The sequence below is a fragment of the Winogradskyella sp. 4-2091 genome (assembly GCF_045765065.1).
GTDB lineage: Bacteria > Bacteroidota > Bacteroidia > Flavobacteriales > Flavobacteriaceae > Winogradskyella.
In genome coordinates this window covers 173,014-230,684 of the sequence record NZ_JBJKOD010000006.1, presented here as the reverse complement: position 1 = coordinate 230,684, position 57,671 = coordinate 173,014, and the positions used below count along the sequence as shown (strand labels likewise).

The 57,671-nt window shown below is 31.1% G+C and carries 54 protein-coding genes and 1 tRNA gene (1 of these 55 running past the window's edge); 40 read left to right on the top strand and 15 right to left on the bottom strand.

Going from position 1 to position 57,671, the window contains the following annotated elements:
• Positions 1–165: 165 nt before the first annotated feature.
• The 3 genes from ACJBCC_RS10380 to ACJBCC_RS10370 all read right to left on the bottom strand — a co-directional run bounded on the left by ACJBCC_RS10380 (position 166) and on the right by ACJBCC_RS10370 (position 1,073).
• Positions 166–236 (bottom strand) — tRNA-Cys (locus ACJBCC_RS10380).
• 86 nt (positions 237–322) lie between these two features.
• Complete coding sequence (gene folB, locus ACJBCC_RS10375; RefSeq protein WP_299098184.1) at positions 323–685, bottom strand: dihydroneopterin aldolase; 363 nt, start codon at positions 683–685, stop codon at positions 323–325.
• 187 nt (positions 686–872) lie between these two features.
• Positions 873–1,073, bottom strand: a complete 201-nt coding sequence (locus tag ACJBCC_RS10370; RefSeq protein ID WP_299098183.1) for a zinc ribbon domain-containing protein — start codon at positions 1,071–1,073, stop codon at positions 873–875.
• A gap of 157 nt (positions 1,074–1,230) precedes the next feature.
• On the opposite strand from ACJBCC_RS10370, the gene ACJBCC_RS10365 reads away from it, so the two are divergent.
• Together ACJBCC_RS10365 and ACJBCC_RS10360 are read left to right on the top strand one after the other, a co-directional pair.
• Positions 1,231–3,240 (top strand): glutamine--tRNA ligase/YqeY domain fusion protein, encoded by a 2,010-nt coding sequence (locus ACJBCC_RS10365; protein WP_299098182.1) that lies wholly within the window; start codon positions 1,231–1,233, stop codon positions 3,238–3,240.
• Positions 3,241–3,299: 59 nt separating this feature from the next.
• A complete protein-coding gene (locus tag ACJBCC_RS10360; protein ID WP_299098181.1) occupies positions 3,300–3,509 on the top strand; it encodes a hypothetical protein in 210 nt (69 codons plus the stop codon).
• Positions 3,510–3,578: 69 nt separating this feature from the next.
• Here ACJBCC_RS10360 and ACJBCC_RS10355 read toward each other — a convergent pair whose 3' ends face one another.
• Together ACJBCC_RS10355 and ACJBCC_RS10350 are read right to left on the bottom strand one after the other, a co-directional pair.
• Positions 3,579–4,094: a hypothetical protein gene (locus ACJBCC_RS10355; RefSeq protein WP_299098180.1), complete on the bottom strand. Its 516-nt coding sequence runs from the start codon at positions 4,092–4,094 to the stop codon at positions 3,579–3,581.
• Positions 4,087–5,022, bottom strand: a complete 936-nt coding sequence (locus ACJBCC_RS10350) for an SPFH domain-containing protein (protein WP_299098179.1) — start codon at positions 5,020–5,022, stop codon at positions 4,087–4,089. Before ACJBCC_RS10350 ends, ACJBCC_RS10355 begins: the two co-directional genes overlap by 8 nt.
• Before the next feature lie 96 nt (positions 5,023–5,118).
• On the opposite strand from ACJBCC_RS10350, the gene ACJBCC_RS10345 reads away from it, so the two are divergent.
• A complete protein-coding gene (locus ACJBCC_RS10345) occupies positions 5,119–5,796 on the top strand; it encodes a hypothetical protein (RefSeq protein ID WP_299098178.1) in 678 nt (225 codons plus the stop codon).
• 71 nt (positions 5,797–5,867) lie between these two features.
• Here the strand turns inward: ACJBCC_RS10345 and ACJBCC_RS10340 are convergent, their stop codons facing one another.
• Together ACJBCC_RS10340 and gltX are read right to left on the bottom strand one after the other, a co-directional pair.
• Positions 5,868–6,851, bottom strand: a complete 984-nt coding sequence (locus tag ACJBCC_RS10340; RefSeq protein WP_299098177.1) for an SGNH/GDSL hydrolase family protein — start codon at positions 6,849–6,851, stop codon at positions 5,868–5,870.
• A 55-nt stretch (positions 6,852–6,906) separates the two neighbouring features.
• A complete protein-coding gene (gltX, locus tag ACJBCC_RS10335) occupies positions 6,907–8,421 on the bottom strand; it encodes a glutamate--tRNA ligase (protein WP_299098176.1) in 1,515 nt (504 codons plus the stop codon).
• A gap of 247 nt (positions 8,422–8,668) precedes the next feature.
• Between gltX and ACJBCC_RS10330 the strand changes: the two genes are divergently transcribed.
• The 7 genes from ACJBCC_RS10330 to ACJBCC_RS10300 all read left to right on the top strand — a co-directional run bounded on the left by ACJBCC_RS10330 (position 8,669) and on the right by ACJBCC_RS10300 (position 18,164).
• Entirely contained in the window at positions 8,669–9,613 is a 945-nt protein-coding gene (locus ACJBCC_RS10330; RefSeq protein ID WP_407557113.1) for a hypothetical protein, read from the top strand.
• Between the two features lie 8 nt (positions 9,614–9,621).
• Positions 9,622–13,293, top strand: a complete 3,672-nt coding sequence (locus ACJBCC_RS10325) for a hypothetical protein (RefSeq protein ID WP_407557112.1) — start codon at positions 9,622–9,624, stop codon at positions 13,291–13,293.
• Positions 13,286–13,693: an rRNA maturation RNase YbeY gene (ybeY, locus tag ACJBCC_RS10320; protein ID WP_299098173.1), complete on the top strand. Its 408-nt coding sequence runs from the start codon at positions 13,286–13,288 to the stop codon at positions 13,691–13,693. Before ACJBCC_RS10325 ends, ybeY begins: the two co-directional genes overlap by 8 nt.
• Before the next feature lie 274 nt (positions 13,694–13,967).
• A complete protein-coding gene (mnmG, locus tag ACJBCC_RS10315) occupies positions 13,968–15,839 on the top strand; it encodes a tRNA uridine-5-carboxymethylaminomethyl(34) synthesis enzyme MnmG (protein ID WP_299098172.1) in 1,872 nt (623 codons plus the stop codon).
• Positions 15,840–15,922: 83 nt separating this feature from the next.
• Entirely contained in the window at positions 15,923–16,468 is a 546-nt protein-coding gene (locus tag ACJBCC_RS10310) for a hypothetical protein (RefSeq protein ID WP_299098171.1), read from the top strand.
• A 33-nt stretch (positions 16,469–16,501) separates the two neighbouring features.
• Positions 16,502–17,362, top strand: coding sequence for a class I SAM-dependent methyltransferase (locus tag ACJBCC_RS10305; RefSeq protein WP_299098170.1), 861 nt, complete (start codon positions 16,502–16,504; stop codon positions 17,360–17,362).
• Between the two features lie 256 nt (positions 17,363–17,618).
• Entirely contained in the window at positions 17,619–18,164 is a 546-nt protein-coding gene (locus tag ACJBCC_RS10300) for an OmpH family outer membrane protein (protein WP_407557111.1), read from the top strand.
• Positions 18,165–18,196: 32 nt separating this feature from the next.
• On the opposite strand, the gene ACJBCC_RS10295 is transcribed toward ACJBCC_RS10300, so the two are convergent.
• The gene (locus ACJBCC_RS10295) at positions 18,197–19,357 is read right to left on the bottom strand and encodes an ATP-binding protein (protein WP_299098168.1); all 1,161 of its coding nucleotides are present in this window, start codon (positions 19,355–19,357) and stop codon (positions 18,197–18,199) included.
• 221 nt (positions 19,358–19,578) lie between these two features.
• Between ACJBCC_RS10295 and ACJBCC_RS10290 the strand changes: the two genes are divergently transcribed.
• The 4 genes from ACJBCC_RS10290 (at position 19,579) to ACJBCC_RS10275 (ending at position 24,435) form a co-directional block, all read left to right on the top strand.
• Positions 19,579–20,766, top strand: coding sequence for a phosphoglycerate kinase (locus ACJBCC_RS10290; RefSeq protein ID WP_299098167.1), 1,188 nt, complete (start codon positions 19,579–19,581; stop codon positions 20,764–20,766).
• Between the two features lie 9 nt (positions 20,767–20,775).
• Positions 20,776–21,744 (top strand): hypothetical protein, encoded by a 969-nt coding sequence (locus tag ACJBCC_RS10285; RefSeq protein ID WP_299098166.1) that lies wholly within the window; start codon positions 20,776–20,778, stop codon positions 21,742–21,744.
• A 129-nt stretch (positions 21,745–21,873) separates the two neighbouring features.
• Positions 21,874–23,433, top strand: coding sequence for a LysM peptidoglycan-binding domain-containing protein (locus ACJBCC_RS10280; RefSeq protein ID WP_407557110.1), 1,560 nt, complete (start codon positions 21,874–21,876; stop codon positions 23,431–23,433).
• Between the two features lie 21 nt (positions 23,434–23,454).
• Complete coding sequence (locus ACJBCC_RS10275; RefSeq protein ID WP_299098164.1) at positions 23,455–24,435, top strand: DUF4837 family protein; 981 nt, start codon at positions 23,455–23,457, stop codon at positions 24,433–24,435.
• A 54-nt stretch (positions 24,436–24,489) separates the two neighbouring features.
• Here ACJBCC_RS10275 and ACJBCC_RS10270 read toward each other — a convergent pair whose 3' ends face one another.
• Positions 24,490–24,669 (bottom strand): twin-arginine translocase TatA/TatE family subunit, encoded by a 180-nt coding sequence (locus ACJBCC_RS10270; protein ID WP_299098163.1) that lies wholly within the window; start codon positions 24,667–24,669, stop codon positions 24,490–24,492.
• A gap of 114 nt (positions 24,670–24,783) precedes the next feature.
• Here ACJBCC_RS10270 and ACJBCC_RS10265 point away from each other — a divergent pair, with 114 nt between their 5' ends.
• The 18 genes from ACJBCC_RS10265 to ACJBCC_RS10180 all read left to right on the top strand — a co-directional run bounded on the left by ACJBCC_RS10265 (position 24,784) and on the right by ACJBCC_RS10180 (position 44,197).
• The gene (locus ACJBCC_RS10265; RefSeq protein ID WP_299098162.1) at positions 24,784–25,653 is read left to right on the top strand and encodes a M23 family metallopeptidase; all 870 of its coding nucleotides are present in this window, start codon (positions 24,784–24,786) and stop codon (positions 25,651–25,653) included.
• A gap of 197 nt (positions 25,654–25,850) precedes the next feature.
• The gene (locus ACJBCC_RS10260; protein ID WP_299098161.1) at positions 25,851–27,353 is read left to right on the top strand and encodes a GH3 auxin-responsive promoter family protein; all 1,503 of its coding nucleotides are present in this window, start codon (positions 25,851–25,853) and stop codon (positions 27,351–27,353) included.
• Between the two features lie 33 nt (positions 27,354–27,386).
• Positions 27,387–29,069 (top strand): DUF6909 family protein, encoded by a 1,683-nt coding sequence (locus ACJBCC_RS10255; protein WP_299098160.1) that lies wholly within the window; start codon positions 27,387–27,389, stop codon positions 29,067–29,069.
• Between the two features lie 3 nt (positions 29,070–29,072).
• Positions 29,073–30,125: a hypothetical protein gene (locus tag ACJBCC_RS10250; protein ID WP_299098159.1), complete on the top strand. Its 1,053-nt coding sequence runs from the start codon at positions 29,073–29,075 to the stop codon at positions 30,123–30,125.
• 114 nt (positions 30,126–30,239) lie between these two features.
• Positions 30,240–30,788, top strand: coding sequence for a dTDP-4-dehydrorhamnose 3,5-epimerase (gene rfbC / locus ACJBCC_RS10245; RefSeq protein WP_299098158.1), 549 nt, complete (start codon positions 30,240–30,242; stop codon positions 30,786–30,788).
• Positions 30,782–31,654, top strand: a complete 873-nt coding sequence (gene rfbD / locus ACJBCC_RS10240; RefSeq protein ID WP_299098157.1) for a dTDP-4-dehydrorhamnose reductase — start codon at positions 30,782–30,784, stop codon at positions 31,652–31,654. The genes rfbC and rfbD overlap by 7 nt, the downstream gene beginning before the upstream one ends.
• A gap of 116 nt (positions 31,655–31,770) precedes the next feature.
• Positions 31,771–32,898, top strand: a complete 1,128-nt coding sequence (wecB, locus tag ACJBCC_RS10235; protein ID WP_299098156.1) for a non-hydrolyzing UDP-N-acetylglucosamine 2-epimerase — start codon at positions 31,771–31,773, stop codon at positions 32,896–32,898.
• A 1-nt stretch (position 32,899) separates the two neighbouring features.
• Entirely contained in the window at positions 32,900–34,111 is a 1,212-nt protein-coding gene (gene wecC, locus ACJBCC_RS10230) for a UDP-N-acetyl-D-mannosamine dehydrogenase (RefSeq protein WP_299098155.1), read from the top strand.
• Positions 34,112–34,116: 5 nt separating this feature from the next.
• Entirely contained in the window at positions 34,117–35,274 is a 1,158-nt protein-coding gene (locus tag ACJBCC_RS10225; protein ID WP_299098154.1) for an oligosaccharide flippase family protein, read from the top strand.
• Positions 35,275–35,285: 11 nt separating this feature from the next.
• On the top strand, positions 35,286–36,518 hold the full coding sequence (locus ACJBCC_RS10220) for a hypothetical protein (protein ID WP_299098153.1): 1,233 nt from the start codon (positions 35,286–35,288) through the stop codon (positions 36,516–36,518).
• Between the two features lie 93 nt (positions 36,519–36,611).
• Positions 36,612–37,388 (top strand): glucose-1-phosphate cytidylyltransferase, encoded by a 777-nt coding sequence (gene rfbF / locus ACJBCC_RS10215; protein ID WP_299098152.1) that lies wholly within the window; start codon positions 36,612–36,614, stop codon positions 37,386–37,388.
• On the top strand, positions 37,379–38,461 hold the full coding sequence (gene rfbG / locus ACJBCC_RS10210) for a CDP-glucose 4,6-dehydratase (RefSeq protein ID WP_299098151.1): 1,083 nt from the start codon (positions 37,379–37,381) through the stop codon (positions 38,459–38,461). The genes rfbF and rfbG overlap by 10 nt, the downstream gene beginning before the upstream one ends.
• The gene (locus ACJBCC_RS10205; protein WP_299098150.1) at positions 38,452–39,336 is read left to right on the top strand and encodes an NAD(P)-dependent oxidoreductase; all 885 of its coding nucleotides are present in this window, start codon (positions 38,452–38,454) and stop codon (positions 39,334–39,336) included. The genes rfbG and ACJBCC_RS10205 overlap by 10 nt, the downstream gene beginning before the upstream one ends.
• Complete coding sequence (locus ACJBCC_RS10200; protein WP_299098149.1) at positions 39,333–40,442, top strand: glycosyltransferase family 4 protein; 1,110 nt, start codon at positions 39,333–39,335, stop codon at positions 40,440–40,442. Before ACJBCC_RS10205 ends, ACJBCC_RS10200 begins: the two co-directional genes overlap by 4 nt.
• Positions 40,442–40,876: a serine O-acetyltransferase gene (locus ACJBCC_RS10195; protein ID WP_299098148.1), complete on the top strand. Its 435-nt coding sequence runs from the start codon at positions 40,442–40,444 to the stop codon at positions 40,874–40,876. Before ACJBCC_RS10200 ends, ACJBCC_RS10195 begins: the two co-directional genes overlap by 1 nt.
• Positions 40,877–40,937: 61 nt before the next feature.
• The gene (locus ACJBCC_RS10190) at positions 40,938–41,720 is read left to right on the top strand and encodes a hypothetical protein (RefSeq protein ID WP_299098147.1); all 783 of its coding nucleotides are present in this window, start codon (positions 40,938–40,940) and stop codon (positions 41,718–41,720) included.
• Positions 41,707–42,891: an O-antigen ligase family protein gene (locus tag ACJBCC_RS10185; protein WP_407557109.1), complete on the top strand. Its 1,185-nt coding sequence runs from the start codon at positions 41,707–41,709 to the stop codon at positions 42,889–42,891. The genes ACJBCC_RS10190 and ACJBCC_RS10185 overlap by 14 nt, the downstream gene beginning before the upstream one ends.
• The gene (locus ACJBCC_RS10180; RefSeq protein WP_299098145.1) at positions 42,875–44,197 is read left to right on the top strand and encodes a hypothetical protein; all 1,323 of its coding nucleotides are present in this window, start codon (positions 42,875–42,877) and stop codon (positions 44,195–44,197) included. The genes ACJBCC_RS10185 and ACJBCC_RS10180 overlap by 17 nt, the downstream gene beginning before the upstream one ends.
• A 21-nt stretch (positions 44,198–44,218) precedes the next feature.
• Here the strand turns inward: ACJBCC_RS10180 and ACJBCC_RS10175 are convergent, their stop codons facing one another.
• The gene (locus ACJBCC_RS10175; protein ID WP_407557108.1) at positions 44,219–45,217 is read right to left on the bottom strand and encodes an SGNH/GDSL hydrolase family protein; all 999 of its coding nucleotides are present in this window, start codon (positions 45,215–45,217) and stop codon (positions 44,219–44,221) included.
• Positions 45,218–45,316: 99 nt separating this feature from the next.
• Between ACJBCC_RS10175 and ACJBCC_RS10170 the strand changes: the two genes are divergently transcribed.
• The 3 genes from ACJBCC_RS10170 to ACJBCC_RS10160 all read left to right on the top strand — a co-directional run bounded on the left by ACJBCC_RS10170 (position 45,317) and on the right by ACJBCC_RS10160 (position 48,665).
• Positions 45,317–46,474 carry a delta-aminolevulinic acid dehydratase gene (locus ACJBCC_RS10170; RefSeq protein WP_299098143.1) on the top strand — a complete coding sequence of 386 codons (1,158 nt, stop codon included), beginning with the start codon at positions 45,317–45,319 and terminating at the stop codon, positions 46,472–46,474.
• Positions 46,467–47,204 (top strand): WecB/TagA/CpsF family glycosyltransferase, encoded by a 738-nt coding sequence (locus tag ACJBCC_RS10165; RefSeq protein WP_299098142.1) that lies wholly within the window; start codon positions 46,467–46,469, stop codon positions 47,202–47,204. The genes ACJBCC_RS10170 and ACJBCC_RS10165 overlap by 8 nt, the downstream gene beginning before the upstream one ends.
• A gap of 105 nt (positions 47,205–47,309) precedes the next feature.
• On the top strand, positions 47,310–48,665 hold the full coding sequence (locus tag ACJBCC_RS10160) for an undecaprenyl-phosphate glucose phosphotransferase (protein ID WP_299098141.1): 1,356 nt from the start codon (positions 47,310–47,312) through the stop codon (positions 48,663–48,665).
• Here the strand turns inward: ACJBCC_RS10160 and ACJBCC_RS10155 are convergent.
• The gene (locus ACJBCC_RS10155; protein WP_299098140.1) at positions 48,662–49,822 is read right to left on the bottom strand and encodes a glycosyltransferase family 4 protein; all 1,161 of its coding nucleotides are present in this window, start codon (positions 49,820–49,822) and stop codon (positions 48,662–48,664) included. The genes ACJBCC_RS10160 and ACJBCC_RS10155 overlap by 4 nt on opposite strands.
• A gap of 7 nt (positions 49,823–49,829) precedes the next feature.
• A complete protein-coding gene (locus tag ACJBCC_RS10150) occupies positions 49,830–51,140 on the bottom strand; it encodes a phenylacetate--CoA ligase family protein (RefSeq protein WP_299098139.1) in 1,311 nt (436 codons plus the stop codon).
• A gap of 84 nt (positions 51,141–51,224) precedes the next feature.
• On the opposite strand from ACJBCC_RS10150, the gene purD reads away from it, so the two are divergent.
• Positions 51,225–52,496, top strand: a complete 1,272-nt coding sequence (gene purD / locus ACJBCC_RS10145; RefSeq protein ID WP_299098138.1) for a phosphoribosylamine--glycine ligase — start codon at positions 51,225–51,227, stop codon at positions 52,494–52,496.
• Here the strand turns inward: purD and ACJBCC_RS10140 are convergent.
• The gene (locus ACJBCC_RS10140) at positions 52,491–52,718 is read right to left on the bottom strand and encodes a DUF6341 family protein (RefSeq protein WP_299098137.1); all 228 of its coding nucleotides are present in this window, start codon (positions 52,716–52,718) and stop codon (positions 52,491–52,493) included. The two genes, purD and ACJBCC_RS10140, sit on opposite strands and share 6 nt — an antisense overlap.
• Before the next feature lie 70 nt (positions 52,719–52,788).
• Between ACJBCC_RS10140 and ACJBCC_RS10135 the strand changes: the two genes are divergently transcribed.
• Entirely contained in the window at positions 52,789–53,706 is a 918-nt protein-coding gene (locus ACJBCC_RS10135) for a DUF6427 family protein (RefSeq protein WP_299098136.1), read from the top strand.
• On the opposite strand, the gene upp is transcribed toward ACJBCC_RS10135, so the two are convergent.
• Entirely contained in the window at positions 53,695–54,354 is a 660-nt protein-coding gene (gene upp / locus ACJBCC_RS10130; RefSeq protein ID WP_407557107.1) for a uracil phosphoribosyltransferase, read from the bottom strand. The two genes, ACJBCC_RS10135 and upp, sit on opposite strands and share 12 nt — an antisense overlap.
• A 72-nt stretch (positions 54,355–54,426) precedes the next feature.
• Here upp and ACJBCC_RS10125 point away from each other — a divergent pair, with 72 nt between their 5' ends.
• The gene (locus tag ACJBCC_RS10125; RefSeq protein ID WP_299098134.1) at positions 54,427–55,035 is read left to right on the top strand and encodes a DUF4254 domain-containing protein; all 609 of its coding nucleotides are present in this window, start codon (positions 54,427–54,429) and stop codon (positions 55,033–55,035) included.
• Positions 55,036–55,081: 46 nt separating this feature from the next.
• Positions 55,082–56,098 carry a glycosyltransferase family 9 protein gene (locus ACJBCC_RS10120; RefSeq protein WP_407557106.1) on the top strand — a complete coding sequence of 339 codons (1,017 nt, stop codon included), beginning with the start codon at positions 55,082–55,084 and terminating at the stop codon, positions 56,096–56,098.
• A gap of 211 nt (positions 56,099–56,309) precedes the next feature.
• Here ACJBCC_RS10120 and ACJBCC_RS10115 read toward each other — a convergent pair whose 3' ends face one another.
• Positions 56,310–57,368: a 2Fe-2S iron-sulfur cluster-binding protein gene (locus ACJBCC_RS10115; RefSeq protein ID WP_407557105.1), complete on the bottom strand. Its 1,059-nt coding sequence runs from the start codon at positions 57,366–57,368 to the stop codon at positions 56,310–56,312.
• 135 nt (positions 57,369–57,503) lie between these two features.
• On the opposite strand from ACJBCC_RS10115, the gene ACJBCC_RS10110 reads away from it, so the two are divergent.
• A protein-coding gene (locus ACJBCC_RS10110) for a PadR family transcriptional regulator (RefSeq protein ID WP_157364119.1) crosses the window boundary here: on the top strand, positions 57,504–57,671 show its 5' portion. Its footprint extends 165 nt past the window's final position; 168 of the gene's 333 nt are visible here — the first part of the coding sequence; the start codon lies at positions 57,504–57,506; its stop codon lies beyond the right edge, outside the window.

Genomic DNA, 57,671 nt, shown 5'->3' with positions numbered 1-57,671 from the left:
TAAGCTTAGTTTAATAAATGAAAATGAAAAAAGAGATACTGAGAAGTGTCTCTTTCTTGAGGTGTTTTGATCTACAGGTTTAGTAAGAACCGCGTACCTATTATTGCAAATTTTATTAAAATTTAAAAAATAAAAAAGCCTCTAAGAGAACTTAGAAGCTTTTTGAGGTGTCGAGCGGATTCGAACCGCTGTAGATGGTGTTGCAGACCACTGCCTAGCCACTCGGCCACGACACCCTAAATTCTTTTGAAAAAAAGGAATCTCATTAATAACTAACGAGAGCGCAAATATATAAATTATATACTTTTTAAGCTAAATAGCTTCACTTTTTTCGATTCTGATTCATTTTTATCGTAACCATCTCAACATCACCACCAATTGGTGGATTAATTTTACTTACCGCAACTGTGGCTTTTGTAATTATTGAAGAATCTTTAAAAACACGATCTAAAATCCGTTGAGCTACTGTTTCTAATAACTTAGAAGGTATTGCCATTTCTTCACGTACTACTTTGTTTAAAAACACATAATCTACTGTATCACTTAAGTCATCAGATTTAGATGATTTTTTTAAGTCAGCTTTGACTTCTATATCTACTCTATAATCACTACCAATAGCCGTTTCTTCTTTTAAACAACCATGATTAGCAAATATGCGTATGTTTTCAACTTTTATTATTCCCATGATTCAAAAGTAATATTTCTTGATGAATTTTGGTGACTGTTCGCAACTGAAGTAACATACATGAGAAATGGTTAAAATCGTAATTGTTGAATAAAAACAAAATTTTTATCAGTTATCACTAAATAGGTCTTTGTTCTTTGTTCTAAAAGCGAAGCGGTCTTAAGTCTATATTCATAAACCGACTAACTTAATTCGTAAACAAATCAAACACATTACTCAATGCGCTAGTCTTTGCTTTATAAAATTCTGTATAACTACACTTTTTACAAGTTACTGAGCTGAATTTTTTATTCTGAATATCAAATATTTTAGACCATCGTCCACCAGTTGCTCTCATTTCGTCAACTTCATAAGTTGTATTGTCGCATTTTGGGCAGATATAATTCATAATTTTCTATAAGTTTTGATTCATACTATCAGTCTAAAAAGATAAATAAATGTTACATTTTGCTTAATTTTACCAACTGGAATAATGATGTTGATGTTTAGAGTTATGTATATAAGATTTACCTAACAGCTAATAGTCAACAGCTAATACCTTAAACATGTCAGAAGAAATAAAAGCCCTCAATTTTATTGAGCATATAATAGAAGAAGATTTAGCGAATGGTTTACCAAAAGAAAAGCTTCGTTTTCGTTTTCCGCCAGAACCAAATGGATATTTACACATTGGTCATACCAAAGCTATTGGTATAAGTTTTGGGTTAGGAGAGAAGTACAATGCACCTGTTAATTTAAGGTTCGATGATACTAATCCTGCTAAGGAAGAACAAGAATATGTAGATGCTATAAAAAAAGACATTGCTTGGTTAGGTTATAAATGGGAAAATGAATTGTACTCATCAGATTACTTTCAGAAGTTATACGATTGGGCAGTTTTAATGATAAAAGATGGAAAAGCTTATGTAGATTCTCAATCTTCAGAAGTCATGGCTGAGCAAAAGGGAACACCAACTCAGGTAGGTACAAATAGCCCTTATAGAGACCGAAGTGTTGAAGAAAATTTGGAATTATTTGAAGGTATGAAAGCCGGAAAATTTCCTGCTGGTACACATCTATTGCGTGCCAAAATAGACATGGAAGATCCAAATATGTTAATGAGAGATCCTATTATGTATCGTATTATGTACGCACATCATCACAGAACTGGAGATGATTGGTGTATTTATCCAATGTATGATTGGACGCATGGTGAAAGTGATTACTTAGAACAGATTTCGCACTCATTATGTTCTTTAGAATTTAAACCTCATAGAAAACTTTACGATTGGTTTAAGGATAATGTTTATGAATACAGTAAAGAAAACTATCCATTAGCACCAAAACAGCTTGAATTTGCTAGACTAAATTTAAGTTACACCATTATGAGTAAGCGTAAATTATTACGTTTAGTAGAAGAGGGTGTAGTTTCTGGTTGGGACGATCCACGTATGCCAACAATATCTGGTTTGCGTCGTCGTGGTTACACACCAAATTCTATTAGAAAATTCATAGAAAAAGTAGGTGTTGCTAAGCGCGAAAACGTCATTGATGTGTCACTATTAGAATTCTGTATTCGTGAAGATTTAAATAAAACAGCCAATAGAGTCATGGCGGTTTTAGATCCAGTAAAAGTGGTAATTACTAATTATCCTAAAGATAAAGAAGAATGGTTAGAAGCCGAAAATAACCAAGAAGATGATTCAGCCGGATTCAGAAAAGTTCCATTTTCTAGAGAAATCTATATTGAAAGAGAAGATTTTAAAGAAGAAGCCGGAAACAAATTTTTTAGATTGAAACTAGGAGGTGAAGTAAGATTAAAAAATGCTTACATCATTAAAGCTAATGAGGTTAGAAAAGACCAAAACGGAGATATTTTAGAAATACAGTGTACTTATGATGAGGATACGTCTAAAAAGGTAAAAGGTACTTTGCATTGGGTTTCAGTAAAACATGCTATAACTGCAGAAATTAGAGAATATGATCGTTTATTTAATGACGAAGCTCCAGACAGTCATGGCGAAAAGGATTTTATGGAATTTATTAACCCAAATTCTTTAACCGTAAAAACAGGGTATTTAGAACCAAGTTTAGCAGAAGCGAAAGTAGGAGAGCAGTTTCAGTTTCAACGTTTAGGCTATTTTAATGTAGATGATGATTCCACACCAGAAAAATTAGTATTTAATAAAACGGTTGGTTTAAGAGATAGTTGGTCAAAACAAAAGCCTAAGCCTCAAAATAACCAAAACCAAAATAAACCTAATCCGCAACAACAAAAACGTTCTGCGATTAGTGTTATTCAACAATTTGGTAAGAAATACACAAAATTCCCTGAAGAAAAACAATTAAAAGCTAAAGCTGAAATACAAGTGTTGGCTAAAGATGTGTCTTATGATGATTTAGAGCCGTTATTTGGCACTGCAGTAAAAAAAGCAGGTACACGTATAGTTGTTTTAATTGCGTTAAAAGAGTTGCTTAAAAATGGCTTAGAAAAAAATGAAGCGATTACTGAATTTATTGAGAAGGCTAAGGAAGACAAAAATGACATTTTAGTTGCGGAAGCTTCTGATATTTAACAGTTTATTGAGATAGTTTGGTTCAGATTATTTGTAACTTATGATAAACATTATAAATTATGAAAGAATCACAGAAAATATTAACTGAAATTTCAACAGTAACCAGAGATATAGAAGATAATTATCCAGAACTTCAGAAACATTTAGATGAAACACGAAGCACTTTACCACAAGGTTCAAATAATAGTGCAAGTATAAATGATACCGATTTAAAAAATTATCTCAACGAATTAAAAACGATTAGAGATAAATATATAGAAGAACACTAAGTCAATTTCAAATATAAAAAACCTCATAATCAGTAATTATGAGGTTTTTTTATTTGTATAAATTTTAAATTAAATTTCCTCTACTTGTACATCGTCTTCAGGAATTTCTAAACTTGTTTCAAAATTTGGAACAATCTTATTTACTAACACTTCATTTTTTAATTGTTTAGCTTCTACAAACCACCAATAGTTATCAACATCATTGTAAATACCAACAAAATGAATTGTAGATTTTACACGTTGACCAGACATAGTCATTTCTGTATAACCCGTCATTATGCATCGCGATTGGCCTTGCTCTTTAATAATTTTTGAAACATTAATTACATCTGCTTTTTCAATAACTAAACCTTGTGCTTTTGCACCTTCCATTGTAGATTTTAAAACTTGTAGAGCGGCTTCTTTTCCGCCCATCATATCTAGTACAGCAGGTAGTGTATGTTTTACTACGGTATCAAAATCCAAATCTAAATTAGCTTTTATGGCTGCTGTAGCATCGTTTAATGCGCTTTCTTTAGTTTGAGAAAATGAAACTGTACTTATTGCTATTATTATTAGTAATAGAATTTTTTTTAGTTTATTCATCATCCTTCTTTTTATTTAATTTTTTTGCTTTCATAGCTTCACCTATTTGATTACTAGCTGTAAAACTAGCTACCATGTCATTTAACATTTGACTACCAGCTTGAGGAGAATTAGGTAATAAGATTAAGTTACTATTTGTTTCTTGCCCAATAGATTGCAAGGTATCATAATGTTGTGTCACAACTATAAGAGCAGATGCTTCTTGTGAGTTAATACCAACTCTGTTTAATACATCTACAGACTCTTCTAATCCACGTGCAATCTCACGTCTTTGGTCTGCAATACCTTGTCCTTGTAAACGCTTACTCTCAGCTTCAGCTTTTGCTTTTTCTACTATTAAAATTCTTGCCGCATCACCTTCAAATTGTGCAGCTGTTTTTTCTCTATCTGCAGCATTAATTCTGTTCATAGCAGCTTTTACTTGTGCATCTGGATCAATATCTGTTACTAAAGTTTTAATAATGTCATAACCATATTCCATCATGGCATCATTTAATTCAGATTTTACAGCAATGGCCACATCATCTTTACGTACAAAAACGTCATCTAATTTCATTTTTGGCACTTCAGCACGTACCACATCAAATACATAAGATGTAATTTGATCATGAGGATAATCTAATTTATAAAAGGCATCATATACCTTATCTCTAATTACTTTGTATTGTACAGAAACCTTAAGACGAACGAATACATCATCTAAAGTCTTCGTTTCAATAATAACGTCTAATTGTTGAATTTTAAGACTTAATTTTCCCGCTACTTTATCAATTAATGGAATTTTTAGTTGCAAACCAGAATGTCTAATACTTTGAAATTTCCCAAAGCGTTCAATAATAGCTGAGGTTTGTTGTTTTACCACAAAGAATGATGAAATTAAAACAACGACAGCAAAAAAGATAATTGGAATAAAAATAAATTGACCCATAACACGTTTTTTAAAAGTTAAATAATACGAGACTTTAAAAGTAAGTAATATTAAATAATTTTACCTACGTTTGTTTATATCAGCTTTTATATCAGCATGAAAAATTTAAAATCTATTCTATTAGTCGTCATTTGTATCACTTTTGTTACAACCGGATTTGCACAACGAAAAAATTATAAAATTAAAAACGGTATTGGTCTTCAAGGTGGTGTTACCCAATTTGATATTTTAACCGATAATTTTGAAACAAAAGCCAATACTGGTTATATTGGAGGTATGTCTGCTTCTGTAGATTTACCCAATAAATGGTATAATGTGAGTTATAATATGCAATTATCTCAAAACCACATTGATATTAGTGCATCTAAAGTTGGGCTTTTAACGAGTGAATTTGTGGAGTATAAAATGTTCACCGCAGATGTTTCGTTTTTATTTCATATTAAATTAATTAGTAATAATATTACTTTAGATGTTGGACCAATGCTTCAATATAATAGTGAATTAGAGCTAAAAGACGATTCTAAAGAAGGTTATATCTTAACTGGTTATAACAATTTGTTTACAGAAGATATTAGAGAAATTTCAAATTTTAACGTCAATGGAACAGTTGGTTTAACCTTTGGTGTAAGACGTTTCTTTATTAGAGCACAATACATATATGGTTTTACAAATATGTTGGGTAAATTGAATGATCAAGATTTTAATATCTCAAGTGACGAAAAATTTAAAGGAAATCAATCACTAATGGCTTTAACTTTAAATATTACGCTATAGATTTTTTGTTATTCATTATAAGTTGGAATGAGCGAAGGGTAATCTAATTAATTGGTAATTAGTTGAATACTCTACTGTTTCAACAATTGATCAATAGCTAAATCTAGTTTTTCAACTTCCATTTCAATAGGCAATATACTATCTGTCTTAAATAGCTTTTCTTTCGAAGTATAGCCAATAAAATAGCGCCAACCTTCTGAGCGTAATTCACGTCTTTTAAGAACCAAATTATATAGCGAATCTGCTTCTAAATGTTCAATTTCAGCAATAGGATTTTCAATAGAAATTTCAGGATATAAATCCTTCAAAATTTTCTGAGCCATATAAAAATGTCCAATATTATTAGGATGAACACCATCTGGTATAAACGTAGAATCTGATTTTATGCTTTTCATTGCTGTTAACATAGAATCTAGATGATGATGTAAATCCACAACTTTAAGTTCTTCCGTTTCTATACTTAATAACCAATTAGAATAGGCTTCTAAAACATTATTATATTTAAAATACGGATGCCAATATTCATATGTTTCGTTTTCTTTTGATAAACGATCAGAAATAGGGTTTGGATCAAAAACAGTTGGTGTCATTAAAATTAATTTTGCATTAATAGCTGCAGCCTTTGTTTTCAATTCTAAAATTCCATCTTTGTAGGCTTCAAATCGAAGGCTATCTAATGGCGAATAATTACCATCATTCATACCATAGCAAGCAATTACTAAGTCAGGTTTAATTTCGCTAAGAGCATTATCCAATCTTTTTCTAACATTTGGTCTAGGAAATTCTCGACCAATTTCTGTAGTTCCAGAAATAGTTTCGCCAGATAAACCAATACTAATGATATCTAAGGGATTATTAGGGTATTGTTTTCTGATGTAATATTCTAAAAAATCAACGTATCGACCATTTTGTGTAATGCTATTTCCTAAAATTAGTACACGTTTTTCGTTTAAGACTAAATCTATTTTATCCGCTGAAAAGTCAGCTTTTTTTTCCTTTTTACAAGAGATTAAAAAACCCGTAATCAGTATTAGAATAAAAAAATGAGACTTCATAATTTTGATGTTTTAGACCTGTCAGGTTTTTAAAACCTGACAGGTCTAAGTTATATTAAATATTTTTAATCAAATTCTCAATACGTTTCACGGTTTCAGCTTTACCAATCATATACATAATATCAAAAACATCTGGTCCTTGTAAAGCACCAACTAAAGCGAGTCTTAAAGGCATCATTACTTTACCAAACCCAATCTCATTATCGGTAATCCAACCTTTAATGTTAGTTTGAAGGTTTACAACCGTAAAATCTTCAGTAGCATTAACCAATTCTATAACCTTAGTCATAATATCTGCTGTACCTTCTTTCAATGCTTTTTTAGAAGCTTTTTCATCATAAGCTTTTGGCGCTGTAAAAAAGAAATGACTCAAATCCCAAAAATCTGAAACAAACGTTGCGCGTTCTTTTATTAAGCCAACACATAAAGCAATGTAATTAACATCAATGTCTGCTAATTCTGCTTTGGAAGCTTTAAATTGTTCGGCTAAATCTAAATCTAGTTGTTGTTGCATGTATTGATGATTAAACCACTTCGTTTTATCTGGATCAAAACGTGCACCAGCTTTATTGACTCTAGCTAAATCAAAATCTGCAATCATTTGTTCTAAGCTAAAAATCTCTTGTTCTGTTCCAGGATTCCATCCTAAAAAGGCTAAGAAATTGACAACTGCCTCTGGGAAATAACCATCTTCTTTATAGCCTCTAGAAACGGTGCCGTCTGGAGCTGTATATTCTAATGGAAATACTGGGAATCCCATTTTATCACCATCACGTTTGCTTAGTTTACCTTTTCCTGTTGGTTTTAAAATCAATGGTAAATGCGCGAATTCTGGCGCTTCCCAACCAAAAGCATCATATAATAATTTGTGTAATGCTAAAGATGGTAACCATTCTTCGCCACGAATCACATGTGTAATTTCCATTAAATGGTCATCTACAATATTCGCTAAATGATAGGTAGGCATACCATCACTTTTAAATAAAATTTTATCGTCTAAAACATTAGTATCAATCTTAATATTCCCACGAATAATATCCGTTAAATGCAACGTTTCATCTTGAGGCGATTTAAAACGAATCACAAAATGATCACCTGCTTCAATTTTAGCTTTAGTTTCTTCTTCAGTTAACACTAAAGAATTAACCAAACGTCCTTTTTCACGATTGTGCCAATTATAAATAAAGGTTTTGCCTTCGGCTTCGTGGCCTTTTCGTTCGGCATCTAATTGTTCAGCAGTATCAAAAGCATAATAGGCTTTGCCATTTGCAATTAATTCATCAGCATATTGTTTGTACAAATGTTTGCGTTCACTTTGTCTGTATGGACCAAATTTTTCGTTTTTTCCTGGACCTTCGTCAAACGACATACCACACCAGTCTAATGATTTAACAATATAATCTTCAGCACCTTCTACAAAACGATTTTGGTCTGTATCTTCAATTCTTAATACAAAATCGCCACCATGTTTTTTGGCAAATAAATAGTTGAATAAAGCAGTTCTTACACCACCAATATGTAAAGGTCCTGTTGGACTAGGTGCAAAACGCACACGTACTTTTTTAGACATAACGGAAAATAGAAATAGTTTGTCATTCTGAATTTATTTCAGAATCTCGCGCAAAGATAGTTTGATAGAATTTTAGAACAAAGAAAATAAGCAGTTGTTAAGTTTTGCCGTATTTAACAGTTAATTCTTCTATATTAACAGAATCTTATTAGTTGTCAACTATTTTCGATTAAAATAAATTTGTAGTTTAGTCAGTTAAAGGTAATATAGAGTGTAGTTTAACATTTTGTATTTTACAATTGAACCCATGAAAAAGCTTTTAGTAATACTATCAATAATTACTGTTTTTATCTCGTGTAAGAATGAAGTGAAAGAAGCAGAAGTAAAAGAAGAAACTGAAATCTTTGAAGAAGTTACTTATCAAGACATAAAGCACGATGATTACGAATTAAGCAAACCAGTTAAAAACATAGAAGCGACATTAGTTCTTTTTGGAGGTTTTCCAGAAACGGCTAAAGACGTAAAACGGGAATTTAAAATTCTTGAAAAGGCTAAAAACAATGACGTTGCTGTTTTGTTTATGAATTATAACAGAAAGTTATGGCTCGGAAAAAGTGAATTAGAAGAACTAACTAAAGATCTTAAAACCATTTTCAATGAGCATAATTTACCTGAAGATAATATGTTTATAGGTGGATTTTCAAGTGGCGGAAATATGGCACTTTTAATAAGCGATTACATGACTAATGGAAATTCTAATTTAGTTCCAGAAGGTGTTTTTATTGTTGATTCGCCTATTGATTTGGTAGCTCTATATAAGACTTTTGAAAAAAACTTAAAACGTAATTTGTCTAATTCTACAATGGAAGAGAGCACGTGGATACTAGAAACTTTAAGTAAAGAATTTGGCAATCCTCATAAAAACCTTTCTAACTATGAAGCGTTTGCTGTATTTACATCAGAAACGAATAATTTTGACAATATCGAGAACTTAAAAAACACAAGAATTAGACTTTATACAGAACCAGATACACTTTGGTGGAAAGAAAGAACAATGGCTAAATATGATGAAATGAATGCATATTATATTAAAAGTCTATCTGAATCTTTGAAGAATTTTGGGTTTAAAGATGTACAGTATATTGCAACAAAAAATAAAGGTTACCGTTCTAACGGAGATCGCCATCCTCACAGTTGGTCTATTGTTGATAAAGATAATTTGATAGACTGGATTTTAAAAGAAGAATTATAATTGGCTAAATGAGCAATTTCGAAACCATAAAACAAAAGCTAGAGCAATTCATTAAAAGGTATTACACCAATGAACTACTAAAAGGTGCTATCTTATTTTTCGCCATTGGTTTACTATATCTTATAATTACATTATTCGTAGAATATGTGTTATGGCTTAATCCAACAGCTAGAACGATATTATTTTGGACGTTTATCGCAGTAGAATTAGCACTCTTCGTAAAGTTTATAGCCATTCCGTTGTCACATTTATTCAAATTAAAACAAGGCATCAATTTTGAAACGGCTTCTAAACTGATAGGAAATCATTTTCCAGAAGTGAACGATAAGTTATTAAATGTACTTCAACTTAATCAAAGCCCTCAACAATCCGATTTGCTTTTAGCAAGTATAGAACAGAAGTCGCAAGAATTACAACCCATTCCTTTTAAATCTGCGATTAACTTTAAATCAAATACCAAATATTTAAAATATGCAGCCATTCCAATCGCCATTTTATTGTTGTCGTTTGTTACTGGAAAAATAAATTGGTTTAGTGATAGTTACGAACGTGTTGTTAATTACAAAACGGCATACGAACCACCAGCGCCTTTTCAGTTTTTTGTGTTGAATGAAAATTTACAAGCTATTGAAAATAAGGATTTTAAACTCAATATTTCCACAGCAGGAAATGTGATACCTGAGAACGCACAAATCAAATTCAACGGGCAATCTTACTTTTTACAACAAGTCGCAGCTGGCGAATTTCAATACACATTCAGTTTACCTAAAGAACCGATAGAATTTACCTTATCGGCTAATGATGTCACATCAAAACCTTATAAATTAACGGTAGTCAACACACCAAATTTGGTAAATTTCGAAATGGTTTTAGACTATCCATCGCATACCAAAAAGCAAGATGAGGTGTTGAAAAGTACAGGTTCTGCAGTAATTCCTGAAGGTACAAATATCACGTGGAAAGCAAAGACAAAATCTACAACAGGTGTTCAAATTTATGCGGAAGATACTTTAAGTTTTAAGTCGAATAGCAATGGAATTTTTGAAGCTTCAAAACGACTTTACAACAACTACAATTACAGTATTACGACCAGTAATGATGACCTTAAAGATTATGAAAACTTAGCGTACAACATCAACGTCATTAAGGATGGTTATCCTGAAATGAAAATCAAGGTACAAAAAGATTCCATAGACCAACAGAGTTTGTATTTCTATGGACAAGCGAGTGATGATTATGGCTTAACAAAACTACAATTGGTGTATTATCCAACAGACGATGAGTCTAAAAAAGTAGTAGAACCCATTACTATTTCTAAATCAAATTTTTCAGAATTTGTAAGTGCATTTCCAAATCAATTCAACCTTGAAGATGGTGTAAGTTACCAACTGTATTTCGAGGTTTTCGATAATGATGCACTGCACAATTACAAGCGTACCAAAAGTTCTACGTTCAGTTACCGAAAATTAACAAAGGATGAAGAAGAGCAAAAACAGCTTAATGAGCAGAACGAAACGATAAAGGATATCAGTAAAACGTTTGATAAACTTCAAGAACAAGATAAAAAGCTTGAAGAATTATCTAAAACGCAAAAGGAAAAAGAAAGTCTAAATTTTAATGACAAGAAGAAGTTTGAAGAGTTCTTAAAACGTCAAAAAAATCAAGAGCAGTTGATGAAAAACTTCAACAAAAAACTGCAAGATAATTTAGAGGAATTTCAAAAAGACGAAAAGAAAGACGACCAATTTAAAGAAGATTTAAAAGAACGTTTAAAAGAAAATGAAGAGCAATTAAAAAAGGATGAAGAATTGCTTAAAGAATTGGAAGAATTAAAGGATAAAATAAACAAAGAAGAATTCACGCAAAAACTTGAAGAATTAGCTAAGCAAAACAAGAATAAGAAACGTAGCATGAAGCAACTTTTAGAGTTGACCAAACGTTTCTATGTGATGAAGAAGGCTGAGAAAGTTTCAAGTGAATTAGAAAAACTGTCAGAAGAACAAGAAGAGTTATCCAAAAAGGAAAAAGAAAACACCAAAGAAGCTCAACAAAAATTGAATGAGGAGTTTGATAAACTTCAAAAAGATTTAGAAGATTTAAAACGTGAGGATAGACAACTTCAAAAACCAATGAAGATTGCTAGAGATGAGTTTTTAGAGGATGAAATTAAATTCGACCAAAAGGAAGCCAAAGAAGCCTTAGAAAAGAAAGAAGAAGCCGAATCTAAGGGCGACCAAAAAGAAGCGCAAGAACAGAAAGAGAAAGCCAAAAAACAGCAGAAGAAAGCCGCTCAGAAAATGAAACAAATGAGTGAGATGATGAAAATGAAAGCTGGAGGAGGTGGTGGAGGCGACCAAATGTCTGAAGATATTGACGCGCTTCGTCAAATATTAGAGAATTTATTATTGTATTCTTTTGACCAAGAAGAGCTCATGGAAACCTTTGAGAGTATTGGTATCAATAACAATAATTACGGGAAATATATCATAGAGCAAAGCAACCTTAGAGAACATTTTGAGCATATAGACGATAGTTTATTTGCATTGTCTTTAAGGCAACCAAAAATTTCAGAGAAAGTAAATTCTCAGATTACTGAGGTGTATTTCAACATCGATAAGGCATTAGAACAACTTTCAGAAAATAGATTATATCAAGGCGTTGGTGCACAACAATATGCAGTTACGTCTACTAATGAATTGGCAAGTTTTTTAAGTGATGTTTTAGATAATATGGAAATGTCTATGAATCCATCACAAGGCGAAGGTGGAGAAGGACAATTAGATGATATTATTATGAGTCAAGATGAGCTCAATAAAAAGATGGAGGAAGGCGTAAAGAAAGGTGAGGAAGGAAAAGAAGGCAAAGAAGGAGAAGAGGGTAAGGAAGGCGAAGGAGAGAAACCAGGTAACGAGGGAAAAGAAGGTAAAGACGGTCAAGGCGAAAAACCTGGAGAGCAAGGCAAAGCTGGTAAGGAAGGTAAAGATGGCAAAAGTGGAGAGAATGGAAAGAGTGGAGAAGGACAAGGAAAGAGTGGTCAAGGTGGTAAATCTGGACAAAATGGAGAACAACAAGGAGAAGGCAACCAAAATGGTCAAAAAGAAGGGAAGAATGGTAAAGATGGCAATGGTGGTAAAGAAGGAAAAGGAGAAGGTGATAATGGAGAAGGTGAAAATGGTGAGGGAAAAGGAAAGAATGGCAAGAATGGAAAAAATGGACGTGATGGTGAAGGCGAACAAAATGATGGTTATGGAGAAGGAGGAAGCGAAGAACAGAATGGTGAACTTTATAAAATTTACCAGAAACAACAATTATTACGTCAGGCTTTAGAAGATAAATTTGCAAAGGAAGGAAAGATAGAATCAGCAGGACAACTAATAAAGCAAATGGAAGAAATTGAATTAGATTTATTAAACACAGGATTCACAAATCAAACGCTTCAAAAAATGATGGATGTGCAGCATCAATTATTAAAAATGGAGAATGCTACGTTTATGCAAGGTCAAGATACCAAGCGTAAATCTGAAACTAATACGGTAGAATTCAATCAGAATAATGGAAGTCAGATTCCAACAGCTAAACAATATTTTAATACCACTGAGATTTTAAATAGACAAGCATTACCTTTGCAAAATCATTTTAAGAAGAAAATTCAAGAGTATTTTAATAAAGCCAATGATTAGTTTTAACTACGAAACAGATTTTAAATTAGAGAACGAAGTTCATTTTTCAAAGTGGATTTCAAGTACCATTCAAGAAGAAAATTGTAGAGAAGGAGAAATCATTTACGTTTTTTGTTCTGATGATTACTTACATAAATTGAATGTCGATTTTCTAAATCACGATACATTAACGGACATTATTAGCTTTGATTATTCTGTAGGAAAAGAATTACATGGCGAAATCTATATTTCTGTGGATAGAGTTAAAGAAAATGCTTCAGATTTTAATGTTTCTTTTGAAGATGAAATCGCAAGAGTAATCATTCATGGTGTACTTCATTATTGTGGATACAAAGATAAGTCAGACGACGAAGAAAAGTTAATGCGCTCAAAAGAAGATTACTATCTAGGTATACGATGAATTCCTTTGAAAAAAGGAATCTCTAATTCAGATTACAAAAAGTAGTTGATGAGTACTGTTTGAATTTCATTGTATATTTGCGAACTCAAATTTTCAATTTGAATTCAATAGAGTTGTTCCACGTGGAACAATAGTTTTATTGACCGAGTTTTAGGTGTGTCATTCTGAACTTGTTTCAGAATCTAGTATTTAATTATAGTATAGAAGCTGAAACAAGTTCAGCTTGACAAAAGCAAAGATAAAAGGTTGTGAATAATTAAGATAAACCAAAGTTATGTTTAACGAAGAATATGATGTTGTAGTTGTTGGAGCAGGACATGCAGGAAGTGAAGCTGCTGCTGCTGCTGCAAACATGGGAAGTAAGACGTTGTTAATTACGATGAATCTTCAAAACATTGCACAAATGTCTTGTAATCCTGCAATGGGAGGAATTGCAAAAGGACAAATTGTTAGAGAGATTGATGCGCTTGGTGGTTATAGCGGAATTGTTTCAGATACGTCTGCGATTCAATTTAAGATGCTAAACAAATCTAAAGGACCAGCAATGTGGAGTCCAAGAGTGCAATCGGATAGAATGCGTTTCGCTGAAGATTGGAGGATGCTTTTAGAAGGCACTGAAAATCTTGATTTCTATCAAGAGATGGTGTCTGGCCTTATTGTAGAAAATCATAAAGTGGTTGGTGTAAAAACATCTCTTGGAGTTGAAGTAAGAGCGAAGTCTGTTGTGTTAACTAATGGAACTTTTTTAAATGGCTTAATTCATATAGGAGATAAAAATTTTGGTGGAGGAAGGGCAGGTGAAAGAGCAGCAACTGGAATCACAGAACAACTCGTTAATTTAGGTTTCGAATCAGGAAGAATGAAAACAGGAACACCACCAAGAGTTGATGGTCGTTCTTTAGATTTTTCTAAAATGATTGAGCAACCTGGTGATGTAAATCCTGAGAAGTTTTCTTATTTAGATATTACAAAACCATTGACAGAACAACGTTCTTGTCATATGTCTTATACAAGTGAATTGGTTCACGATTTGTTGCGTGAAGGTTTTGACCGTTCGCCAATGTTTAATGGTAGAATTAAAAGTGTTGGACCTCGTTATTGTCCTTCAATTGAAGATAAGATTAATCGATTTACTGATAAGGATAGACATCAGTTATTCGTAGAACCTGAAGGTTGGAATACATGCGAATATTATATTAATGGTTTCTCCACATCGTTGCCAGAAGATGTTCAGTTCAAAGCCTTACGTTCTGTAGTTGGATTTGAAAATGTGAAATTTTTCAGACCAGGTTATGCTATAGAATATGATTATTTTCCACCAACACAATTAAAACATACGCTAGAAACAAAGTTAGTAGATGGTCTATATTTTGCTGGACAAATTAATGGAACTACGGGATATGAAGAAGCCGCTTCTCAAGGTTTGATGGCTGGAATAAATGCGAGTTTAAAAGTTCAAGAAAAGGAAGCATTTACCTTGCAAAGAGATGAAGCTTATATAGGTGTTTTAATTGATGATTTAATTACGAAGGGAACAGAAGAGCCTTATAGAATGTTTACATCTCGTGCTGAATACAGAACTTTATTAAGGCAAGATAACGCTGATTTCAGGTTGACACCTAAAGGGTATCAATTAGGTTTAGCTTCTGAAATACGTCTAAAACGTATGGAAGAAAAGCAATCTAAATCGGAAGCTTTTGTGCAATTTTTTAGAGACACAAGTGTGAAACCCGAAGAAGCAAATCCTGTTTTAGAATCTAAAAATTCTGCTATAGTGAAGCAGCAAGATAAGATGTTTAAGTTGTATGCAAGACCAAATATTACCATTGACGATGTAAGAAAGTTTGAGGCCGTTGAAGGTTATATTCGAGCGAATGATTTGGATAGGGAAGTTATAGAGCAAACTGAAATCCAGGTTAAATATGCTGGTTATATTGAGAAGGAAAAGAACAATGCAGATAAGTTAAATAGACTTGAAAATTTAAAGATTCCTGCAGATTTTGATTATTCAAAATTGAAATCTATGAGTATTGAAGCGAGACAAAAATTAAACAAAATACAGCCGGTAACTATTTCTCAGGCATCTCGAATTAGTGGAGTTTCGCCTAATGATATTTCTGTTTTATTAGTTTATTTAGGTCGCTAAATTCCTTTGAAAAAGGGAAATCGCAGATTCAGCGAAGCTAATCTTATGAAATGTTATATTAATGTTCCACGTGAAACAATCATTTGAAAAAAGCTAAAGACATACTGATTTTTGTTTTCGCTGTTGTTGTTTTGTCAACGATTGGATTTGTTTTTTTTATACTTAATGATATACAAGATAAATATAATGAAGAGCCTTTTGTTCAAAATTCTAGCATTCTTCAAACAAGGTATTTGTATAGTTTTTTTAATGATTCTATAAAACTAAGAACTGAATATCGTCTGAGTAAAACAATTAAAGATTCAGTAATTACGTATCGTTATACTTGTGAAACAGACTTGGCTAGAAGTTTAAAGATTGACTACAATTTGAATTCTAAAATTTTGAGTTTTGATATTGGTTCTAAATATGAATTAAATAAATTAAAAGTATTGTTTGATTCAGAAGGAAATTCATTTGATAGTTTTAGAATGAAGGATCCGATAGTTGACGGAATAGAACCTATTTTATTTAATGAAAATTATGGAATTTTGGCGTTTACAGGTGCGCTTAATCCTTCTACATTCTTCATTTCAAAAAAGGATGATATTTCATTTGTTAGACAAATTGAAGAAATATTTTATTATTGATATTGTAAATTATTTAAAATGTAAATAGTATTCGTGCCAAACAACAAACAAACATACCTAACCCTAAAAGACCATTCCGTCTCTAAAGAAGAGTTTCAATTATTACATAATAAAGAACTCGATATGTTAGAAACTTTTCCAGAACCTAAAGGAGAAAAGTTATCTGAATATTATAAAAGTGAAGACTATATTTCACACACAGATACGAAGCGGAATTTATTAGAATTTGTGTATCACAAAGTGAGAGAAATTTCTCTAAAGCGAAAACTGAAATTAATTAATTCTTTTCAGTCAGAAACCAAACAGCTTTTAGATATTGGATGTGGAACAGGCGACTTTTTACAAACCGCTTTAAAAGATAGTTGGAGTATTGCTGGAATAGAACCCAATGAAAGTGCAAGACAAATTGCCAACTCTAAAACTAATAACGCTGTCTTTGAAACTGAAGAGTTATCAAAACTAAAACCGAACAGTTTTGATGTTATTACGCTTTGGCATGTGTTAGAGCATTTACCAGATTTAGAAATGCACACAGCATTATTTAAATCGTTATTAAAACCAAATGGCACTTTAGTAATTGCGGTTCCAAATTATAAAAGTTACGATGCGCAGTATTATAAAAAGTTTTGGGCAGCTTATGATGTGCCAAGACACCTTTGGCATTTTTCTAAAACATCTATTTCAGAATTGTTCAAAAAGAAAAAGATGACATTAGAAAAAGTATTACCAATGACATTTGATGCTTATTATGTGTGTTTACTTTCTGAAAAATATAAATCTGGATTTATGAATCCGGTTAAGGCATTTTGGATTGGTTGGCGCTCTAATCGGAAGGCAAAACACTCTAAAGAGTATTCGTCGCATATTTATGTGCTCAAGAATACTAATTCGTAATTTAAATATGTTTTTTTAGAGCTTCTAAGAGTTTCAAGTCTAGTAACAACAGAAATTTTAGAAATGCGCTTAAAACGCCTTAAATGACGTCGTTTTCAATAGATTTTAAAAATAAGGGTGTTTATTTTCCATAGAAAATATCAATATTTAAAAAATTCGCCATTTCACTCTGTAACTTTTATACATTTGCAAAAATTAATTTGAAACATAAATAAGAAAGATTTTAACTTTCATAATTAGTAAATAACAAAATAGAATGAAAAAAGTAATTTTAGGTTTAATGGTTTTAGTTGGAGCGGCTTCTTGCCAAGAACAACAAAAAATAGCATTTGTAGATAATACAAAAGTGGTAAACGAATTTAATAAGAAAGTTGACTTTGAAGAATCATTTAAAATTAAAGTAGATGCCTTCAATAAAAAAGCGGATAGCCTTAATCAAATGATTCAAATGGAAGCGCAAGAATTTCAATCTCAAGCTTCAAAAATGAATAAGACTAAGCAAGAAGAAGTATATAATGCATTGGTTCAGAAAAAACAAATGCAAGATTATCAAATTGGTAACGAGGAAAAAGCTTTGCAAACAGAAGGTCAGAAAGAAATTGATACTTTAGTTAAACAAGTAAAAGCTTTTATCAAGGATTATGGTAAAGCTAATGGATATACTTTTATATTAGGCGCAAATGATGCTGGTAGTGTTTTATATGGTGCAGAAGGAAAGGATATAACAGAGGAAATTCTTTCAGCATTAAATAAAGGAGGTGAAGCAAAAGAAACTAGTGCTGAAACTACAGCAACTGAATAATGTTGATTAAAATAAAAATTACAAAGCCAGGCCTAAGAAGCTTGGCTTTTTTTATGAAGTAAACGTGTCAGTTTTATAGATAAATCGGTTAAAACAATCTTAGAATTACCATTACGTTCTATATGGTAAATGGCATCTTGCAGTTCTTCTGATATTTCCATTATGTTAGAATCATGCACAAAAGGCGCAAATTTTTCAAGCTTAAACCCATCAGATTTTGGTTCTAAATATACCAATTCATCAGCTTTATAATTAAGCAACAGTGCTTGCCTAAAATAATTTAAACAAAAGGCTAAAAATTTCTTTTGTGTTTCTCGTCCTGTTTTCGCAATTTCTTCAGACCATGAAATTAAATCGTGAATAGCAGCTTTGTTTCCTTTAGCTTTAAATGCTGAACGAATCCAGATCACAAACCATTTTTCAAATTGAATATCTTCACTGTCTTGATAAATAAGATCACAAGCTTTATTGTAATTTCCATTCGCTTGATGTGCAATTTTAGTCGCAACTGATTCTTCAATATGATAGTTTTTAACTAAAGCTTCAGCAATAGCTTCTTCCGCTAATGGCGGAAAATGTAAGATTTGACAACGTGAACGGATTGTATTAATTATTTGCTCTTCGTCTTCAGCAATGAGAATAAATATAGTTTTCTCAGGTGGCTCTTCAATGAGTTTAAGTAACTTGTTGGCACTAGCTGTATTCATCTTTTCTGCCATCCAAATAAGCATTACTTTGTAGCCACCTTCATACGATTTTAGCGTTAAAGATTTTACAATTTGTAAAGCTTCATCTACACCAATTTGCCCTTGTTTATTATCTACACCAAGCATTTTATACCAATCAAATAGGTTTCCGTAAGGTTGTTGATCTAGGAGTTGTCGCCATTCTTCTAAATAGAAACTAGAAACAGGTTTGCTTTTAACCTTATCGCTTGTAGTTACCGGAAACGCAAAATGTAGATCTGGATGAGAAAAATTCTTAAATTTTATATTACAAGATTCGTTACCGCCAGAATTCTCGCCATTGGTATTACTACACAAAATGTATTGTGCATACGCTAAAGCCATTGGCAATGTACCAGAACCTTCAGGACCAACAAATAGTTGCGCATGGGCAATTCTGCCAGCATCAACACTTGTAGTAAGGTGGTTTTTTATGTGTTTTTGACCTAAAACTTCAGAAAATTGCATAAAGCAAAACTATGTTTTTTTTATGAATCTAAAATTAATTTTTTCTGAGTTATATATTATTAAGTTATGCCATACAAAGAAAGGCGTAGATTAACGAAAAGGTTATCGTAAATAAAGGCCATTTATTAGTGAAATGTAGTGCTTTAAAGTCTATTTTTTAACTTGGTAATCTTTATATTTGTGATTCAAAACAGTTTTTTTCACCTCTTATTTAAATTCTCATGAAGACATTAAACGATTTCAATTTTAAAAATAAAAAAGCATTAATCCGAGTAGATTTTAATGTGCCATTAAATGATGATTTTCAGGTAACAGATGCTACTAGAATTGTATCTGCTAAGCCAACAATCATTAAAATATTAGAAGATGGTGGTAGTTGTGTTTTAATGTCACACTTGGGTAGACCAAAAGGTGTGCAAGAAGAATTTTCGTTAAAACATATCATTCCAAAAATTGAAGATGTTTTAGGTGTTGGAGTAAAATTTGCTAGTAATTGTGTTGGTTCTGAAGCTGAGGAAATGGCTAATGCTTTGCAGCCAGGTGAAATCTTATTATTAGAGAATTTACGTTTTCACGAAGAAGAAAAAGAAGGAAATAAAGATTTTGCTGAGCAATTATCAAAATTAGGCGATATCTATGTGAATGATGCCTTTGGTACAGCACACAGAGCGCATGCTTCTACTACAATTGTGGCTCAATTTTTCCCAGAAGACAAGTGTTTTGGTAGCTTATTAGCTAAAGAGATTGAGAGTATTAAAAAGGTAATGGAAGATGGTGAAAAGCCGGTTTTAGCTGTATTAGGTGGAGCAAAAGTATCTTCAAAAATTACCGTTATAGAGAATATACTAGACAAAGTAGATCATCTAATAATTGGAGGAGGAATGACATTTACCTTCATAAAAGCACAAGGTGGTAAAATTGGAGATTCTATCTGTGAAGACGACAAGATGGAATTAGCCTTAGATATTCTAAAGCAAGCAAAAGAAAAAGGTGTACAAATTCATATACCTGTAGATGTTATAGCTGCAGATGCCTTTAGTAATGATGCAAATACTCAAGTTTGTGATGTTACAGAAATACCAGACGGATGGCAAGGTTTAGACGCTGGTCCTAAATCAATAGCAAACTTTGATGCTGTTGTTAACCAATGCAAAACGATTCTTTGGAATGGTCCTTTAGGCGTTTTTGAATTAGAAAGTTTTGCTAACGGAACCATAGAACTTGGTAATTCTATTGCAAACTCAACTCAAAATGGTGCCTTTTCTCTTGTTGGAGGAGGCGATTCTGTCGCTGCTGTAAAACAATTTGGTTTTGAAAACAAAGTAAGTTATGTAAGTACAGGAGGAGGTGCAATGCTAGAAAGCTTAGAGGGTAAAACTTTGCCAGGTATTGCTGCTATTTTAAGCTAATCTTCAGATATGAGTTTATATAGAATTTTATTTTTTAGTATTCTATTCTTGTCTTTGGGATGCTCTTCTAGTGATGATTCTTCATCAAATGGAGCGTTGGATGTGAGATATAAAGTGTTGTTTAGTTATGATGGCGATGTTGTATTTATTGGTGACCAATCAAATGAGGTTATAAAAAAAATATATTCGCAAAATAGCATTTTGGGTATTCTAGGTTATTATAATAATGAGAATACAAATGAGATTTTTTTTATTACCAGAAATGATTTCTCAAACAATGTAACTCTTAATAAAATTAATTTATCAGAGTTATTCAGTTCTGAAGAATACTATTATACACCACAACAGTCCATAATTACATTTAATGAAAATGAGGATCTTATAAGTGAAATCTATTTTGAATCTGAAAGTAGGTTTCACGCAATTTTTGGTCTCAGTGATTACAATGCAGTTTTAAAAACTTTTGAAAATGGATCGGAAGTTTTAGAAAGAAATATTACTGCAAATTTTGGAATGGATCGATATGGAATTGAATTCAGTACGTTTTTTGAAGATGATACTTTAATTTTAATGGAAAGTGTATTTAATTCGTCATTAAAACGAATAAAGTTAGTAGATCTAAATTCATTTACACTCATTAGTGAAAACACAAATTTTAGTTTTAATTTCTTTCAAGGTTTTGGTAATTCTACAGGTAAGTATATAATTGGGAGAAAGATAATTAATTACGAAACGCACGAGTATTTAGCTAACATACAAGGTAATATTCTATATGACATTACAGATGGTTATTCGTTTTTAGGACATTCATCCATTGGATATGATGAAGCAGACAACGCTTTTGAATATTTTGATAGAGGTGATGGTCGCAATGAAACAGGTGTAATAAATACTAACAACGGAGAAGTTACTAAAACAAATATAGCTGGTGAACCAAACTTTAGAAGTTCACCGGTTTTTTATTTTATACCAAATTAATCGAGGTTTAAAAAAGTATAAAGCCTTAACAACTATTATCAATTTTTAGCTAATACCGTAAAAAACACTATTTTTAGCGATTCCAGCGTTATAGTTTTACGTTGATTATTAAGAAGCAATTTGTAAACCATGACATCAAAAATGTTTTTATTGGCTTGCCTATGTATGTCTTTATTTAGTGGGTTTTCCCAAACTAAAATAGATAGCATTTCAAAAACAACGTCTAATACTGTTTCAAATAAAGGTGAAGTTGTAGATGGAAAGCTCTTTTCTAATGGAAAAGAGATAAAGGCAAAAATAGATACTACATCAATTAAGAACCTTAAAGATTTACCAGAAGCTGCAGAGTTAGATGCTAAATGGTTAGAGGAATTATACAATAATAATCTTTTTGATACTATTTATAAATCGGTTACAGAATTAGAGTATGCGCCAGTTTATTACCCTGAGTTATCTAAAGATACTTTAAAAGCAAGGCTGGCACGTCTTAATGCAAGAACGCCTTTTAATGTAGAATACAACACATCTTTAGAAAGTGTAATTAAAGGTTATTTGAAGCATAGGCGTACTTCTATGGAGCGCTTAATGGGATTAAGTCATTTTTACTTTCCTATGTTTGAGCAAGAATTTGACAACCATGATATTCCGTTAGAAATGAAATATTTGGCCATTGTTGAGTCTGCGTTAAAACCAAGAGCACGCTCTAGAGTTGGAGCAACTGGGATTTGGCAGTTTATGTACGGTACAGGCAAAGAACATGATCTAGATGTTAGTAGTTATGTAGACGATCGTAGTGATCCTATAAAATCTACTAAAGCAGCTGCAGAGTATTTAGGAAGAATGTATCGCATTTTTGGCGACTGGGATTTATCATTAGCAGCATATAATTCTGGACCAGGAAATGTGAATAAAGCCATTAGACGATCTGGTGGTTATAAAAACTATTGGAACATTAGAAGTAATCTACCAAGAGAAACAGCTGGTTATGTGCCTGCTTTTTTAGCGACCATGTATATTTTTGAATATGCCGAAGAACATGGTTTTAAGCCAGAGCGTCCACCATTTCAATTAATTCAAACAGATACAGTACATGTAAAACAAATGATATCGTTAGATCATGTATCTGAAGTTACAGGTGTTAAAATTGAAGAATTACAGTTTTTAAATCCGGCTTATAAATTAGACATTATTCCTAAAGTTGAAGGAAAAACGTACGCTTTAAGATTGCCGAGAGAGGCTGTTGGGCCTTTTGTAACTAATGAAGACAAAATCTATGCATTTGCAAATGCGGAATTTAATCAACGCGAAAAACCATTACCACAAGTATTTAGTTCTGATTCTAAAATTAGTTATCGCGTTAGAGATGGTGATTACTTAGGAAAAATTGCTAGAAAACATGGCGTAAGAGTAAGTCAGCTAAAGCAATGGAATGGCTTAAGAAGTAATAACCTTAAAATAGGACAACGATTAACTATTTATCCTAGAAATCAAGGTGCTTCAAGTCCACCAAAACCGCCTAAAAAAGTATTAAATACAGAAGGCAAACAAACGTATAAGGTAAAGTCAGGAGATTCTCTTTGGACTATTGCGCAAAAATATTCTGGAGTTTCTGTTCAGAATATTAAAGATTGGAACGATATTAGTAGTAATAAACTAAAAATAGGAATGATATTAATTGTTTCTGAATAAAAACCATCAAAACTAAAACTTATGAAAGCGTTTTATACCGTATTATTAAGCGTATTGCTATTGGCTTGTGGCGAGTCAGATAAAAAGGATAGCAAAATGTATTTACCAGATTCTAACGGAAATCTAAACACAATATCTATAGTTGCTGATAATGTATTATGGGAAGACAGTGTAGGAGAATCTATTAGAGATATTTTCGCAGCACCATTAAATGGTTTACCGACTGAAGAACCTATGTTTGGCATGAGGCAAATACCACCACAGGTTTTTGATGGTTTTGCAGCCAGAAATAGAATTGTTTTAAAAATTGAAAAAGGAGATTTAGAAGCAGCGACAAAGATTGTAAATGACGTATATGCCAAACCGCAAACGGTTGCTGTTGTTAGTGGTAAAACTAATCAAGAGATTATAGATCAATTAAAAGAGAATAGTGATAAAATATTCGATGCTTTTAATAAAGAAGAAGTAAAAGAAAAATTAAGACGTATTAATCTTTCTTTATTAACTGATAAAGAAATGGAAGATCAATTAGGTATAACTATTGATATTCCTTCAGCATATAGAATTAGTAAGGCAGAAGAAGATTTTTACTGGATCCGTAAAAACCTTAAAAACTCAAAAACCATTGAACTTATGTTATATGAAGTGCCAATGGAAACCATTTCTCAAGGCGACAGCACTATAGTAGATATTATAAAGATGAGAGATAATATTACTAAAACTAAAATCCCTGGAGAAGACGGTATCTATATGGCTGTAGAAGATGCATATGTACCTTCTTTGTTTAAAACTATTATAGACAATAAACCAGCTTACGAAGTAAGAGGAATGTGGGACATGCAAGGCTACAGTATGGCAGGTCCATTTATTACTTACGCCATAGAAGATAAAATTAATAACAGGTATTTATTAGCAGATGGCTATGTATATGCACCATCGCTACCAAAGCGAGATTATATTTTTGAACTCGAAGCTATGATTAAGTCCATAACGATTAAGTAATAAAAAAAGCCAACTTACAAAGTTGGCTTTTTTTTATATCTAAGAAGTGTAATATTATTCTTTACTTTCTGAAGAATCATTTTCCTTACTAGCATCTTTAAATTCCTTAATTCCACTTCCTAACCCTTTCATTAATTCTGGTATTTTTTTTCCACCAAAAATCAATAAAACAACAACTGCGATAAGAATTACCTGTGGCATTCCAATCATTAATGGTAACATGCTTAAACTCATAACTTTTAATTTAATGGTGCAAAGTTAGTAATTATAGTTTAATAATAGTGTTGTTATATTAACTTTAGGACTTTAATATATTGCTATTAGAGTATTTTAACTAATTTTGTTTTAATGGCAAAAAAGAAAAAAAAGGAAAAAAAATTAGCTAAAAAGCTACTTCATAAGTACCGTTTAGTCATATTAAACGAAGATACTTTTGAAGAACGCTTCGCTATAAAATTAACGCGTCTCAATGTTTTTATTCTAACATCGATTTCTGCCATTTCTCTTATATTTTTAACTGTTTTATTAATTGCTTTTACACCTTTAAGGGAATATATTCCTGGTTATTCGTCTGCTAAATTAAAGAAGAAGGCAACAATGCTCAATTATAAAACCGACTCATTAGTTCAAGAGTTAGAATTAAATAAAAAATATTACGCCTCAATTAGAAAAGTATTGACAGGTGATGTAGCCACCTTAGAATTTAATAGAGACTCTATAATTGAAGCAGCTAAAACGGACTTAGATATTTTACAAGTACCTACCAACCGGGAAGATTCTCTACTGAGACTAAAAGTGGATAAAGAAGATAAATATAATTTATTTGAAGTTGAAGGTGATCAATCGAGTTATGTGCTTTTTCCACCAGTAAATGGTACTATTTCTGAGGGATATGATTTTGAAGAGAAACATTATGCAGTAGATGTTGTAGTACCAATTAATACACCAGTAAAAGCAACAGCGGATGGTACAATAATTTTTGCAGAATGGACTGTAGAAACAGGTTTTGTGGTTATTATTGAACACAACCGAGAGTTAATTTCGGTATATAAACACAATTCTGCGATCACAAAAACACAAGGAGATTTAGTAAAATCTGGAGAGGTTATAGCAATGTCTGGTGATGGTGGCGAATTAACCACAGGACCACATCTTCATTTTGAATTGTGGAGTAAGGGTTATTCTGTTGATCCAACAAATTTTATTGATTTTGAATGAAAATAGTTTATAAATTATTTCTCTTCTTTTAGTTTGAAGAAATACAAAAACTAGTATTTTTCAGAACACATTCTTTTACAAGAATCTTTAAACAACACAGAAACTTTTTATATTTAAAACAGACGTCAGTCAAGTATCAGTTTTTTAAAAAACTACAAATCTTAATTATTAACTGGTTTAAAAATGCACAATACATAATGTTATCATTAAAAGCAGCTCTAGCAAAACCATTTGCAAAACGTGTTTATAAATCCATTAAAAAATGGTCTTCAAAACCTGTTGAAACACAGCAAAAAGTATTTGAAAATTTAATTGGAGAAGCAAAGCATACCGCTTTTGGGAAAGATCATAATTTTAGTTCAATTTCTTCTTTTAAAGATTTTCAAAACAATGTTCCAGTAAGAGATTACGAAGAATTAAAACCATACGTAGAGCGTGTAGTTGCCGGTGAAGAAGATATCCTATGGAAAGGGAAGCCCATTTACTTTGCAAAAACCTCTGGGACGACCTCTGGTGCAAAATATATTCCTATTACCAAGGAAAGCATGCCTACACATGTAAATGCTGCTAGAAACGCTATATTAATGTATATTCATGAAACAGGTAATGCAAAATTTGTAGATGGTAAAATGATATTTCTTCAAGGAAGTCCAATTTTAGAGGAGAAACATGGAATTAAACTTGGAAGATTATCTGGTATTGTAGCGCATTATGTGCCAAAATATCTTCAAAAAAATAGAATGCCAAGCTTAGAGACCAATTGTATTGAGGATTGGGAAACCAAGGTAGATGCTATTGTAGAGGAAACCATAAATGAAGATATGAGTATCATTTCTGGAATTCCATCATGGGTACAAATGTATTTTGAAAAATTGATTGAGAAGTCGGGTAAAAACGTTGGCGACCTTTTTAAGAATTTCAATCTTTTCATATTTGGAGGCGTAAACTATGAGCCCTACAGAGCAAAATTCGAAAACTTAATAGGACGAAAAGTAGATAGTATAGAATTGTATCCTGCGAGTGAAGGGTTTTTTGCATTTCAAGATAAACAAAATGAAAAAGGCATGTTACTTCAGTTAGATTCAGGAATTTTTTATGAATTTATAGAAGCAGAACACTTTTTTGAAAACAACCCAAAACGTATCACTATTGCAGATGTAAAGTTAAGCGTAAATTATGTTATGATTATTTCTACAACAGCTGGTCTTTGGGCATACAATATTGGAGACACTATTCAGTTTACATCACTAAAACCATATAGAGTGATTGTAAGTGGAAGAATAAAACATTTTATTTCGGCTTTTGGGGAACATGTTATAGGAAAAGAAGTAGAACAGGCTTTAAAAGAAGCCACAGAAAACACCTCAATTTCGGTAAACGAATTTACCGTTGCACCACAAATTAACCCTAAAGAAGGCTTGCCATATCATGAGTGGTTAATAGAATTTGAAAACGAACCAGAAAATGAACCGCAATTAATAGAAGCTTTAGAAACGTCATTAAAACAACAAAATTCGTATTATCTAGATTTAATAGACGGGAAAGTTTTAAGGCCTTTAAAGATTACAAAAATTAAAAAAGATGGATTTCAAACTTATATGAAATCAATAGGAAAATTGGGAGGACAAAATAAAATACCAAGACTCTCTAACGACCGAAAAATTGCAGACCATCTACACCAATTTAATCTGACTAAATAAACCTATATTTGTGTGTTAAAATAGCTTAATAATATGAAGAAAAAACACGAAAGAACCAGAGCACAAGAAAGCTCTAGCGCCATAGAACGAATGTATATAACTATGCGTCATCTTTTTAATCGTGGTTTCTATAAACCCATGGGAGTTTCTGGAGAAACATTACGTGAAGCGTTATTGCTTTTACGTCCAGAAATTTATGGTTCTATAGGAGAAGAAAAGGCAGAGTTAGAAGGCTTACTTTATGTTGTAGACCGTTTACCTCATGGTATTGAAGAGTGCACATTTATTAATCTTACGAGTGATGAAGGTTATGCAAATTCGCATTTTAAAGCTATAATTCCACCTAAAAGAAGGAGAAATTGTTATCGAATAGACGATGAGCAAATGAATATTGAAATTACAAGAGGTCGTTCTGAGATTTATGATATTTTAACCCACTTAACCTTCTTGTTTGTAGAATCTCATAAAATTAGCAAGCGTGTTTTAATTGATGAAGAAGGGACTACAGTAAGAGATTGGAAAAAGTTAGAAAGTGCTGTAACGTCAACTAAAAAACTAACTCAAAAAGAACGCGAAATTGCAATAACACATACAGCTAATATTCTTGGTAGAACGTTTAATGAATTAACGGAAGCTTATCCAAAATTTGCCACAGATACGCAACCTGAGCGTTTACTTCAAATAGTGTACTGGTTAGGTAAATTAGCCATTGAAGAAACGGTAAATAACAACAAACGAACTATTACTTTTAGTCCTGTTTTAAGAGAACGTTTAGGGCATCATATACATGGAGAAGCTTGGGCAGACACCATTAAATCTGAATTACATAAAAATGATTTGTTAGAGCGACCAATTCATATTATTAGTGCAAATATGCACAGTGTAATGAATTCATTATTTGCAAAAGGCACATTAAAAGGTGCAGACGCAAAAAAGGATATTTTTGATACCTATGAAGATTTAAGTAACTCAAAAAATTCAGCATTACGCAATAAAGTAGAGAAATCAGCGTTGCAAAATGGGATGATTCAGATAAAGGATACGTCTGGAACTAATATTGACATTCAGATTTTTGATACAGATAAGATTGATTTTTCAAAATCAGAATTTAAATATTTAGAAGAGAAGGTAGAAGATAAAGCTGTAATTTTTGTGATGGATTATGCTTTTGGAGAACAAGCTTATGAAACCTTAGATGAGTTTTTAAAACCAATGAAGGTTGATGGTAAAAAGGTGCATTTAGATGTGAAATCTATTTCAATAATGGGTAAAGCCGGAATCTTAGAAGGAGGAAAGGGAGACGTTATGATACCTACTGCTCATATTTTTGAGGGAACAGCTGACAATTATCCATTTAAAAATGAATTGAGCAAAGATGATTTATTAGATTGTGGTGTATCAGTTTATGAAGGAACAATGGTTACTGTTTTAGGAACTTCACTTCAAAACAAAGAAATCTTGAAATTCTTTAAGAATTCTACATGGAATGTTATTGGATTAGAGATGGAAGGAGCGCATTATCAAAAAGCAATACAAGCAGCATCTCGAGTTAGAGGTAGTATTAATGAAGACGTGAAGGTAAGATATGCGTATTATGCTTCAGATAATCCTTTAGAAACAGGAAGCACATTAGCATCTGGAGGTTTAGGAACATCAGGTGTAAAACCAACATACGTGATTACAAAGAAGATATTAGAACAAATATTTAATTCATAACACATGAGTGAAAAATTACCACAACAACCACAAAGCGAAGAGGTTGATTTAGGGCAATTATTTAATGCTATTGGCAAATTATTTGAGAAATTATTTGCTTTTATTGGTCGCATATTTAAAGGCATTTTCTCAGCAATTATCTATGCCATCAAGCCTTTGGTAGTACATTTTAAAATCGTTGCAGCTGCGCTTGTTATTACTGCGATATTAGGATATGTTTTGCAAAAATCAGGTGAGCCAATATATTACTCTGAAATGATTGTAAAGCCAAATTTTGATTCTAAATATCAGTTAGCTACAAATATTAATTATTTTAATGAATTAATAACGTCTAAGAACCATACTGAGTTATCACAAATTTTTGAAATAGAACAAAATGATGCTAGTCAGCTTGTGAGTTTTGAGCTGAAGGCAGGACCAGAAACTCAAAATGACTTGTTTATTGAATATGATGAATATGTTATGTCTATAGATACATCTTTAGTTGATGAACTCAATTATAAGGATTATTTAGAGAAAAGGGACCTTATGTCTGGTAGAGTGTTTACAATAACCGCAAAATCTAACAAAATTGATGTTTTTTCGCTTTTAAATGAGGGTTTTAAAAATACTTTTATTAATAATTATTCTGAGCACCAAAAGAAAGTTAGAGATACTTTGGCTTATATAGAGCGAAAGTCACTGAATATGCAATTAGATCGATTAGACAGCATTCAAAAAACGTATTTAGAAGCTATTAAAAACGATTCTAAAAATCCAAAATTTTCATTAGAAGTTGGTAGCGCATTACCAGTTCAAGAGGAGAAAACGGCAACAAAAGAATATGATTTATTTTTAAAAGAACAGGAAATTAGAAGAAACCTAAACAAGTTGAACCTTATGGTAGCAGAAGAGAATACATACTATGATGTATTATCATCTTTTGATAAAATTGGAAAAAAAGACAAAAGTATAGGGCAACGTTATGTGTTATTATTTCCGGTTTTAACTTTAGTACTTATGCTATTAGTCTTTTTAGGATTGAAAGCGTTCAATTACATAAAAAACTATGAATAAAAATTTGTAGCTATTTTATTCTTAATTAGTTTATGGCAATTTCTAAACGGATAGAGATGCAAAGTTTAATTCATTTTCATAAAAATTAGTGAAGTACTTTAATTTAGTAGTTGAATGGTAGTAAAGGAGACAAAATTAAAAGGCTGTTTTATTATTCAGCCTAACATTTTTAAAGATAAACGAGGTTATTTTATAGAGTCATTTAATCAAGAGGCGTTTAATGCTAAATTAAATTTAGACATAATATTTGTACAAGATAATGAATCACAATCCTCTAAAGGCGTTTTAAGAGGTTTACACTATCAAAAAGGCGAGTACAGTCAGGCTAAATTAGTTAGGGTTATTAAAGGGCGTGTATGGGACGTTGTGGTTGATATGAGAAGAGAGTCAGACACCTTTGGAGAGCATTTTTCTATTGAGTTAACGGAAGAGAATAAAACGCAATTATTTATTCCAAAAGGATTTGCTCACGGATTTATAGTATTAGAGGATAATACTATTTTTAGCTATAAATGTGATGAGTTTTATAATAAAGATTCAGAAACTGGTATTATATACAATGATAAAGACTTAAACATTAATTGGTTTTTACCAGAGTCAGATTTTATTCTTTCAGAAAAGGATTTAATACTTCCGAACTTTAAAGATGCTGAAACATGTTAAAAGTTTTAATTACTGGTAAAGACGGCCAGTTAGCACAATGTGTAAAGAGTATATCACAACAACACCCTAGTCTTCAATTTATTTTTAAATCATCTTCTGAATTAGATATCACAAATTTTAAGTCAATAGAAGCTGCATTTAGTTTAAAACAGTTTGATTACTGCATTAATTGTGCAGCATATACCAATGTTGATAAAGCTGAATCGGAAAGCGCTTTAGCTCATAAAATAAATGTTACAGGAGCTAAGAATTTGGCTATAGCTTGCCATAAATATAATGTTACCCTCATTCACGTGTCCACTGATTTTGTGTTTGACGGAACTGCAACTGAGCCTTACTCTGAAGATTCAGCTACTAATCCATTAGGAATTTACGGTAAAACTAAACTGGAAGGTGAAACGGAAATCGCTAAAATTTTGAATAATCATTTTATAATTAGAACCTCTTGGTTGTATTCAGAATTTGGAAATAATTTCTTAAAAACTATGCTCAAATTTGGGAAAGAGCGTGAACAGATAAGTGTTGTTAGCGACCAAGTAGGAAGCCCAACATATGCTGTAGATTTAGCACATGTTATATTGAGATTAATTGAAAGTAAAAGTAAGTCTTATGGTCTTTATCACTATAGTAATAAAGGGGCAATAAGTTGGTATGAATTTGCTGGAGAAATCTTTAAACTAAGTAAATCTCCAATAATTTTAAACGAAATTGAAAGTAAAGATTATCCAACTAAAGCTGTGCGACCTAAGTATAGCGTGTTAGATACCATTAAAATAGAAAATAAAGAAAAATTAAAGATTCTAAACTGGAAAATTAGCTTAGAAACGGCCATTACTAATGTAAACCGTAGCACCAAATATTCATAGCGCTATTACGGTCGTTTAGTATTACAAACTATAGGTCAACTCATTTATAATAGTATTTTTGTAAAACCAATGTCTATCATAATTTTTTTAAGTTTAATACTGTCTACAATTCTTGCATGAAGAAGAAAAACCTTATCATTTTCGGAACACGTCCTGAAGCCATAAAAATGGCACCATTAGTGAAGACGTTCTTGAATTATTCTAATGACTTTGAAACTAAAGTGTGTATTACGGCACAGCATAGAGAAATGTTGGACCAAGTGTTAGATTTCTTTCAGATTATTCCAGATTATGACTTAGACTTAATGAAACCTAATCAAAACCTTTATAATTTAACAGCTGAGATTATAACTGGTTTAAAACCAATATTAGAAGAATTCAAACCAGATTTCGTATATGTTCATGGAGATACAACAACCACGATGTCTGCAAGTATTGCAGCGTTTTATTCTGGCGCAAAAGTATGTCATATAGAAGCGGGTTTAAGAACATTTAATAAACGCTCCCCTTTTCCTGAGGAAATTAATAGAAGTATTACTGGTCGAGTTTCAGATTATCATTTTGCACCAACTAAGACATCAAAAGATAATTTACTAAATGAAAATGTGAAAGAATCTCATGTTTTAGTTACAGGAAATACAGTTATTGACGCATTAGATTATAGCACTAGAACAGTTAATGCTGAATATTTTGAGGATATTGAAGTTGAGTATTTAAAAGCTAATTTAGACACAAATAAAAAATTAATTTTAGTAACTGGTCATAGACGAGAAAATCATGGTAAAGGATTTATTAATATCTGTGCAGCTTTAAAAGAAATAGCACAATTTCATAGTGATGTACAAATAATTTATCCGGTACATTTAAACCCAAATGTTCAGAAACCCGTTTTTGAGTTATTAAGTGATTGCGAAAATATAAAGTTAATTAAGCCGTTATCCTATCCTGCATTTGTGTGGTTAATGAACCATTCTTATTTAATAATTACAGACAGTGGAGGCGTTCAAGAGGAGGCTCCAAGTTTAGGCAAGCCTGTTTTGGTAATGAGGGACACAACAGAGCGACCAGAAGCAGTAGAAGCTGGCACTGTGTTATTAGTTGGCACTGATACAGATAAAATTGTTAATGAAGCTAATACACTTTTAACAGATACTGTTCGTTATGAGAAAATGAGTAGTCTTCATAATCCTTATGGAGATGGAAAAGCGTGTGAACGAATTGTTAAATTTATTTTGAACTTATAAAATGAATAAACCTGAAGTAGTAATGATGGGTTTGGGCTATATTGGTCTACCAACAGCAGCATTAATAGCACAAAATAACACTCGAGTACATGGTGTAGACATAAACCCTAGAATTGTCGAAATTATAAATGCAGGTAAAATACATATTATTGAACCAGATTTAGATACTGCAGTTGCAGATGCTGTTAAAAATGGATATTTAATAGCGAATACCAAACCTATTGAAGCTAATACCTATTTAATTGTTGTTCCTACACCATTTAAGGCTAAAAACAAGCCAGACATCTCATTTGTAGAGGCAGCAACCAAAGCTATTATTCCTTTATTAAAACCGGGAGACTTATATATTATCGAATCTACCTCACCTATAGGCACTACTGAGAAAATGATGAGGTTAATATACTCAGAACGCCCAGAGTTAAAAGAAAAGTTATTTCTAGCATATTGTCCAGAGCGTGTTTTACCTGGAAATGTAATGTATGAATTGGTAAATAATGATAGAGTTATAGGAGGTGTAAATGAAGCTTCTACTGATAAGGCAATTGATTTTTATAGACAATTTATAAAAGGAGATTTACACAAAACAAATGCACGTACAGCAGAAATGTGTAAACTCGTAGAAAATTCCTCTAGAGATGTACAAATAGCGTTTGCAAATGAGTTATCTTTAATATGTGATAAAGCAGACATTAATGTTTGGGAACTCATAGAATTAGCAAATAAACACCCAAGAGTAAATATTTTACAACCAGGTTGTGGTGTGGGAGGACATTGTATAGCAGTAGACCCTTATTTTATAGTATCTGATTACCCAGAAGAATCTAAGATTATTAGTAAAGCAAGAGAAATTAATAATTACAAGTCTCTATGGTGTGCCGAAAAAGTACAAACAGCTAAATTAGAGTTTGAAATAAAAAATGGATATAAACCCAAAATAGCACTCATGGGTTTAGCCTTTAAACCTAATATTGATGATTTAAGAGAATCTCCTGCTAAATATATTGCTCAAACAGTATTACAAAACTCGAACAATGAAATGTATTATATTGTTGAGCCCAATATAAAAAACCATAATGTTTTTAAATTAACTAATTATGAAGAAGCAGTGGAGAAAGCAGATATTATAGTGTTCTTAGTCGCGCATAAAGAGTTTTCAAAAATTAATATTAAACCAAATCAAATTATTTTAGATTTTTGTGGTGTTAGAAAATAAAAATTTTGAAAAAATATTTCTTTTATGGTAGTTCAATATTATTTAGCAGAGGTTTAGAATATTTAATTCTTCTAATAGCTCCATTTTACCTTACAAAAGAAAATTATGGAAGCTTAGAATTTTATAAAAAAATAATTGAGCTTGGTGCAGCAATGCTTACGTTTGGTTTGCCTACATTGATAATGACCTACCCAAAAAGTAATGAAAGCAAAAAATACTTTACCGTAATTTCATTATTGTTTATTACCACTTTAGCTGTATTGGTTACACCATTGCTTAGTATTTTTAACTATCTATTCCTATTAATACCTATTTACTTTCATTCTGTTTTTTTCAATAATGGTATTGTAGCTCCATTTATTTTAACTTACAAAGGCAGTAATTATGCTTCGCTATATAAATCGATCATATCTTTAGTATTTTACTCTACTGTACTAATTTCAATATTTTATTTTGACAAGCCCAACTTGGCATTTGTATATGTCAACTACTTATTGTTGCCTCTAATATTGGTTTACACCATATTTTTCATTTATAAAAACAAAATTGTTCTAAGGATTTTAAAAAAGTACTGGGTGCTTTTTAAAAAGCTTATTTTCAGCTCTTTAACTATAGTTGTGAGCAATTTTGCAAATATGATGTTTTTATATACTGATATATTAATTATAAAAATCCTTTCTAATTCTGCAGATGTAGAAATAGCAAATTATAGTTTTTCTTTAAACATAGCCAATGCTTTAATAATTATACCTTTAACCTTGGTTCAAGTTGATATAGAAAAGCTAAAAAAGAATTTAAAATATGCACGAACCCTTAGAGTTAAAATCTTTCGACTGGTATTAATAATGACCGTTGCTTTAGTCTTTATCTTTATCTTTTTAACGCATTTTTATTTTGAAGCCTATAGTTCGGTTCTTTATGTTTTTTTAATAATTTTAGGAGCTAAATTTATTCAAGCGTTATCAGTATCTTATGGCGCTGTAATTATTATAAGAAAATTGTTTTCACAGAACTTAGTAATTAACCTATTTGCATTATCATGCAATGTTGTTTTAAGCTATTTTTTATATAGCCAGATTGGGTTGATGGGTATAGCGGTTTCAAGTCTAGCAACCTTGCTCATTAGATTTGTATTATTACTTAAGCTTAACAATAAGGTGTGATTTAAAATTATATGAAGTTAAAACTGAAATACCTATATGATTTTATAATACTGTTACCAATCATAATGGTTTTTGTAGGCGAAATTATAGCTTATTTATATCCTAATTTATCTTCTCCAATTAAGGTCTTAACGTGTTTAGTTTTAACCTGTCCTGTCTGGTTAAAAATTAGAATACCTAATAAATTAGCATTAGCAGTATTCATTTTTTTGTTTTTTTTTGTAATAGCCTTCACAAGATCATTCAACTATAATGCAGCTTTAGAAGACGGTATTAGATATTTTTTTCCTATTGCAGTACTTTTATATGGTTATTATAATAAACACAAGCTGAAACTTTTTGTTGGGTTTATTATTGTCTTTACTTTAATTAATTTTATTGCACAATTTAAAAATTATTATCATTTTTATATTGATCCACAGCGACAATGGTTCTATGCAAGGTATTTCATAGAGAGTCAAAACAGAACAGTTTACTGGTCACCAAAAACATTTGGTGTTCTTAGAGCGACTGGTTTAGTAATCTTTTTTGGCGCATACGGTATTCTAAATTTTATTGCGTTTTGGCTAACATATTATTACTATTATGGTAAGTACCGAAAAACTTGTTTAACCATTTTTACAATAGGTGTATTTATTAGTACTTCGTTTAAAACAATAGGTTTTTTTATAATCACGCTTGCAATTAAGTATTATAAGAAGTTAAAATACTTATTGATATTACCTTTTATATTATTAAGCCTTTATATCATAGTAGGAAATGAGATACGTACATCAATCGAAAAATCAATAGAGGTAAGGTTAAAACTATACATAACAGAAGGAAATTCAGCAAGGTCAGAATCCTATAGAGCTATGTTCAATGAGTTTAAGGACTTTAACTTATTAGGAAAGGGAATAGGTGTTTTTGGAGGCCCAGCATCAACAAAATACAATTCTCCATATTATGAAGAAATTGATTTTAATTGGTACGATACCGGTTTTTTAGCTACTACAGATACTTATTATCCGCACTTATTTGTTGAATTAGGAATTTTAGGTGGTTTAGCCTATATGTTAGTTCTTTTATCACCATTTATATTAAAAAAAATAAATTATGGTAAACTAAAGATTTTGTGTATTATTTGTGGGATGTTATTTTTTGATGGCTTATTTTCGTTTTCAATAAATAACCTTGTAATGCTTACTATGACAATATTATTTGTTTATCCAATAATTGAGAGTTCTTTTGTAAAGATTAAATAAAATAGTTGATATTAGAGAATATAACTAAAAAGTTTTATTCTAAAAATGCAGTAGCGGTTATGGTTATACATAATTAAGAAATAAAATATTTATATGAAAGCAGTACTATTAGCTGGTGGTTTTGGGACTAGATTAAGTGAGGAAACGCAAAATATTCCTAAACCAATGGTAACAATTGGTAGTAAGCCTATTTTATGGCACATAATGAAAACGTATTCAAGTTATGGTATTAACGATTTCATTATATTATTGGGTTATAAAGGCTATGTGATTAAAGAGTATTTTGCAAATTATTTCTTACATCAAAGTGATGTTACAATTGATTTAAAAAATAATAATATTGAAATATTAAACAATTCAGCTGAGCCTTGGAAAGTAACTTTAATCGATACAGGGTTGCATACGATGACAGGAGGCAGAATAAAAAGAATTCAAAATTTAATTAACGGTGAAAGATTTATGCTGACCTATGGAGATGGTGTTGCAGATATCAATATTGATGAGCTTTTAAAAACACACATCGATCACGGCAAGACAATAACAATGACAGCCGTTCAACCAGAAGGAAGGTTTGGTTCCTTAAAAATTGTTGGAAATCAAAAAGTAGCTTCTTTCGAAGAAAAACCCAAAGGTGATGGCACATGGATAAATGGAGGTTATTTTGTTTGTGAACCCAATGTTTTCGATTATATAACTGAAGGAGATAAAACCGTTTTTGAGAAAACGCCTTTAGAAAATTTAGCAAAAGAAGGAGAGCTTTATTCATACAAGCATTTTGGTTTTTGGAAACCAATGGATACATTAAGAGATAATAAAGTTTTAAATGAATTATGGGATAATAATAATGCCAAATGGAAAATATGGAAATAGAATCATTATTTGGTGGCATATATAAAGACAGAGTTTGTTTAGTTACAGGTGACACGGGTTTTAAAGGCACTTGGCTGGTGTATTGGCTTAACAAAATGGGAGCAAAGGTTATTGGATACGCTCTAGAACCTGTGACGGAACCTAGTCATTATAATTTATTAGAAAAAAATTACACCTCAATTATTGGCAATCTAGCGGATTTTGAAAAGTTAAATAAAGTATTTAAAAAATATCAACCCGAAATAATTTTTCATCTAGCAGCTCAAGCTTTAGTTAGGTATTCTTACGACAATCCAACAGAAACATTTAATACCAATATTATGGGTACAGTAAATGTTTTTGAAGCTTCAAAAAACACAAAATCTGTAAAGGCTATTGTAAATGTAACTAGTGATAAATGTTACGATAATAAAGAATGGATTTGGGGATATAGAGAAAATGATGCTATGGGTGGTTATGACCCTTATAGTGCATCAAAAGGATGTGCAGAGATTATAACTACATCTTATCAAAAATCATTCTTTAATGGAAATGAAAAGTTGCTTGCAAGTGGAAGAGCAGGCAATGTTATTGGAGGAGGAGATTGGTCTGCAGATAGATTAATACCAGACATAATTAAGTCAGCTGAAAAGGGTACAGAAGTAGAAATAAGAAATCCCCTAGCAACTAGACCATGGCAACATGTTTTAGAGCCATTGAGTGGTTATTTGGTATTAGGCTGGAATTTATTATTAGGTAAAAAAGAATACGCCGGAGGTTGGAATTTTGGGCCAGATTTAAATAATAATCTCAAAGTAAATGAAGTGGTAAAAGAAGCTGAAAAACATTGGAAAAAAATAAAATTTAGGATTGGTACAGATAAAAACATGCACCATGAAGCTAATTTGTTAATGTTAGACTGTTCTAAAGCCAACAAAAAACTTAAATGGAACTCCGTTTGGGATTTTGATATTACCATTGAGAAAACAATCTTATGGTATAAAGATTTTATTGAAAATGATCAAATAAATACTGAAAACGATTTGATTAGTTTTATAGAGAATGCAAAAAATAAGAATGCAATTTGGACTTAAAAAACTTAAAGGATAAAAAAATTATAGTAACTGGTGGACAGGGTTTTTTAGGATACTTATTACTTGAAAAACTTTATTTATTAGGTGCTCAAGTCTTTTCATTTGATATTACATTACAAGAGCAGAACCATATTAAGCATATAGATATAGATATTACCAATTTTGACAATTTAAAAGAAGAAATAAATAAAATTCAACCCAATTTTATATTTCACTTAGCAGCCAAGTTAGATAGAAATAGAGACTTTGATAATATTAACAATATTTCTGCTGTTAATTATAGTGGGACTTTAAATTTGTTAAGAGCATTAAAAGACGTCAGTTTTACTAATTTTATTTTTACAAGCACTAGTGAGGTATATGGTCTGAGCACATCAGAACCGTATCTAGAAACGGATGAAGTAATTGCTGCTTCTCCTTATTCTTTATCTAAATTAAATGCTGAGAACGCAATAAAAACCTATTCAAAAATCTATAATAAGAATTATACGATTTTACGACTATTTAATTTTTACGGAGAAGGAATGCCTAAAGGGTTTTTTATATCTGATTTAGTAGAAAAATTAAAAAATAATGAAGGTTTTGATATGACTTTAGGGGAACAAAAACGAGATTTTTTGGCAGTAGAAAGCGTTATTAATGCCTTAATATTGTCAACACAAAATGTTGCCCAAGGAAACACATACAATGTCTGTAGCGGAAAAGGTGTTAAAATCAGGGATTTAGCAAAGAAATTTAAATTAAATTTAAAAAGTAATTCTGTAATAAATTTTGGAAAATTACCTTATCGAAAGAATGAAATTTGGGAAATGATTGGAGATAATAATAAGATTAAAAAGGAATTAGGTTGGACCCCAAAAGAACTTTTTAAATGAGCAAAACTCAAAAGAAAACTAAAATAATTTTAGGACCATTTAAAAAAGATAATCATGGTTCCATATCGCTTTTAAATACTGTTTTTAAGAATAATTTAGATGCGAATTATGAAGTCATTCGTTTTTTTACAGACAGAAATAAAGGAAAGACGAGTTTATCAAAGTTAAATTTTTATAACATAGTATATTTTTTAAAACAACAACTAGACCTTATTCGTTTAGTTAGAAAGCTTCACCCTCAAATTTTTCATTTTTCCATACATTCTTTTTGGAGCATGGAGAAAAGTTTGGTAATGATAGCTATCGCCAAATTATTTGGAACAGAAAAAACTATAGCTCATTTACACGGTGGGTCATTCGAAAGCTTTTGGATTAATATGAACCCAATTCGAAGAAAAATAGCAAGAATTATGTTTAAAAATGTAGACATGATTATTGTAGCTAGTACATATTGGAAATTTTTTTTTGAGGAGAATGGGTTTAAAAACCAAATAAAAATAGTTAATAATCCAATTGACGAAGAATTTGTTAAAGCAATTGAAAAAGTAAAAGGTACACATAGAAATTCAGATTTCTTGTTTGTAGGCAGTTTAGGTAAGAGAAAAGGGACCTATGATTTATTAAAGGTGGCTGAGCTCAATAAAGATTTCTCTCTTGTTTTAATTGGTAACAGCGAAGAAACAGGCGATTTTGAGAAAGTCTCTAATATTATTGAACAGCACAAACTATCAAACGTTAAACTAATTAGATCAGATAAGTTGTCATTAAAAGATAAAGTAAAGTATTTCTCAGAATCTGGTTGTTTTATTTTTCCTTCATATACAGAGAATTTCCCTTTGGTTATTATTGAAGCTGCAGCTGCTGGCATGCCTATTATTTCAACAAAAGTAGGCGCTGTGCCAGAGTTCTTTGGAAACAGAGAAAATATATTGTTTGTGGAGGCTGGTAATATTCAACTAATTAATGAAGCAATTATAACTTTAGAAAAGAACAAAGATTTTGGTATTGAATTAGGTAAAAATGCAAGAACAACATACGTAAATAAATTAGCCTTACCTTTAATTATTAATCAATTACATAACGCATATAAAACTCTATTAAACTAATGCTAAATGCTTACAAAATATACCGTCTAGCTCATGTTTTATATCGTTATAAAATCCCAATATTACCTCAGTTATTGAAGCTATGTGTTTTTCTTATTTATAATTCTAGTATACCTTATCAAGCAAAAATAGGTAAAGGGTCTCATTTTGGTTATGGAGGGATAGGTGTTGTTGTGCATAAAAAAGCAGTTATTGGTAATAATTGTCAAATAGGAACTAATGTTACTATTGGAGGACGATCTGGTCATCCAGAGGTTCCTGTTATAGGAAACCATGTTTACCTCGCAACAGGTTGTAAAATTCTTGGTCCAATTTGTATAGGACACAATGTAACAGTAGGTGCAAATGCTGTTGTTATAGATAATGTTCCAGATAATGCTATAGTCGTTGGTGTTCCTGCAAAAATTATACGTATCAAAGATGAAATTACCTAGCAACTTAACCTTATATCTAATCTTTTCTTTTCTCTTTTGCTATTTGAGTATTAACTTTTTAATGAATGCAAAAGAAGATTTTTTTGTGTTAAATTACAATTGGAATCAAGCAGAGAATCAAGAAATAGCAAGTGTTAAAATCATTGATTATGAGGTTAATAGGTTCAAAGTGTATCCTAAAAATGCTTTGTTTTTAAATAATCAAAAAACTTATGTAATTAATAACAAACATTACTTTCGTTCAGAAAGAATAGAAACAAATAAAGATACACTAACTTTTATCGGTGTGCATTGGATTAACGAGTATCCTAGACATCTACAAGGCGATATTCAATTAGGTCTAAGTAATTTGCTATTAAACCAAAAAGAAGGCATAAGCATTGCTATGATTGGAGATTCTCAAATGGGTTGGCGCGAAGGAAAATATACCAGAAAATGGATTTCAGAAAAATTAAATGTGCGTTTTGTAGGTAATAAAAAGGATGTATTTGGCTTTCCTTATTATTTTGAGAATAGTTATACATCAAATGATATTTTTCTAAATAATTTAAAATTTAATGATACCGATATAGTCATTTTGTATTTAGGTTTACCTGAAAATCGCGAGGATTTTGAAACTAATCTAAAGAAATTTGTTGCCTTAAATGAGGAGAAAGAAATTATAATTGTTCATAACACTTTAGTGAAAGCTGATTCTAGTAAGTTACATTATCTCAATATATCAGAATATAATAAGAGTACGTATTTTAAAGATGATGGTATTCATCTTAACTATAAAGGACATCATAAATTAGCGCAAGAGCTTATAGCTAAATTAATACTAATTGGAGTTGAAAAAAATTAATTGGGACTATTTACAAAATCTGGCACTAATATTAGTGGTTATTACACTACCAATGCCAAAATACAGCTTAAATTCTCAGGCTTTAATTGTATTGATAGCGGTTTCGTTATTTTCTCGAGGTTTCTCAAATAAGATTGCAAATTTAAAACAGAAGAGATTTCAATTTTTTAGTGTTTCTATTTGGTTTCTTATGTTTATAATAGGTTTAACCTATTCAGATAGTTTAGATATTGGCTTTAAAAATATTGTTAAAAACCTTCCATTACTTGCGATTCCTTTAGTAATTTTTAGTCAAGAAATAAGCTTAAAAAAGCTAGAATATATTTTAAAATGGTTTAGTATAGCTGTTATTTGTTGTGCAATCTTTGCATTGATAAAAGCATCTTATTTTACGTATATGGGTTTTGGAAATTACTTTTACAATCAAAATCTCGCGTTGTTATTAAATATCCATACGACTTATTATGCATTGTTTTGTGTTATAGTAATACTTACTAATATGTACTTAATAGTACTTGATAAAAGTAAACGCTTACATTGGGTTTGTGTATTATTTCTATTATTTTTTTTATATTTATTAAGTTCTCGTATGAGCATTTTTGCCCTTGGTATTGGGACGCTACCAATTTTATACAATAAGTACGGTAAAAAGGCATTGACAAGCATTCCTATTATTTCTTTATTAACTTTCGGCTTTTTATTTACTCCAAATTTTCAGAAAAGAGAGAATGGGCAAGAAGATTTTGGGATAAACACTCCAACCTTAAGCACACGTATATTACATTGGCAAGCTGTAATTGATGCGGTAGAAGAAACAAATATATATTTTGGTGTTGGAAGTGGTACGGATAAAAAACACGTTTATACGGCCTATAATGAATTTAATTTTGTCGAAGGTGTTAAACACAAGTATAATGCGCATAACCAATTTTTAGAATATTATATATATTTTGGCTTAATGGCAATTATAGTCTGGTTTTTCTGTTTTTGGGTTTGGATTAAGAAAATATTTAATGACTACTATGCATACCAGTTTTCAGTATTCATAGTGTTAATTTGCTTTATGCTAACTGAGTCTATTTTAGAAAGGCAAAACGGCATTGTTATTTTTGCATTACTACTATCTTTGATATTAAATTGGAATTTTAAAAAAAATGAAGCTTATAAGTAAAATTGCTAGAGTTTTTAACGAAAAACTGAGTAAAAACAATTCTTTAGCCTATTTAGTTTATTTAATTCTACCTAATAATAACGTCATTTTAGGAAGGGAATATCGTAGAATAAAAAGATCCATATCACTTGTAGCACCTCCTCAATTAGATTCCTTAAAAAGTATGCTAAATTTTGTTGTAAATAACGTCCCTTTTTACAGCGATTATAACACTATTAAGTATAAGGATTTTCCGTTTATCAATAAAAAAATAATTGTTGATGAGGAGGAACATTTTTTTTCGAAAGTATATAAAAGTAGAGATTATGAAGTTGTAACATCAGGAGGAACAACTGGTATACCTGCAAAATATTATTCTCCTAAAAACAGATATAAAAAGGAATATGCATATTTTCATTTTCTTTGGGAAAAATTAGGGTATACCAATCAATTACGTGCTGTACTTAGGAATACTAGTTTATCTGAAGATAGAGATTACAAAATTAACCCAATAACAAGAGAAGTTGTATTTGACGCCTTTAGAAATACCGATTTGTATTTCATGCAAATTTATAAAATTATTAAAAAACTTAAAATAAATTACCTACAGGCATATCCTTCATCTGCATACAATTTTTTAAATTTTTGTTATCAAAAAAGTTTAGATTTAAAATTTTTAAAAGGAGTTTTTCTGAGTTCAGAAAGTTATTTAGAATATCAACAATTGTTATTTGAAAAAAAGTTAAATCTAAAAGTTATTTCAGTTTATGGCCATTCTGAAAGGTTAATACTCATTTATAGAGATTTCGCTACTGGTGAACACAAGGTTTTACATCAATATGGATTTTTTGATTTAGTTGACACCAACGGTAACTCAATTACAGAAGAAAATATAGTAGGAGAAATAGTTGGTACCAGCTTAGATAATTTTGGTTATCCCTTAATAAAGTATAAAACAGGAGATTATACTTCTTACAAAAAGTATAATTCAAATGGAGAATGCACATTAAATGAAATTCTTAGCCGTAGAGAGGATTTAAGAATTTATAACAAAGACGAAAGTTATGTTTCGCCTACAGCTCTTAATATGCATGGGGAATTTTATACTAAAATAAAGGGATTACAGTATTTTCAAAAAACAAAAGGTAAGTTAAAGATAAAAATTATTAAGTCAGATACTTATAGGTATGAGGACGAATTGTTTTTGATTAATTTCATGACAGAACGTTTTTCTCCCACTACAGAAATTACCATTGAATATGTTCATAAGTTGAAAACAACCAACAGCGGTAAAAATTTATTGTTAGAATCTAAAATTGAATATTAGAGGAGTTAGGATAAAAAAAATTCAATTTCTATTTAGTTCGATTATCTTATTTCCAATTGATTTAGCAGTAAACTCAACACCATCTTTGTTTTGATGAAGTCCATCATGACTTAGATAATCTTTTTCCCAATTTTCATTATCTAGAATTTTCTTTCTTAAATCTAAAACAATAATTTGTTTGTTCTCTTTAAATTTCTCTATTAATTTTTTAGATAAATCTATATTAAATAAATCCCGCTTTTTGTTGGTTGTAGGGATTGGAGTTAGATATAAAATTTTTGCCTTAGGATTTAACAAGGTTAAGTGTTCGGTTATTTTGGTAATATTTATAAAAGTAGTTTCAATATTATTTTTCCAATCATTAGTACCAAGTAATAACGTATAAAAATCGGCGCTAGGTATGTTGTCAATTCGATTTAATAGCTCACTAGAATTATTTCCGCCCTCACCCTCATGTCCATAACCAAAGATATCAGTATTACTACCTACAAAAATTAAGTTTTCATTAGTATCGTTAATGTATTTTCTTAAATTTTGAGCGTTAGACCACCAGGTTTGACTATCACCAATGGTGCATAATGAAGTAGTGCCAAATTGAATAAAGTCAATATCAACGATTTTAAAATTAATCTTTTTAAAATCCTCAAATTCTTGAGGTGCTTTACCAATCCATTCTATATTAGATAAAACACTTTGATTTTCCTTAAATGAAACCCATCCAAATCTAAAAAAATAGGCATTTTGTAAAGAATCTTTGAATCTATAAATACTATTAAAATTGAATTCATTTTTAAGGTTATTGTACTGAACCGGACTTGAAATATTACCATGTTCTTTGCTAAAAATTATTTTGTTCTTTTTATATTTTACAGTATAATTTCCTAGATCAAAAACAGGTTTAATGTTATTGATATTGTAGTGGTCTTTCTCAACATTTGTTTGATGGGAGTTTTCATTACAGCCTGAACTTATTACAAAAATGAAAATTAAAAAAAGGATATATTTTATTGCTTTTCTCATAGAAGATTTTATTTATACCATACAAACTTACCCGAAAACATGAACAAAGTCAATTATAAAGATAATATTAATACTTTTGCGATTAAATAAACTTAAAAGGTGCTAAACAGTAAAGACAGCTTTGATATTTTAAAGGACTATTGCGAAATAGAAGGGTTTAAAGGTTGGGATCCGTATGATGGTTTAAATAGTTGGGTAATTCAAAAAACGCCTCTCGGGAACTCGCGTTTATTTAGATTAGCTTGGATTCAATTGTTTAAAAGAAACCCAATTAACCTAAGACCATTGTTTGGTATAAAAAAGGAATACAATCCTAAAGGTTTAGGGCTTTTTTTAATGGGCTATTGCAATTTATATAAAAAAAAACCAAGTAATAATTACTTAGAAAAAATAGAGTTTTTAGCTAAGGAAATCATAAAATTAAGAACTAAAGATTATTCAAATTATTGTTGGGGTTATAATTTTGACTGGCAAGCAAGAGCATTTTTTCAACCAAAACACACACCAACAGTTGTTGCGACAACTTTTATAGCGGATGCCTTAATTGAGGCATATGAAATCACTAAGAATGAGGAATATTTAAATGTTGCCATAAGCGCTTCTAAATTTGTTTTAAACGATTTAAATAGATCTTACGACAAGGATGGAGACTTTACATTTTCTTATTCACCATTAGACAAAACACAAGTATACAATGCAGGCTTATTAGGGGCAAAACTTCTATGTCTTGTTTATAAGTACACAAATGATGAAAATTTATTAGCGACTGCCAAATCTGTTGCTAATTATGTTTGTAAGAGACAAAATAAAAATGGCTCTTGGGCATATGGAACTTTACCGTTTCATCAGTGGGTTGATAATTTTCATACGGGTTATAATTTAGAATGTTTAAGAATATATCAAAATGTTTCAAGAGACGAATCATTTAATACAAATATAGAAACAGGAATGTCCTATTATTTAAATACTTTTTTTACCGAAGAAGGGATGAGCAAGTATTATAATGACAAGACCTATCCGGTTGATATTCATGCTCCTGCGCAATTAATCGTTACCTTACATAAATGTAATAGACTAAGTGATAACAAAACGGTTGTGGACAGAGTTTTAAATTGGACAATTGATAATATGCAAACAAAAGAAGGTTTTTTTATTTATCAAAAGAGAAAACTAATTTCTTCTAGAATTCCATATATTCGTTGGGCACAAGGCTGGATGTTTTATGCTTTGAGTTTTTACAATTTAGATAATGAATAGACAAAAGTTTTTAAATACGGAAATAGACAATATTTCTATGGCCGAAACTTTGTGCTGTATTGAAACTGCAATTAAAAACAATGAACAAATTCATCACGTTGTTGTAAATGCTGGTAAGATAGTGGCAATGCAAAATGATTTACAGTTACGTAAAAGTGTTAACGATAGTGATTTAATCAATGCTGACGGACAAGCCGTTGTATGGGCATCCCATTTTTTAAATAAGCCATTAAAAGAGCGTGTAGCAGGCATTGATTTAATGGAAAAGCTGGTTGAATTGGCTTTTCATAAAAGATATAAAATTTTCTTTCTCGGCGCTCAAGAGGATATTGTAAAGTCTGTTACTAAAAAATATGCTGAACAATATTCCAATTCAATAATTGCAGGTTACAGAAATGGTTATTTTAGCAAAAAAGAAGAGTCTATTATTGCAACTCAAATTTCAGAAAGTGGTGCAGATATATTGTTTGTGGCTATAAGTTCTCCAACAAAAGAAAATTTTCTTTACGATAATAAAAAACACTTAAAAAATGTCAACTTCATAATGGGTGTTGGCGGTAGTTTTGATGTTGTTGCTGGTAAAGTAACTAGAGCACCGTTATGGATGCAAAAATCGGGTTTGGAATGGTTTTATCGATTTATTCAAGAACCGAAACGTATGTGGAAGCGCTATCTTTTTGGTAATTCAAAATTTATTTATTTGGTACTAAAAGAAAAATTGACGAAGTGAATAATTTTAAAAACAGAAAATTTTTAAAAATTAATGAAATCCACTACTATTTTAGTTACAGTTCATTAATTAATTCTAATTACCTTTATGGTTTAAAGTTATAAATTGAGTCTATTTAAGCAAGGAAGATATTCAGGTTATTTACGTCCTATTTCATATATAATTGATTTATCAACTATAAATGTTATAGCCATTTTATATTTACTTAAAGATAAAGACCCAGTAATATTTACAGTATTTATATCTGTAGGTTGGGTGTTATTATCTGTTTACTCCCAATTCTACGAAGTTTATAGGTTTACAAGACCGATTAATATTTTATCTTTAATTGTAAGACAATCCATACTTTATTTATTATTAGTATTTGCTTTTTCAGGTTTGTATCATGAGTTAGATATCTTCCCAAGACCAATTGTAAAATATGTACTTCTGTGTTGTTTATTTATTACAATTTTTAAGTTCGCAATCTATTATTTGTTGCAGAAATATAGAACCTCATTTGGAGGGAATTATAGAACGACTGTTATTTTTGGTCTTAATAAGAAGACAATAGCTTTAGATAATTTTTTTAACAAAAATCCAGAATATGGGTATTCTCATAAAAAGACATTTAACTTTAAAAACAACGAGCATACATTAAAAGACTGCTTTCAGTACGTATTAGATCAGAATATAGATGAAATTTATTGCTCTATTTCAGAACTGACTAACGCTCAAATTGCAGATATTGTGGATTTTGCAGATAACAATTTAAAGATTTTAAAATTTATACCAGATAGTAAAGAAATTTATGCTAAAAAGCTGCAATATGAGTATTACGATTATATTCCTGTTTTAAGCCTTAGAAATATACCGCTCGAGGATTCCGTAAATACATTTATAAAAAGAGGTTTTGATATTGTATTCTCAAGTTTTATGATTGTATTTGTTTTGTCATGGTTAACACCATTAATAGCGATTTTAATTAAATTAGAGTCTAAAGGACCTGTTTTCTTTAAGCAATCACGTAACGGGTTTAATTACAAAGAATTTGACTGCTATAAGTTTAGATCAATGATGCCAAACAAAGATGCGCATTTATATCAGGCCACAAGAGGTGATGAGCGTGTAACTAAAGTTGGGAAATTTATAAGAAAAACAAGTATCGATGAGTTACCGCAGTTCTTCAATGTATTGTTTGGTGATATGTCGGTTGTGGGTCCCAGGCCACACATGGTTAGTCACACCAATATGTACGCAAAAAAAATAGATAAATTTATGGTAAGACACTTCGTTAAGCCAGGTATAACAGGATTAGCACAAACGAGTGGCTTTAGAGGTGAAGTAGAAACGGATAAAGATATAATTGGTAGAGTTAAATATGATATTTTTTATATAGAAAACTGGTCACTACTTTTAGATATCAAAATTATTTTTCAAACTTTTGTAAATGCCATAAATGGTGATGAAAAAGCCTATTAGAGAACTTCTTTTAGCGCACTTAATTGCTTTCTAAAATCAAATTGAATCATGGCTGTATGCTGTATTGCGGCTTTTAATTCAAGATTTAATCGCTGTGATGAAATTGATTTTAATACTGTATTTAAATCCTCATAATCACTTTCCTTAGCAACCCAACCAAGGTTATTTTTCTTTATGATATCTTCGCCTTCGCCACCTCCAAAATAGAGCATAGGTAAGCCTAATTTGGCGTATTCAAATATTTTAGAGGGTACTGAGCCATAAATTCTATTTAACAACGGAATTATCGTTAAATCATAGCTCAGCAGAACTTTGTGTAGTTCCGTTCTATTCACTCTACCGTGAAAATATAGAGGTAAGTCCTTATTAGTTTCTATTAAGCTTTTTATAACTTGTTCTTCGGCACCAGAACCATAAATATGAAATTCAATAGCGGTATAATCAATTTCATTACACAGTTTGTAAATTCCTTGTGCCACACCTAAAAGACCAGCGTAAACCATTTTTATTTTACCGTTTGGCGCAGTTGTATCTTTAAGTTTAGGAAATTCAATTTCAGGAAAGTTTCTGTACAAAAACAACTCTGGTTTTGTTGTAATCGTCTTAACATGATTAAGGATTTCGTTGCTTTGTCCTAAAATCAAATCTGCCTTTTTGTAATTAAAAGCTTCAAGCTTTTTCAGTATATTATAAGCAAAACCTTCTTTTAATGCGCCTAATTCTAAGCCTGCGCTTGGCCACAAATCACTAACATTAAGAATAAGTTTTCTTTTTTTATATCTTAAAAGGAACATACAGGTAAAAGACACCAAAAGCGGAGGCGATTGCACAATCACTTTATCAGGAATCTTATGCCACATGATAAACCAAACTAAACTAAAGCTATACGAAAGCATTGCTATTAATCGCAAAAACTTATTTTTAGAAACTGAAGCATAGATCCATAAACGATTAATCTTGATGCCATTTTCAACCGTTTTTGAACTGAATTTTCCTTTATATGCCGAAAATATTTTACCAGTTGGGTAGTTAGGAAGTGGTGTAACCACATTAACATCATAATCATCTTTTAAACCATCTGCTAAATGGAATATTCGGTTAGACGCAGCTCCAATCTCTGGTGGAAAATAACTGGTAATAATCATTAATTTCTGCACTACTATCTTATTTAATATGAGATGTAAATTGTTTTAATTTTCCAGATTTAGAGCGCTCTAAATTCTCTACTCGCTCAAAGTTAATTGTAATGTTTGGCTCGAGGTAGCGAATCATTTCATTTTTAATGGTTCTTTTTTCAACCTCAGAAAGTTTATGTTTACTAACATAGCTGATTTTAAAAGTATCTAAATGTAATTGTGCTACAATAAACTCAGAAACGTTACCATCATTTTCAATTACACTTTTTGTAATATAATAGAAGGTAAGTCCTGCTGCTTTTTTCCCACTTGGTAAAATAACGATATCGTTTGTTCTCCCAATTAGTTTTTTGAGAATAGGCTTCTTAATTGTGCTTTTTTTAGATAAAATCCCAATATCTCCAATATCATAGCGAATAAAAGGATGTGCTTTATTATGTAATGACGTAATTACAATTCTACCTTCTTCTCCATAAGGTAAAACAGAATCATTCTCATCTAGGATTTCTATAAAAAGCGTTTCACTGTTAAGTTGCCATTCGTCTTCAGGATTCTGAAAAGCAATAAGATCTAATTCCGATGCGCCATATTCATTTACCACTGGCACGCCAAACCGCGATTCTAGTAGTGTTTTATCATCATCAAATAACATTTCAGAGGTAACAACGCACACTTTTAGGGTTGTACAAACGGAGTTTAAAATCATATTTTTACGTTTCAAGTACTTTGCAAATTGCACTATAGCGCTTGTATAACCGTTAATGTAATCAAAATCTGTTGTTCTAAATTTTTCTAAAGTCGCTTCATGAGCTGTATCACTTAAATCAAATACCGAAAACCGAAAACGGTTGCTAAAATAATCTTTTAATCGTTCCTTATAATAACCTTTCTTATCTAAAGGTATACCATAAAAACGTGCCTGTTTTGACTTATTAAAATCAATGTTATACCAACCAAATCTATCTGTAATTTCCGCCCAAGTAAGCGCATGCGACCATTTATCTTTAGCAAAAACAAAGGGATCTCCAGAACTGCCAGACGTTTTATTGAGATAGACATTTTTAGTAGTAAAACCATTACTTAAACGTTGTTCTAATGGCTGTTGTAAATGACGTTTGGTTAGTATAGGAACAGAATTCCAATCCTCGAGATCAATAGACTTTCCTAGAGTTTTATAAAATGAATTGTTTTCTAAATGATAAGAAATGATAGCTTTTTTTTGTTCTTCAATATAGGCTTCAAAATCAGATGCGTTTTTCCCTTTAATATTGTTTAACGCAGCTTTAGCCTTGTGGATATCAAAGCCGTTTAATTTTAGTGAAAAATCGAATAGTTGCAAAGTGTTTATTGCCTTTAAGGTTTGTGTAAAATAATTGTTTTTTAAGCTGAAAACCAATTATTTTTGTCCAAACAATTTATTAGCATGAATATTTTAGTACTTGGTTCAGGAGGAAGAGAACACACATTTGCATGGAAATTAGCTCAAAGTGACCGTTGTAAGGCTCTTTTTGTAGCTCCTGGAAACTCAGGAACACAAGCGATTGCGACAAATTTAAATATTGGTGTAACTGATTTTGAAGCTATTAAATCAGCTGTTTTAGAGCATAAAATTGATTTAGTAGTTGTTGGGCCAGAAGATCCATTAGTACAAGGAGTTCATGATTTCTTTTTAGAAGATGAAGCTTTAAAACATGTTTCAGTCATTGGGCCTGAAAAAGCCGCAGCGGAATTAGAAGGAAGTAAGGAATTTGCTAAAGAATTTATGATGCGTCATGATATTCCTACAGCAGCTTATGAGAGTTTTACAGAGGAAAATGTAGAGGACGGTTACAAGTTTTTAGAAACCCTAAATGCACCTTACGTTCTAAAAGCAGATGGTTTAGCAGCAGGTAAAGGTGTTTTAATTCTAAATGACCTACAAGAAGCTAAAGATGAATTAAAAAGCATGCTGGTAGATTCTAAATTTGGAGATGCAAGTACCAAAGTGGTTATTGAAGAGTTTTTAGATGGTATTGAGTTAAGTTGTTTTGTGCTTTCTGATGGAAAAGATTATAAAATTTTGCCAACTGCAAAGGATTATAAACGCATAGGAGAAGGCGATACAGGCTTAAACACAGGAGGAATGGGAGCCGTTTCTCCAGTGCCTTTTGCAACAAAAGAATTTTTAGATAAAATTGAAAATCAAGTTGTAATTCCTACAGTTGAAGGTTTAAAGAACGATAATTTACCATACGTAGGTTTTATATTTATTGGATTAATTAAAGTAGGTAATGCCCCTAAGGTAATTGAGTATAATGTTAGAATGGGAGACCCGGAAACAGAAGTTGTTTTGCCAAGACTAAAAACTGATTTGGTAGATGTTTTTGAAGCGATGTCTAACCAAACGTTGTCTCAAATTAATATTGAAATTGATGAACGTGCTGCAACAACTGTAATGTTAGTGTCTGGTGGTTACCCTGAAGCTTATGAAAAAGGAAAAGAAATCACAGGAATTGAAAAAATAACAGATTCTATTGCGTTTCATGCAGGAGCCAAATTACAAGACGGTAAAGTTGTAACTTCAGGTGGACGCGTTATGGCGATAACTTCGTACGGAAATAGTTACCAAGAGGCCATAAAAAAATCTTATCAAAGTATAGAAAATCTACATTTTGATAAGATGAATTATCGTAAGGATATTGGTTTTGATCTATAAATATGAATGAGAAGAAATACTCTTATCTTCTTCACCATTTTCATTGTATTTCTTAAGTTGTAGCATCCAATATACAAATGCAACAAAACCAATTGCCATAAAAATCCATGAAAAGATGTTGGCAGAAAACCAGCTCTCAAGTTCCAATGCTCTAAGGGCATCAAATGGTGCGAATAATACATTCACAAATAAATCCGCTATTCCGTTAAAGAAATCAGTCATAACTTTATAAATTTACACCAATTCTAATTTTCTGAATTGGAATTAAAATGCGAAAATACAAAAACTGTTAATGATTACAAGTGTTTTTAGTAAATCTAAGCCTATAAACTTCATATTCGTTGCGGTTTATGTCTCGCTATTTTTTATTCTAACAAATTACACACTACTTTTTTCAGATTTAAATACCACTGTTGCAACACTCTTTAGATGGCTCGTGACGTTATTTTTAATTTTTCTGTTAGACTTTATTGTTGCTAAAAATAATTTAACGCAAAGAAATAGTTATGCAATTTTAACTTTTGGTTTACTGTTCGGGATGTTTCCAGATGCGATGGCTCATTTAAACATTTTAATATCTAATTTGTTTATACTATTTGCGTTAAGAAGACTTATCAGCTTGCACTCTAAGCTAAATATTAAAAAGAAATTATTCGATGCAGCATTTTGGATTACTTTGGCATCATTTTTCTTTTTTTGGTCAATATTGTTTTTTACCCTCGTTTTAGTAGCTTTAATTTATTACTCCCAAAATGATTTTAAAAACGTAATTGTTCCGTTTATAGCGGTATTAACCGCTATAATTTTACTATTGATTTATAATATTATTTTTTACGATTTATACTTTAGACCAGAAAACTTTGATCGTCATTCTAGTTTAGATTTTACGTCATATAATAGTAAAGAAAACGTTTTTAAACTTACCGTCATATTTAGTTCTCTTGTATGGACTTTATTCTATTATTTTAGAATGATACCTGATAAGAATAAAAAATTAAAACCTTCATATTTTATCATTGCGTGGGCTTCAATATTATCGCTTTTAATTGCGGTTATTGCTCCTGTAAAAAACGGAAGTGAGTACCTGTTTTTGTTTGCTCCGTTTTCTATAATTATGGCTAATTATATCGAAGTGATTTCAGAAAAATGGTTTAAAGAAGTATTTATTACGCTTTTATTAATTACACCGATAATTAGTTTACTGCTGTAATTTATTACCAAAGGCTAAATCGCCAGCATCGCCTAATCCAGGAATAATATAACCTTTTTCATTCAGTTTTTCGTCAATATCAGCAATCCAAAGTTTTACGTCAGAATTAAAAGCATTAGAGACATATTCTACACCTTCTTGCGCACCAATAATACTAACTAAATGAATTTCTTTTGGTGTTCCAAATGGTTTTAGCGCTTCAAAAGTAGCGACCATAGATTGTCCTGTGGCTAACATTGGGTCTGCTAATATTAAGGTTTTACCTTCTAAACTTGGACAAGCTAAATATTCCACTATAATTTCAAAACTTTCTGGGTCATGTTTATGATGTCTATACGCTGAAATAAAAGCGTTTTCAGCTGCATCAAAATAATTTAATAAACCATTATGTAACGGAACACCAGCTCTTAAAATAGAGCAAAGTACAATGTCTTTTTTGTGTAAAACGGTTGTTGCGGTTCCTAAAGGTGTTTCTATATCGTGTACTTCAAATTGAAGCGATTTACTTAATTCATAACCCATTATTTCGCCAATACGTTCTATGTTTCGTCTAAAGCGCATACTGTCTTTTTGTACGGTTTTATCTCTTAATTCAGACATAAAAGTATTTAATATTGAAGGCGTTTCAGAAAGGTTATGAATTTGCATAATATGTAATTTAGTTCGGTCGTTAAAGTTAATAATTCAAACTATATTTGTAAACATTAAATTGATTTCATTATGTTTTCAGAAAAAGCAAACGCCATATTTCAAGAGGTTATTAAGACTTACAAAGTTTTAAATACAGTAGACCAACCTTTTACAAATAAGTATGATAAAAACGATGATTTAATTGCACATTTATTATACAGAAAATCTTGGATAGACACGGTTCAATGGGCTTACGAAGATATTATTAGAGACCCAAACATTGATCCTGTGGCGGCTTTAAAGTTAAAGCGAATGATTGATGCTTCTAACCAAGATAGAACAGATACTGTTGAATTTATAGACAGTTATTTTCTAGATAAATTTAAAGACGTTTCTGTAAAACCAGATGCAAAAATCAATTCTGAAAGTCCAGCTTGGGCTATAGACAGATTATCAATTTTAGCCCTTAAAATTTACCACATGCATCTTGAAACCGTTAGAGAAGATGCAACTGATGCGCATAAAGCTTCTTGCCAAACAAAATTGAATGTTTTATTAGAACAACGTGTAGATTTAAGTACTGCTATTGACGATTTGTTAGAGGATATTTCTAAAGGCGAAAAGTACATGAAAGTGTATAAGCAAATGAAAATGTACAATGACGATGAACTTAATCCTGTTTTAAGAGGACAGAAGTAATTGATGAACCTGTAAGGTTTTCAGAACCTGACAGGTCTGTATAAGAATGCCAAAACCAAAACACATACTAGTCCTTAGGTTTTCTGCAATGGGAGACGTAGCAATGACAGTGCCTGTGTTGCGAGCATTAACCACACTACACCCTGAACTTAAAATAACAGTCGTAACTAGAGCATTTTTTAAACCTTTTTTTCAAGATTTGGAAAATGTAACTGTGTATGAAGCCGATTTAAAAGGCAAACACAAAGGTGTTTTAGGTCTTTATAAATTATCTAAAGAATTAATATCCTTAAATTTTGATGCTGTTGCAGACTTACATAACGTATTACGAAGTAAGATTTTAAAGTTCTTTTTCTTCGGAAAAAAAGTGGTGCAATTAAATAAAGGTAGAGCTGAAAAAAAAGCATTAGTTTCTGGGAAAAAGTTTACACAATTAAAAACCACACATCAACGCTATGCTGAGGTTTTTAAAGTTTTGGGTTATTCCGTAGATTTATCGCAACCTAGATTTCCTGAACCTAAATCTTTGTCTGAAAATTTAAAATCGTTTATATCAAAAACAGACTTAAAAACAATTGGCATTGCACCTTTTGCTGCACACCAAAGTAAAATGTATCCATTATCTCAAATGGAAGTAATAATTACAGAATTATCTAAAAATTACAATATCATCTTATTTGGAGGAGGACAAAAGGAAGTCGAAATTTTAAATCAGTTTGAAACCAAATATAGCAACGTAACATCTGTAGCCGGAAAATTAAATTTAGAAGAGGAGTTAGCTCTTATTTCAAATTTAGACCTCATGTTAGCTATGGATTCTGGTAATGCACATTTAGCCGCAATGTTAGGCAAAAAAGTAATTACAATTTGGGGCGTTACGCATCCATTTGCGGGATTTGCACCTTTTAATCAACCTAAGGATTTTTCGCTTACAGCAGACAGAGAACAATTCCCATTAATCCCAACATCAATTTACGGAAATAAGTTTCCTGAAGGTTATGAGAATGCTGCAGGTAGTGTTTCAGAAGCTGCAATCGTTTCAAAAATAAAAGCCGTTTTATAAAACTTCCTATTAGAATTTTTTGTCCTCAAAATTATACGAAGTTATATCACGGCAAATAATTAACCTAACATCAAATCGAGTGAAATTCTTTATTTAGAATTTTGTATCGAGAACCTTTCGAAAATAAAAAGACCTATCAGAGTTTTAATTCTGATAGGTCTTTTTTTTGTCTTAAATCTAAAAGCGAAGCGATCTAGACTCTTGGCTCTATTTAAACATCATCATAATCCACAGCAATAGTAGCTGAGGTAGGATGCGCTTGGCATGTTAATATTAAACCTTCGGCAACTTCACTATCTGTTAAAATGTTATTCTGGCGCATTTCTGCAGTTCCTTCTGTAACCTTTGCAATACAACTACTGCAAATTCCACCTTGACAAGAATAAGGTGCATCAATATCTTGTTTTAAAGCGGCATCAAGAATAGTTGCTTTTTGAGACATGTTGAATTCAAACTCTTCTTCATCAACAACCACTTTAATTTTAGTTTCGCCAGATGGTAAATCTGTAACAGCTTCAGCTTCAGTTTCAACAGGAGCTGTAAATAATTCAAACTTAATGGCTTTTTCTTTCACACCATTTTCAATTAAAACATCTTTAACTGTATGAATCATTTGTTCTGGTCCACAGAGGTAGAAATTTTCTATGGTAACACCTTTGTATTTGTTCTTTACAATAAGGTTAACAGTGCTTTTTTCAATACGTCCAAATAAGGCATCTTCTTCTTGCGATTGACTGTAAATAAAGTGCGCATGAAAACGATTATCGTACTCTTTTTTCAATTGTAATAATTGGTCAATAAACATAGCATCAGCCAATGTTTTATTACCATACACCAGGATAAAATTACTAAAAGGCTCTTCTTCTAAAAGTGTTTTTGCAATACTTAATACAGGTGTAATTCCGCTTCCTGCAGCAAAGGCAGCTACAGTTCTGGTTTTAGCCGCATTAGCTTCAAATATAAAGCGACCATTAGGTTCTGCAACCTCTAAAGTGTCGCCAGCTTTAAGTGCTGTGTTGGCATAGACAGAAAACGTTCCGTTTTCAACTGCTTTTACTGCAACGGTTACATTTCCGCTATTTTGAGAAGCACAAATAGAGTAATCTCTTCTAATATCTTCGCCGTTTATGGTAGTTTTTAAGGTAATATATTGTCCGGCTTTAAAGCTGAATTTTTCTTTAAGATTTTCAGGAATATCAAAGGTAATAGCAACTGAACTGTCTGTTACTTTATCAACTGATTTTATAGTGAGTGAATGAAATTGTGACATTATAAATAATTTTCTGCAAAGATAAACATTCTACTTTAGACCAGACAGGTTTCATAAACCTGTCTGGTCTTTTTTAATACATCTCATACCTAAGTTTCTTATACATAAGAAAATTATGTATATATTTGTAATACAATGAGCAATTCAAAATTATATAAAGGGAGTTTAAATACTATTATTTTAAAGCTTTTAAATGAGCACGATAAAATGTATGGTTACGAGATTACCCAAAAAGTAAAGGCATTAACCAAAGGCGAACTGAAAATCACAGAAGGCGCATTATATCCTGCGTTACATAAGTTA

Coding starts and splice junctions, on each gene's coding strand:
- rfbC (WP_299098158.1), top strand. CDS start 30,240: ATGGTAGTAAAGGAGACAAAATTAAAAGGCTGTTTTATTATTCAGCCT.
- ACJBCC_RS10350 (WP_299098179.1), bottom strand. CDS start 5,022: ATGGGTCAATTTATTTTTATTCCAATTATCTTTTTTGCTGTCGTTGTT.
- ybeY (WP_299098173.1), top strand. CDS start 13,286: ATGATTAGTTTTAACTACGAAACAGATTTTAAATTAGAGAACGAAGTT.
- ACJBCC_RS10285 (WP_299098166.1), top strand. CDS start 20,776: ATGAGTTTATATAGAATTTTATTTTTTAGTATTCTATTCTTGTCTTTG.
- ACJBCC_RS10330 (WP_407557113.1), top strand. CDS start 8,669: ATGAAAAAGCTTTTAGTAATACTATCAATAATTACTGTTTTTATCTCG.
- mnmG (WP_299098172.1), top strand. CDS start 13,968: ATGTTTAACGAAGAATATGATGTTGTAGTTGTTGGAGCAGGACATGCA.
- ACJBCC_RS10165 (WP_299098142.1), top strand. CDS start 46,467: ATGAATAGACAAAAGTTTTTAAATACGGAAATAGACAATATTTCTATG.
- ACJBCC_RS10125 (WP_299098134.1), top strand. CDS start 54,427: ATGTTTTCAGAAAAAGCAAACGCCATATTTCAAGAGGTTATTAAGACT.
- ACJBCC_RS10265 (WP_299098162.1), top strand. CDS start 24,784: ATGGCAAAAAAGAAAAAAAAGGAAAAAAAATTAGCTAAAAAGCTACTT.
- ACJBCC_RS10295 (WP_299098168.1), bottom strand. CDS start 19,357: ATGCAATTTTCTGAAGTTTTAGGTCAAAAACACATAAAAAACCACCTT.
- ACJBCC_RS10370 (WP_299098183.1), bottom strand. CDS start 1,073: ATGAATTATATCTGCCCAAAATGCGACAATACAACTTATGAAGTTGAC.
- ACJBCC_RS10325 (WP_407557112.1), top strand. CDS start 9,622: ATGAGCAATTTCGAAACCATAAAACAAAAGCTAGAGCAATTCATTAAA.
- upp (WP_407557107.1), bottom strand. CDS start 54,354: ATGCAAATTCATAACCTTTCTGAAACGCCTTCAATATTAAATACTTTT.
- ACJBCC_RS10365 (WP_299098182.1), top strand. CDS start 1,231: ATGTCAGAAGAAATAAAAGCCCTCAATTTTATTGAGCATATAATAGAA.
- ACJBCC_RS10280 (WP_407557110.1), top strand. CDS start 21,874: ATGACATCAAAAATGTTTTTATTGGCTTGCCTATGTATGTCTTTATTT.
- ACJBCC_RS10115 (WP_407557105.1), bottom strand. CDS start 57,368: ATGTCACAATTTCATTCACTCACTATAAAATCAGTTGATAAAGTAACA.
- ACJBCC_RS10190 (WP_299098147.1), top strand. CDS start 40,938: ATGAATGCAAAAGAAGATTTTTTTGTGTTAAATTACAATTGGAATCAA.
- ACJBCC_RS10195 (WP_299098148.1), top strand. CDS start 40,442: ATGCTAAATGCTTACAAAATATACCGTCTAGCTCATGTTTTATATCGT.
- ACJBCC_RS10180 (WP_299098145.1), top strand. CDS start 42,875: ATGAAGCTTATAAGTAAAATTGCTAGAGTTTTTAACGAAAAACTGAGT.
- ACJBCC_RS10175 (WP_407557108.1), bottom strand. CDS start 45,217: ATGAGAAAAGCAATAAAATATATCCTTTTTTTAATTTTCATTTTTGTA.
- ACJBCC_RS10300 (WP_407557111.1), top strand. CDS start 17,619: ATGAAAAAAGTAATTTTAGGTTTAATGGTTTTAGTTGGAGCGGCTTCT.
- wecB (WP_299098156.1), top strand. CDS start 31,771: ATGAAGAAGAAAAACCTTATCATTTTCGGAACACGTCCTGAAGCCATA.
- ACJBCC_RS10200 (WP_299098149.1), top strand. CDS start 39,333: ATGAGCAAAACTCAAAAGAAAACTAAAATAATTTTAGGACCATTTAAA.
- purD (WP_299098138.1), top strand. CDS start 51,225: ATGAATATTTTAGTACTTGGTTCAGGAGGAAGAGAACACACATTTGCA.
- wecC (WP_299098155.1), top strand. CDS start 32,900: ATGAATAAACCTGAAGTAGTAATGATGGGTTTGGGCTATATTGGTCTA.
- rfbG (WP_299098151.1), top strand. CDS start 37,379: ATGGAAATAGAATCATTATTTGGTGGCATATATAAAGACAGAGTTTGT.
- ACJBCC_RS10220 (WP_299098153.1), top strand. CDS start 35,286: ATGAAGTTAAAACTGAAATACCTATATGATTTTATAATACTGTTACCA.
- ACJBCC_RS10255 (WP_299098160.1), top strand. CDS start 27,387: ATGAAGAAAAAACACGAAAGAACCAGAGCACAAGAAAGCTCTAGCGCC.
- rfbD (WP_299098157.1), top strand. CDS start 30,782: ATGTTAAAAGTTTTAATTACTGGTAAAGACGGCCAGTTAGCACAATGT.
- ACJBCC_RS10120 (WP_407557106.1), top strand. CDS start 55,082: ATGCCAAAACCAAAACACATACTAGTCCTTAGGTTTTCTGCAATGGGA.
- ACJBCC_RS10355 (WP_299098180.1), bottom strand. CDS start 4,094: ATGAATAAACTAAAAAAAATTCTATTACTAATAATAATAGCAATAAGT.
- ACJBCC_RS10290 (WP_299098167.1), top strand. CDS start 19,579: ATGAAGACATTAAACGATTTCAATTTTAAAAATAAAAAAGCATTAATC.
- ACJBCC_RS10340 (WP_299098177.1), bottom strand. CDS start 6,851: ATGAAGTCTCATTTTTTTATTCTAATACTGATTACGGGTTTTTTAATC.
- ACJBCC_RS10360 (WP_299098181.1), top strand. CDS start 3,300: ATGAAAGAATCACAGAAAATATTAACTGAAATTTCAACAGTAACCAGA.
- ACJBCC_RS10140 (WP_299098137.1), bottom strand. CDS start 52,718: ATGACTGATTTCTTTAACGGAATAGCGGATTTATTTGTGAATGTATTA.
- ACJBCC_RS10260 (WP_299098161.1), top strand. CDS start 25,851: ATGTTATCATTAAAAGCAGCTCTAGCAAAACCATTTGCAAAACGTGTT.
- rfbF (WP_299098152.1), top strand. CDS start 36,612: ATGAAAGCAGTACTATTAGCTGGTGGTTTTGGGACTAGATTAAGTGAG.
- ACJBCC_RS10345 (WP_299098178.1), top strand. CDS start 5,119: ATGAAAAATTTAAAATCTATTCTATTAGTCGTCATTTGTATCACTTTT.
- ACJBCC_RS10270 (WP_299098163.1), bottom strand. CDS start 24,669: ATGAGTTTAAGCATGTTACCATTAATGATTGGAATGCCACAGGTAATT.
- gltX (WP_299098176.1), bottom strand. CDS start 8,421: ATGTCTAAAAAAGTACGTGTGCGTTTTGCACCTAGTCCAACAGGACCT.
- ACJBCC_RS10275 (WP_299098164.1), top strand. CDS start 23,455: ATGAAAGCGTTTTATACCGTATTATTAAGCGTATTGCTATTGGCTTGT.
- ACJBCC_RS10250 (WP_299098159.1), top strand. CDS start 29,073: ATGAGTGAAAAATTACCACAACAACCACAAAGCGAAGAGGTTGATTTA.
- ACJBCC_RS10135 (WP_299098136.1), top strand. CDS start 52,789: ATGATTACAAGTGTTTTTAGTAAATCTAAGCCTATAAACTTCATATTC.
- folB (WP_299098184.1), bottom strand. CDS start 685: ATGGGAATAATAAAAGTTGAAAACATACGCATATTTGCTAATCATGGT.